This is a genomic window from Corynebacterium gottingense (assembly GCF_007559235.1).
Taxonomy (GTDB): Bacteria; Actinomycetota; Actinomycetes; order Mycobacteriales; family Mycobacteriaceae; genus Corynebacterium; species Corynebacterium gottingense.
Window position 1 is genome coordinate 56,972 of record NZ_VMHH01000002.1, and the last position, 56,719, is coordinate 113,690.

Annotated in this window: 50 protein-coding genes and 2 pseudogenes (2 of these 52 cut by a window edge); 24 read left to right on the plus strand and 28 right to left on the minus strand. The window is 66.7% G+C overall.

The features are described from left to right. The 4 genes from serA to FPH17_RS02980 form a co-directional block, all read right to left on the minus strand. Positions 1-964, minus strand: partial view of a phosphoglycerate dehydrogenase gene (gene serA / locus FPH17_RS02965; RefSeq protein WP_154878642.1) — the 5' portion only. 620 nt of this gene lie to the left of the window's left edge; only the first 964 of its 1,584 coding nucleotides appear in the window; the start codon lies at positions 962-964; the stop codon falls past the left edge of the window. An 87-nt stretch (positions 965-1,051) separates the two neighbouring features. Further along, positions 1,052-1,915, minus strand: coding sequence for a hypothetical protein (locus FPH17_RS02970; protein ID WP_154878643.1), 864 nt, complete (start codon positions 1,913-1,915; stop codon positions 1,052-1,054). Then, the gene (locus tag FPH17_RS02975) at positions 1,893-3,737 is read right to left on the minus strand and encodes a GmrSD restriction endonuclease domain-containing protein (protein ID WP_154878644.1); all 1,845 of its coding nucleotides are present in this window, start codon (positions 3,735-3,737) and stop codon (positions 1,893-1,895) included. Before FPH17_RS02975 ends, FPH17_RS02970 begins: the two co-directional genes overlap by 23 nt. Before the next feature lie 20 nt (positions 3,738-3,757). Continuing rightward, on the minus strand, positions 3,758-4,654 hold the full coding sequence (locus tag FPH17_RS02980; protein ID WP_154878645.1) for a cation diffusion facilitator family transporter: 897 nt from the start codon (positions 4,652-4,654) through the stop codon (positions 3,758-3,760). A gap of 303 nt (positions 4,655-4,957) precedes the next feature. Here FPH17_RS02980 and FPH17_RS12000 point away from each other — a divergent pair, with 303 nt between their 5' ends. Next, the gene (locus FPH17_RS12000; protein ID WP_203085487.1) at positions 4,958-5,584 is read left to right on the plus strand and encodes a hypothetical protein; all 627 of its coding nucleotides are present in this window, start codon (positions 4,958-4,960) and stop codon (positions 5,582-5,584) included. Between the two features lie 91 nt (positions 5,585-5,675). Here FPH17_RS12000 and ilvC read toward each other — a convergent pair whose 3' ends face one another. From ilvC to FPH17_RS03000, 3 genes are all read right to left on the minus strand, one after another. Then, positions 5,676-6,689: a ketol-acid reductoisomerase gene (gene ilvC, locus FPH17_RS02990; protein ID WP_122085638.1), complete on the minus strand. Its 1,014-nt coding sequence runs from the start codon at positions 6,687-6,689 to the stop codon at positions 5,676-5,678. Positions 6,690-6,805: 116 nt separating this feature from the next. Further along, positions 6,806-7,324 carry an acetolactate synthase small subunit gene (gene ilvN / locus FPH17_RS02995; RefSeq protein WP_095536910.1) on the minus strand — a complete coding sequence of 173 codons (519 nt, stop codon included), beginning with the start codon at positions 7,322-7,324 and terminating at the stop codon, positions 6,806-6,808. After that, positions 7,325-9,214 carry an acetolactate synthase large subunit gene (locus FPH17_RS03000; protein WP_154878646.1) on the minus strand — a complete coding sequence of 630 codons (1,890 nt, stop codon included), beginning with the start codon at positions 9,212-9,214 and terminating at the stop codon, positions 7,325-7,327. Positions 9,215-9,529: 315 nt separating this feature from the next. Between FPH17_RS03000 and FPH17_RS03005 the strand changes: the two genes are divergently transcribed. Further along, the gene (locus FPH17_RS03005) at positions 9,530-11,089 is read left to right on the plus strand and encodes a mechanosensitive ion channel family protein (RefSeq protein ID WP_154878647.1); all 1,560 of its coding nucleotides are present in this window, start codon (positions 9,530-9,532) and stop codon (positions 11,087-11,089) included. 516 nt (positions 11,090-11,605) lie between these two features. Here the strand turns inward: FPH17_RS03005 and FPH17_RS03010 are convergent. The 3 genes and pseudogenes from FPH17_RS03010 to FPH17_RS03020 all read right to left on the minus strand — a co-directional run bounded on the left by FPH17_RS03010 (position 11,606) and on the right by FPH17_RS03020 (position 14,943). Further along, entirely contained in the window at positions 11,606-12,292 is a 687-nt protein-coding gene (locus tag FPH17_RS03010; RefSeq protein WP_154878648.1) for a DUF305 domain-containing protein, read from the minus strand. A 37-nt stretch (positions 12,293-12,329) separates the two neighbouring features. Further along, positions 12,330-14,564, minus strand: a pseudogene (locus FPH17_RS03015) (copper-translocating P-type ATPase). Positions 14,565-14,616: 52 nt separating this feature from the next. Then, complete coding sequence (locus tag FPH17_RS03020; RefSeq protein ID WP_095535020.1) at positions 14,617-14,943, minus strand: heavy-metal-associated domain-containing protein; 327 nt, start codon at positions 14,941-14,943, stop codon at positions 14,617-14,619. A gap of 197 nt (positions 14,944-15,140) precedes the next feature. On the opposite strand from FPH17_RS03020, the gene FPH17_RS03025 reads away from it, so the two are divergent. The 4 genes and pseudogenes from FPH17_RS03025 to ilvD all read left to right on the plus strand — a co-directional run bounded on the left by FPH17_RS03025 (position 15,141) and on the right by ilvD (position 19,710). Further along, positions 15,141-16,622 (plus strand): multicopper oxidase family protein, encoded by a 1,482-nt coding sequence (locus tag FPH17_RS03025; RefSeq protein WP_154878649.1) that lies wholly within the window; start codon positions 15,141-15,143, stop codon positions 16,620-16,622. A 133-nt stretch (positions 16,623-16,755) separates the two neighbouring features. After that, positions 16,756-17,238: pseudogene (locus tag FPH17_RS03030) on the plus strand (TlpA family protein disulfide reductase); the annotation flags it as partial. 52 nt (positions 17,239-17,290) lie between these two features. Further along, positions 17,291-17,809, plus strand: a complete 519-nt coding sequence (locus FPH17_RS03035) for a PH domain-containing protein (protein WP_095554657.1) — start codon at positions 17,291-17,293, stop codon at positions 17,807-17,809. A gap of 62 nt (positions 17,810-17,871) precedes the next feature. Next, complete coding sequence (ilvD, locus tag FPH17_RS03040) at positions 17,872-19,710, plus strand: dihydroxy-acid dehydratase (protein WP_154878650.1); 1,839 nt, start codon at positions 17,872-17,874, stop codon at positions 19,708-19,710. Here the strand turns inward: ilvD and FPH17_RS03045 are convergent. Beyond that, a complete protein-coding gene (locus tag FPH17_RS03045; protein ID WP_095535024.1) occupies positions 19,707-20,483 on the minus strand; it encodes a DoxX family protein in 777 nt (258 codons plus the stop codon). The two genes, ilvD and FPH17_RS03045, sit on opposite strands and share 4 nt — an antisense overlap. A 105-nt stretch (positions 20,484-20,588) precedes the next feature. Here FPH17_RS03045 and FPH17_RS03050 point away from each other — a divergent pair, with 105 nt between their 5' ends. Next, the gene (locus FPH17_RS03050) at positions 20,589-21,650 is read left to right on the plus strand and encodes a glutathione S-transferase C-terminal domain-containing protein (protein WP_154878651.1); all 1,062 of its coding nucleotides are present in this window, start codon (positions 20,589-20,591) and stop codon (positions 21,648-21,650) included. On the opposite strand, the gene FPH17_RS03055 is transcribed toward FPH17_RS03050, so the two are convergent. Continuing rightward, positions 21,647-22,129: a GNAT family N-acetyltransferase gene (locus tag FPH17_RS03055; protein ID WP_095276089.1), complete on the minus strand. Its 483-nt coding sequence runs from the start codon at positions 22,127-22,129 to the stop codon at positions 21,647-21,649. The genes FPH17_RS03050 and FPH17_RS03055 overlap by 4 nt on opposite strands. Positions 22,130-22,437: 308 nt before the next feature. On the opposite strand from FPH17_RS03055, the gene FPH17_RS03060 reads away from it, so the two are divergent. Next, a complete protein-coding gene (locus tag FPH17_RS03060) occupies positions 22,438-23,892 on the plus strand; it encodes a YkvI family membrane protein (RefSeq protein WP_154878652.1) in 1,455 nt (484 codons plus the stop codon). An 86-nt stretch (positions 23,893-23,978) separates the two neighbouring features. Here the strand turns inward: FPH17_RS03060 and gatB are convergent, their stop codons facing one another. Then, on the minus strand, positions 23,979-25,478 hold the full coding sequence (gene gatB / locus FPH17_RS03065; protein WP_154878653.1) for an Asp-tRNA(Asn)/Glu-tRNA(Gln) amidotransferase subunit GatB: 1,500 nt from the start codon (positions 25,476-25,478) through the stop codon (positions 23,979-23,981). 85 nt (positions 25,479-25,563) lie between these two features. Between gatB and FPH17_RS03070 the strand changes: the two genes are divergently transcribed. Together FPH17_RS03070 and FPH17_RS03075 are read left to right on the plus strand one after the other, a co-directional pair. Beyond that, complete coding sequence (locus FPH17_RS03070) at positions 25,564-26,097, plus strand: hypothetical protein (RefSeq protein ID WP_154878654.1); 534 nt, start codon at positions 25,564-25,566, stop codon at positions 26,095-26,097. Continuing rightward, positions 26,094-26,915, plus strand: a complete 822-nt coding sequence (locus FPH17_RS03075; protein WP_154878655.1) for a PrsW family intramembrane metalloprotease — start codon at positions 26,094-26,096, stop codon at positions 26,913-26,915. Before FPH17_RS03070 ends, FPH17_RS03075 begins: the two co-directional genes overlap by 4 nt. Here the strand turns inward: FPH17_RS03075 and FPH17_RS03080 are convergent. The 6 genes from FPH17_RS03080 to FPH17_RS03105 form a co-directional block, all read right to left on the minus strand. Next, positions 26,855-27,397, minus strand: coding sequence for a mismatch-specific DNA-glycosylase (locus FPH17_RS03080; RefSeq protein ID WP_154878656.1), 543 nt, complete (start codon positions 27,395-27,397; stop codon positions 26,855-26,857). The two genes, FPH17_RS03075 and FPH17_RS03080, sit on opposite strands and share 61 nt — an antisense overlap. Beyond that, positions 27,398-28,429 (minus strand): 6-phosphofructokinase, encoded by a 1,032-nt coding sequence (locus FPH17_RS03085; protein ID WP_095276080.1) that lies wholly within the window; start codon positions 28,427-28,429, stop codon positions 27,398-27,400. A gap of 70 nt (positions 28,430-28,499) precedes the next feature. Then, entirely contained in the window at positions 28,500-29,846 is a 1,347-nt protein-coding gene (locus tag FPH17_RS03090) for an MFS transporter (protein ID WP_239216158.1), read from the minus strand. 45 nt (positions 29,847-29,891) lie between these two features. Then, positions 29,892-31,394 (minus strand): Asp-tRNA(Asn)/Glu-tRNA(Gln) amidotransferase subunit GatA, encoded by a 1,503-nt coding sequence (gene gatA, locus FPH17_RS03095; protein WP_154878657.1) that lies wholly within the window; start codon positions 31,392-31,394, stop codon positions 29,892-29,894. Further along, positions 31,395-31,697 carry an Asp-tRNA(Asn)/Glu-tRNA(Gln) amidotransferase subunit GatC gene (gene gatC, locus FPH17_RS03100; RefSeq protein ID WP_095276076.1) on the minus strand — a complete coding sequence of 101 codons (303 nt, stop codon included), beginning with the start codon at positions 31,695-31,697 and terminating at the stop codon, positions 31,395-31,397. A gap of 115 nt (positions 31,698-31,812) precedes the next feature. Beyond that, on the minus strand, positions 31,813-32,964 hold the full coding sequence (locus tag FPH17_RS03105; RefSeq protein WP_154878658.1) for a cytochrome P450 family protein: 1,152 nt from the start codon (positions 32,962-32,964) through the stop codon (positions 31,813-31,815). An 87-nt stretch (positions 32,965-33,051) separates the two neighbouring features. Between FPH17_RS03105 and FPH17_RS03110 the strand changes: the two genes are divergently transcribed. The 4 genes from FPH17_RS03110 (at position 33,052) to FPH17_RS03125 (ending at position 35,631) form a co-directional block, all read left to right on the plus strand. Next, complete coding sequence (locus FPH17_RS03110; RefSeq protein ID WP_154878659.1) at positions 33,052-33,741, plus strand: ACT domain-containing protein; 690 nt, start codon at positions 33,052-33,054, stop codon at positions 33,739-33,741. A 62-nt stretch (positions 33,742-33,803) separates the two neighbouring features. Further along, positions 33,804-34,835, plus strand: a complete 1,032-nt coding sequence (locus FPH17_RS03115; protein WP_154878660.1) for a serine hydrolase domain-containing protein — start codon at positions 33,804-33,806, stop codon at positions 34,833-34,835. Next, positions 34,832-35,092 (plus strand): hypothetical protein, encoded by a 261-nt coding sequence (locus FPH17_RS03120; RefSeq protein ID WP_154878661.1) that lies wholly within the window; start codon positions 34,832-34,834, stop codon positions 35,090-35,092. The genes FPH17_RS03115 and FPH17_RS03120 overlap by 4 nt, the downstream gene beginning before the upstream one ends. Before the next feature lie 5 nt (positions 35,093-35,097). After that, positions 35,098-35,631, plus strand: a complete 534-nt coding sequence (locus FPH17_RS03125; protein ID WP_154878662.1) for a winged helix-turn-helix domain-containing protein — start codon at positions 35,098-35,100, stop codon at positions 35,629-35,631. On the opposite strand, the gene ligA is transcribed toward FPH17_RS03125, so the two are convergent. Together ligA and FPH17_RS03135 are read right to left on the minus strand one after the other, a co-directional pair. Beyond that, positions 35,628-37,691 (minus strand): NAD-dependent DNA ligase LigA, encoded by a 2,064-nt coding sequence (gene ligA, locus FPH17_RS03130; RefSeq protein WP_154878663.1) that lies wholly within the window; start codon positions 37,689-37,691, stop codon positions 35,628-35,630. The two genes, FPH17_RS03125 and ligA, sit on opposite strands and share 4 nt — an antisense overlap. A 61-nt stretch (positions 37,692-37,752) precedes the next feature. Next, the gene (locus FPH17_RS03135) at positions 37,753-38,493 is read right to left on the minus strand and encodes a cyclase family protein (protein ID WP_154878664.1); all 741 of its coding nucleotides are present in this window, start codon (positions 38,491-38,493) and stop codon (positions 37,753-37,755) included. Between the two features lie 144 nt (positions 38,494-38,637). On the opposite strand from FPH17_RS03135, the gene FPH17_RS03140 reads away from it, so the two are divergent. After that, on the plus strand, positions 38,638-39,333 hold the full coding sequence (locus FPH17_RS03140) for a 3'-5' exonuclease (protein ID WP_203085486.1): 696 nt from the start codon (positions 38,638-38,640) through the stop codon (positions 39,331-39,333). Here the strand turns inward: FPH17_RS03140 and FPH17_RS03145 are convergent. After that, entirely contained in the window at positions 39,330-40,190 is an 861-nt protein-coding gene (locus tag FPH17_RS03145; RefSeq protein WP_244288047.1) for a uroporphyrinogen decarboxylase/cobalamine-independent methonine synthase family protein, read from the minus strand. The two genes, FPH17_RS03140 and FPH17_RS03145, sit on opposite strands and share 4 nt — an antisense overlap. A 37-nt stretch (positions 40,191-40,227) precedes the next feature. Here FPH17_RS03145 and FPH17_RS03150 point away from each other — a divergent pair, with 37 nt between their 5' ends. After that, complete coding sequence (locus FPH17_RS03150) at positions 40,228-40,602, plus strand: PH domain-containing protein (protein ID WP_095276057.1); 375 nt, start codon at positions 40,228-40,230, stop codon at positions 40,600-40,602. Here the strand turns inward: FPH17_RS03150 and mnmA are convergent. Next, positions 40,599-41,678 carry a tRNA 2-thiouridine(34) synthase MnmA gene (gene mnmA / locus FPH17_RS03155; RefSeq protein WP_154878666.1) on the minus strand — a complete coding sequence of 360 codons (1,080 nt, stop codon included), beginning with the start codon at positions 41,676-41,678 and terminating at the stop codon, positions 40,599-40,601. The genes FPH17_RS03150 and mnmA overlap by 4 nt on opposite strands. Before the next feature lie 122 nt (positions 41,679-41,800). Here mnmA and FPH17_RS03160 point away from each other — a divergent pair, with 122 nt between their 5' ends. The 6 genes from FPH17_RS03160 to FPH17_RS03185 all read left to right on the plus strand — a co-directional run bounded on the left by FPH17_RS03160 (position 41,801) and on the right by FPH17_RS03185 (position 47,032). Beyond that, positions 41,801-42,979: a sensor histidine kinase gene (locus tag FPH17_RS03160; RefSeq protein WP_154878667.1), complete on the plus strand. Its 1,179-nt coding sequence runs from the start codon at positions 41,801-41,803 to the stop codon at positions 42,977-42,979. Continuing rightward, positions 42,976-43,677 carry a response regulator gene (locus FPH17_RS03165; protein WP_203085485.1) on the plus strand — a complete coding sequence of 234 codons (702 nt, stop codon included), beginning with the start codon at positions 42,976-42,978 and terminating at the stop codon, positions 43,675-43,677. The genes FPH17_RS03160 and FPH17_RS03165 overlap by 4 nt, the downstream gene beginning before the upstream one ends. Positions 43,678-43,760: 83 nt before the next feature. Further along, positions 43,761-44,675: an ABC transporter ATP-binding protein gene (locus FPH17_RS03170; protein ID WP_154878668.1), complete on the plus strand. Its 915-nt coding sequence runs from the start codon at positions 43,761-43,763 to the stop codon at positions 44,673-44,675. Then, positions 44,672-45,418, plus strand: a complete 747-nt coding sequence (locus tag FPH17_RS03175) for an ABC transporter permease (protein ID WP_154878669.1) — start codon at positions 44,672-44,674, stop codon at positions 45,416-45,418. Before FPH17_RS03170 ends, FPH17_RS03175 begins: the two co-directional genes overlap by 4 nt. A gap of 2 nt (positions 45,419-45,420) precedes the next feature. Next, complete coding sequence (locus FPH17_RS03180; RefSeq protein ID WP_154878670.1) at positions 45,421-46,170, plus strand: ABC transporter permease; 750 nt, start codon at positions 45,421-45,423, stop codon at positions 46,168-46,170. Positions 46,171-46,201: 31 nt separating this feature from the next. Next, positions 46,202-47,032 carry a spermidine synthase gene (locus tag FPH17_RS03185; RefSeq protein WP_154878671.1) on the plus strand — a complete coding sequence of 277 codons (831 nt, stop codon included), beginning with the start codon at positions 46,202-46,204 and terminating at the stop codon, positions 47,030-47,032. A 13-nt stretch (positions 47,033-47,045) separates the two neighbouring features. On the opposite strand, the gene FPH17_RS03190 is transcribed toward FPH17_RS03185, so the two are convergent. The 5 genes from FPH17_RS03190 to FPH17_RS03210 all read right to left on the minus strand — a co-directional run bounded on the left by FPH17_RS03190 (position 47,046) and on the right by FPH17_RS03210 (position 52,341). After that, entirely contained in the window at positions 47,046-48,149 is a 1,104-nt protein-coding gene (locus FPH17_RS03190; protein ID WP_238397075.1) for a glycoside hydrolase family 25 protein, read from the minus strand. 101 nt (positions 48,150-48,250) lie between these two features. Then, positions 48,251-49,387: a cysteine desulfurase family protein gene (locus FPH17_RS03195; RefSeq protein ID WP_414437227.1), complete on the minus strand. Its 1,137-nt coding sequence runs from the start codon at positions 49,385-49,387 to the stop codon at positions 48,251-48,253. A 21-nt stretch (positions 49,388-49,408) separates the two neighbouring features. After that, positions 49,409-50,578: a THUMP-like domain-containing protein gene (locus FPH17_RS03200; RefSeq protein ID WP_154878673.1), complete on the minus strand. Its 1,170-nt coding sequence runs from the start codon at positions 50,576-50,578 to the stop codon at positions 49,409-49,411. Next, the gene (locus tag FPH17_RS03205) at positions 50,559-51,431 is read right to left on the minus strand and encodes an NUDIX hydrolase (RefSeq protein WP_095553087.1); all 873 of its coding nucleotides are present in this window, start codon (positions 51,429-51,431) and stop codon (positions 50,559-50,561) included. Before FPH17_RS03205 ends, FPH17_RS03200 begins: the two co-directional genes overlap by 20 nt. A 52-nt stretch (positions 51,432-51,483) precedes the next feature. Next, positions 51,484-52,341: an ABC transporter ATP-binding protein gene (locus tag FPH17_RS03210; RefSeq protein ID WP_154878674.1), complete on the minus strand. Its 858-nt coding sequence runs from the start codon at positions 52,339-52,341 to the stop codon at positions 51,484-51,486. A 188-nt stretch (positions 52,342-52,529) separates the two neighbouring features. Between FPH17_RS03210 and FPH17_RS03215 the strand changes: the two genes are divergently transcribed. Together FPH17_RS03215 and glgB are read left to right on the plus strand one after the other, a co-directional pair. Further along, on the plus strand, positions 52,530-54,554 hold the full coding sequence (locus tag FPH17_RS03215; protein ID WP_154878838.1) for a maltotransferase domain-containing protein: 2,025 nt from the start codon (positions 52,530-52,532) through the stop codon (positions 54,552-54,554). 38 nt (positions 54,555-54,592) lie between these two features. After that, a protein-coding gene (gene glgB / locus FPH17_RS03220) for a 1,4-alpha-glucan branching protein GlgB (protein WP_154878675.1) crosses the window boundary here: on the plus strand, positions 54,593-56,719 show its 5' portion. 78 nt of this gene lie beyond the right edge of the window; only the first 2,127 of its 2,205 coding nucleotides appear in the window; it begins with the start codon at positions 54,593-54,595; its stop codon lies off the right edge, out of view.

Below are 56,719 nucleotides of genomic sequence, written 5' to 3' on the forward strand. Positions count from 1 at the left end.
CCTCGCCCACGCGGCCGCCGGTAATGTTCACCGCGTCGGCGACGAACTCGCCAGCTAGGGCCTTGAGCACTGAGTCGGCAACGTCCGTGCCCGCGCGGTCCTGCGCTTCCACCGTGGACGCGCCCAGGTGCGGGGTGACGACGACCTCGTCCAGGGCAAACAGCGGCGAGTCGGTGCACGGCTCAGTAGCGTAGACGTCGAACCCGGCGCCGCGGATGGGGCCGTTCACGATGGCGTCGGCAAGCGCCTGCTCATCCACCAGGCCACCGCGGGCCGCGTTGATGAGGATTTGCCCCTCCTTCGCCTTCGACAGCAGGTCCGCGTTGAACATGCCCGCGGTCTCCTTCGTCTTCGGCAGGTGAATGGTAACGAAGTCGGCGCGTCCCATGAGCTCCTCCAGCTCCACGAGCTCAACGCCGAGCTGCGCGGCGCGCGCCGGATTCGCGTACGGGTCGTAGGCGATGACGGTGGTTTCGAACGCGGCGAGGCGCTGCGCAAACAGCTGTCCGATGTGGCCGAAGCCGACGATGCCGACGGTCTTGCCAAAGACCTCGACGCCCTTGAACGACGAGCGTTTCCACTCGCCGTCGCGCAGCGTCTTGTCCGCCGCCGGGATTTGGCGCGCGGTGGACAGCAGCAGCGCGATCGCGTGCTCGCACGCGGAGTGGATGTTGGAGGTCGGCGCGTTGGCCACCATGACACCGCGCTCGGTCGCGGCGTCAATGTCTACGTTGTCCAGCCCAACGCCGGCGCGGCCGATGATCTTCAGGTTCGGCGCCGCCTGGATCACCTCGCGGTCCACGGTGGTGGCGGAGCGCACGAGCAGTGCGTTCGCGTCGGGAACCGCGGCGAGCAGCTCGTCGCGGTTCGGGCCGTCGACCCAGCGCACCTCCACGGAGTCTCCAAGCGCTTCGACGGTTGATTGGGACAGCTTGTCTGCGATCAGCACGACCGGTTTGGACACTGGGGATCGTCTCCTGCGGTATTTCAATAAAGGAATAGGTACGGGGGTAACTTTAATGTCCGCAGGCACGCTTGTCTGCCATCCGCGCTAATATTTTTCTTCCGCCTGCATAATTCGCTCCGGAATGTCGCTCGCCGGCTCGAATTGCGTGCCGAGCGCAATGAGCGGTGCGTCCGCCAGGCCCGCCATCGCCAGCAGCGTGTCCTCGGATTCGCGGGGGTCCGGGTTGTCCACCATCGTGACACGCGCGCCGAACGCCCGGGCGTTTGCAATCGAAGCAATTGACGACGCCCGCGTGGCCACCACCTGCGGCGCCATATCCGCATCGCGGCGCGAATGGACCGGGAACGGCTTCGCCACCGCGTTCGGCATCACCTGCGGCTCCGCCCAATTGGCGTGCAGCCACGTTGGCACCGACGTATCCAGGTTGGCGATCGCCTGCTGCGCGTCCGCCGGGTCGTGCACGGGCCGTTCGTGGAACCGTACCGAGGTCATCTTGCCCAGCGCATCGATCCCGCCCGGATCGCGGTAGACGCGCACACTCCCGGACGCCGGCGCGATCGCCACATCTCCCACAGTGAGCAGCGTAAACGTTTTCAGCCGTTTGACCTCTTGGGTGATTTCTCCGTGGTGATCTTCGTCGTAGACCAGCATCGGCGCGTGCGCGTACGCGGCGATCGACGCCGCCCGCAACTGCGCCTCCACGCTGGAATCCGACACCACCAACGTCTCGGACGTGTTGAAGAAGTACTCGGAGCTGACAAGCCCGTTCGTGTCATCGAGCACTACCGGGTGATCATCAAACGCAGTGGAGACGTGCCGCGACTGATTCGCGGCCCGGGCCTGGTCCAACGGGGTACTTGTGTCCTCGCCCGCGCACCCGCCGACGGCGAGCGCCACGCAGCACATCGCCGCGGCGAGGCCCCGGCTAGCTTTCTGCTTCGCTGCCATTCTCCCCGTCTGCGTGATTGGTGGCATCGGCGCCGTCAGTGTCGCCGGTATGCGTACCGAGGGCCCCGAGGGCTCCGTCCAGGTCGCGGACGACCGGCTTGTCCAGCGCGTACTCGATGATGCCCACGAAGCGATCGCGGCGGTCCTGGATAAAGCTGTTCCAGTCCGAGTTCAACAGGTCGGCCGGGCGAATCTCGTGGCCCTCCAGCATTGCGTCGAACTCTGCGTCATCCATCAGGGACTTCGACTGCAGGCGCGGCAGGTAACGCTTCGGCTCGTTGTTCTCCATCACCACGTCGGTGCGCCGCCCCATCGGGGTGCGGTTGAGCACGGAGTCAGCCAGCTCCTCGGTCGCGCCGGCCTGCAGGCAGAACTCGCGCGGGAAGACGGTGTGGAAGCGCGGCTGCAGCTCGGCGATGGTGTCGCGGTTGAGCGGCTTCCCGGTGCGCCAATCAAGCGCTCCGCGGGCCATCAGCAGGGCGTACAGCCCGCGGTACACGCCGCTCTCGGACGTCGCGGACTGCAGGCGGGACTCGTGGAACTGCGCGTCGCCCACGGTGCGCGGCGCCTCGTCGGTGTCCCCGCGGACCCAGGGGGTGACCTCGGTGACGTCGAGGCCGGCGCGAATCGTCGGCGCGTGTGCGCCGTAGAGCTCGCCGAACACGCCGGACCAGTACCAACGGTTGAGTCGGTCGCGCGGCTCCTTCTCGTCCAGCAGTCCTGGCTGCTCGGCCAGTCGCGCGAGGATGACGGCCAGCGGAATGATCTGCGAGGAGTATGGGACCTGGTCGATGGCCAAGATGCACCGCTCCGCGAGGAACTCGGCGGCGGCAACGAAGGCATCGGCCAGCTCGTCGCAGTGGGTCATATAGTCGTGCAGCGAAATATTGAGGATGTCGCCGCGGTGCCCCACCGCGTTGCCCTTCCTGCTGGTGATCAGGAGCGACAGCCCACGCAGGAACTCGATGCGCCCGATCCCGTCCAGCGCCGGGTACAGGCGCAGCGTGTGTTCGATGTGCGCGAAGTGGTCGGCCAGGCGGAAGTTGGGGTCTTCAGTGGCGAATACGGCGGTGAGCAGCTCGAAGACATCCATCTGCACACCGGCGGAGTTGGCGTGCGCGAAGATCTGGCCGACGCCGATCTGCGAGGTTTCACGGTCAATACGGATCACGGGCACGTCGTACGCCGGCAGCCAGCGCAGGACCTCGTTCTGGAACGTCTTCACCGCGGCGCGCATCTCCGGGTCGTCCGTGTCGGCAGCCATGTCAATAAGGAGGTCGTTGCCTTCCTTCCACAGCAGCATTGAAACGGGCACGACGCCGTGCGCCAACATGTCCTCGCGGGAGTGGATGCCCCCCTCGAGCTGCGGGCCGAAGTGGGAGCGCACCTGACCGTCCGGGTCGACGGCAAAGACCGCTTCGACCGGCATCGGGTCGGCGGCCACCGCGGCGCGCACGTCGACGAAGAAGCGACGACGGATGCGCCGGCCCAGGTAGTCCACCGTCGGGATCTCGCCGGCGCCCTTCAGGGCGTAGAAGAGCGAGGTGAGGCGCTGTTGGCCGTCGAGAAGCAAAAGCCCCGGCTCCCGATCCCCCGTCGTTAGACCGTCGAGCGGGCGCGGGCGGAAACGCATGGGCGCGTTTCGGGTGTCCAGGGCGAGGAAAGAACCGATGGGGTAACCGCGAAGCACTGAGGTGACCAGGGTGCGAATCCTGTCAACATCCCAGATGTATTCACGCTGGAAGTCGGGCAACTGCAATTCGCCACGTTCAGCACGGGCGAACAAGTCCTTCAAGGAATAGCTTGGCGTTGTAAAACCCATGCCCCAACCTTAGAACGGAATCAGCAAACCTGCTCGTGCGATTCGTGCTCCGGGCGCTCGATCTGGATCGTGGAGTGCTCGATGCCCAGCTCGCGCAGGGCGTGCTGCACTGCATCTAAGAGCGGCCCACTATCCGTGCCCGCCGCGCCGACCACGTGCACCGTAGCCAACACGTTCACGCCGTCGAGGCTCCAAAGGTGAAGGTCGTGGATGTTGGCAACCCCCGCGGTCGCTCGCAGCGCCTCCTCCACCTCGGCGGTGCGGAAACCCTCCGGGACCTGTTCGAGGAGCACGCCAGCAGATTGGCGCATCAGCTGCCACGCCCGCGGCAGCACGAGCGCGGCGATGATGAGCGAGGCCACGGCGTCCGCCACGGCCACACCGGTTGCCATGACCACGATGCCCGCGACAATAACCGCGGCCGATCCCAGCAGGTCCACCAGCACGTGAAGGAACGCGCCGCGGACGTTGATCGAGTCGCCGCGGTGACCGTGCAGCGCCCACGCCGAGATGCCGTTGGCCGCAAAACCGATGACGGCGATGAGAAGCATGGTCTCGCCGTGCACGTCGGCGGGTGCGCGGAGGCGACGGATCGCCTCAACGACAATCCACACCGAGATCGCGAGCACGAGCACCGCGTTGACCAGCGCCGCGAGCACCTCCACGCGCCGGTAGCCGTACGTTGCGTGGCGCGAGGCCTGTTTCCGCCCCACGAGCACCGCGAGAACGGCGATGATGAGCCCCGCGGCGTCGGAAAGCATGTGCATCGCGTCCGCCATGAGCGCCATGGACCCGGCGAGCCATCCCCCAACCAACTCCGCAACAAAGACCGTGGCGGTGACGGCGAGCGCAACGAGGAGCGCGCGCAGCGGAGTATCGCTCGACGGGGCGTGATCGTGGTTGTGGTCATGTGCCATAGCTCAACCCTAAGCTGCCACACAGTTAATGACAATTAAATGAAAACGGCTCCCGGTTTCAAAAAACACGTGGCGAGCAGGGCTCATTATCGGCGCTATGCCCTCCCCACCCCACACAACCGTACAAGTTGCTGACTATTTGCGCGATGCCTCAACAACTTTTGCTACCGTTGATAGGCGCAATAGCACAATGGTCTCGAGCAGTGAGCCAATTTACGCAATGTTCATCCGCTCGCATGGGGCCACATACGAAAGGATACGACTATCACTTCCGCAAACCCGAACCCGAAGGATCCGAACCGCGTGGAGAAGGCCGCGAAGCACATCGGCGACCACGCACACGACGCAAAGGACAAGGTCGGCGAGACCTTCACCTCCGCAAAGGGCAAGGCTGGCGACGCTGTCGACGGCGTTCGCGGCACCGGCTCCACCACCGTGTCCAAGACTGAGGGCACCACGAAGGCAACCTCCGGCACCACTGCAGCCGACGCCGGCAACGGCGGTGGCGGCTGGTGGAAGTGGCTGCTCGGCCTGATCGTCGCAGCTCTGCTGGTCTGGCTGCTGATCAGCCTCTTCAGCGGCGGCAGCGACGACTCGGACGGCGCTGCCGTCACCGAGACCTCCACCGTTGCTACGGAGACCACCAGCGAGACCGTCACCGCTGACCCGAGCGAGGACGCTACCGCGGGTGCCGGCGACGCAGCGGCTGACGCCACCGACAAGGCTGGCAATGCCGCAGGCGACGCAACCGACACCGCCGGCGACCTCGCGGGTGACGCGAAGGACGGCGCTGGCAACGCGGCCGACAAGGCTGGCGACCTCGCAGGCGACGCAACCGACAAGGCTGGCGACCTCGCGGGCGACGCGAAGGACGCTGCAGGCGACGCGGCCGACAAGGCTGGCGACGCTATCTCCGGCGCCACCAACTAGTTTCGCCACAGCGCAGCACAACACCGCCCCAGCTCCTGGACTGACCAGGATGCTGGGGCGGTGTTTTTCGTGTGCGCCTTCGCGTGTGCGTTTACGCGGTCTCGTTCAGCGGGTTCTTCACCCAGGTCATCATGTCGCGCAGCTGCGCACCGGTCTTCTCAATTGGGTGCTCTGCAACCTTCGCGCGCAGGCCCTCGAGCTCCTTGTTGCCGCCCTCGACGTTGGCTACCAGGCGCTTGGTAAACTCGCCGGACTGAATGTCCTTCAGGATGTCGCGCATGCGATCCTTGGCACCCTCGTCGATCACGCGCGGGCCGGACAGGTAGCCGCCGAACTCTGCGGTGTCAGAGACGGAGTAGTTCATGTTGGCGATACCGCCCTCGTAGATGAGGTCCACGATCAGCTTCATCTCGTGCAGGCACTCGAAGTAGGCCATCTCCGGCTCGTAGCCGGCCTCGGTCAGCACCTCGAACCCCTTCATGATCAGGTCCTCCAGGCCGCCGCACAGGACTGCCTGCTCACCGAACAGGTCGGTGACGGTCTCCGCCTCGAACGTGGTCGGTATGACGCCCGCGCGTGCGCCGCCGATCGCGGCGGCGTAGGACAGCGCCAGCTCCTTGCCATTGCCGGTCGGGTCCTGCTCGACCGCGATCAGGCAGGGCACGCCCTTGCCGTCGACGTAGGTGCGGCGGACCAGGTGGCCCGGGCCCTTCGGCGCTACCATCGCAACAGTGATGGTGTTGGCCGGATCGATCAGCTTGAAGTGGATGTTCAGGCCGTGGCCGAAGAACAGGGCGTCGCCGTCCTTCAGGTTCGGCTCGATGTCCTTGCTAAAGATTTCTGCCTGCGAGGTATCCGGGGCCAGCAGCATGATCACGTCGGCCCACGCCGCGGCGTCCGCGTTGGTCTTGACCTCAAATCCGGCCTCCTGGGCCTTTGCGGCGGACTTGGAGCCCTCGCGCAGGCCGACGACCACCTCAACGCCGGACTCGCGCAGGTTCTGCGCGTGGGCGTGGCCCTGGGAGCCGTAACCGATGATGGCGACCTTCTTGCCCTGGATGATGGACAGGTCCGCGTCGTTGTCGTACAGAACGTCAATTGCCATGAGTGAAACACTCACCTTTCCTATTATATGGGACGGCCATTTCATATTATGGCACAGATTTGGGCTGTGTGGGGATGTTGTGGCGTCGGCAAGCGATTGCTTCTCGACGCCACCGCCTACCCCTTCGTCGGCGCCATCGTCTTCGGGCCGCGGCTCAGCGCGACGTTTCCCGAGCGGACGAGCTCCTTGATGCCGAAGGTCTCCATCAGCTCGAGGAACGCCTTGAGTTTCTGGGAGGAGCCGGTGGCCTCGATGACCACGGACTCCGGCGACACGTCGACGATGTGGGCGCGGAAGATGTTCGCCGCGTCCACCACCTGCGGGCGGTTCTGGTTCGTCGTGGCCACCTTGACCAGCATGAGCTGGCGCGCGATCATCGAGTCGTCTTCCAGGCGCGCGACCTTGAGCACTTGAACCAGCTTGTGCAGCTGCTTCGTGATCTGCTCGATGGCGTACTCGGACGCGTCGACAACGATGGTTAGGCGGTTAATGCCCTCGGTCTCCGTCTTCGCCGACACGAGCGAGACCAGGTTGTAGCCGCGACGGGTAAACAGCGCGGTGACGCGGGTGATGATGCCGTCGACGTCCAGCACCAGCACCGACAGCGTGTTGCGAGAAATGGTTTGGTCAGACATCTACTTTCCCTCCTGGGTGGTGGTATCGGCAGCCTCTGTAGCTTCTACGGCCTCGATGGCCTCGTTGATCGCCTCCGGGGTCTCCCCTGCGGACTCCTCCATGTCGAAGAACGGGCGCATGCCCAGGGCGTACTGCATATCGGAATTCGACGCGCCGGCCGCGATCATCGGCCACACCTGCGCGTCCTCGCCGACGATGAACTCGACGACGACGGGCCGGTCGTTGATCTCGCGCGCCTTCTGAATCGCCGGCACGACATCTTCTTCCTTGGTCACACGGATCGCCTCCGCGCCGAGCGCCGTCGCCAACTGCACAAAGTCCGGCACGTACATTTCCTCCCCTCCGAGCTTGGTGTGGGAGTAATGGCCGTCGTAAAACAGTGTCTGCCACTGGCGGACCATGCCAAGATTGCCGTTATTAATCAGCGCAACCTTGAACGGGAAGCCCTCCATCGCGGCGGTGGTCAGCTCCTGGTTGGTCATCTGGAAGCAGCCGTCGCCGTCAATCGCCCACACCTCTTTATCCGGGCAGGCGACCTTCGCGCCGAGGGCCGCGGGCACCGCGAAGCCCATCGTGCCGAGGCCGCCGGAGTTGATCCAGTGCCGCGGCTGTTCAAAGTCAACAAACTGGGCCGACCACATTTGGTGCTGCCCCACGCCCGAGACGTAGATCGCGTCCGGCCCCACCGTCTTCGACAGCGTTTCAATCACAAACTGCGGCGAGAGCTTTCCGTCGGACTGCGGGTCGTAGCCCCGCGGGAAGCGCCCCTTCAAGTCGTTGAGGCGCGCGAGCCAATTGCTTATCGACGGCGCAGCGTTCCTCTTCTCGTCCCTAAACGCATCGAACAGCTGGGACAGGACCTTCTTCGCGTCGCCGACGATCGGCACGTTCGCCTCGCGGATCTTGCCCACCTCGGCCGGGTCGATGTCGGCGTGGATGACCTTGGCGTAGGGGGCGAAGGTGCTGGTGTCGCCGGTGACGCGGTCATCGAAACGCGTGCCGATGGCAATGAGCAAGTCCGCCTCCTGCAGAGCGCCGACCGCGGGGACGGATCCGTGCATGCCCGGCATGCCCATGTACAGCGGGTGCGACTGCGGGAACGCGCCCAGCGCCATGAGCGTGGTCACCACCGGGATGCCGGTGCGCTCCGCAAACGCGAGCAGCTCCTCGTGCGCGCCCGACTTCACCACGCCGCCGCCGATGTAGAGCACCGGGCGCTCCGAGGCAGCGATCAGCTTCGCCGCCTGCGCGATCTGCCGGTTGTGCGGCTTCGTGTTCGGCTTGTAGCCGGGCAGGTCCACCGCCGGCGGCCACGCGAACTCGATCTCCGCGGCCTGCAGGTCCTTCGGAATGTCCACCAGGACCGGGCCCGGACGGCCCGTCGACGCGATGTGGTGCGCTGCGGCGATCGCCGCCGGGATGTCCTCGGCGCGGGTGACCATCAGGTTGTGCTTGGTAATCGGCATCGTGATGCCGCGAATGTCCGCCTCCTGGAAAGCGTCGGTGCCGATGAGCGGCGAGCCGACCTGGCCCGTAATCGCGATCATCGGGACAGAGTCCAGGTACGCGTCCGCGATCGCGGTGACCAGGTTCGTCGCGCCCGGGCCCGAGGTGGCCAGGCACACGCCCACCTGGCCAGAGGCGACCGCGTACCCCTCCGCCGCGTGGCCGGCACCCTGCTCGTGACGCACGAGCACGTGGCGCAGCTTCTCGGCCTGAAACAGGGCGTCGTAAAGCGGAAGGACCGCTCCCCCCGGCAACCCGAAGACGAACCGGGTGCCCAACTCCTCAAGACTTCGCACGACCGCGTCCGCGCCTGTGATTCGCTCCGGCTCGACGCTCGGCGCCGGTTGCGAGTTGCTGTCCGGGGCATTCGATGAAGCTGCCACGTTTCCAAACTCCTTGGGTCAATGTGTCGATTGTGAGGGTGATCAAAACAAAAGCCCCCGGCGAGCACTTCTCCTGAGTGCTGTCGAGGGCGCTTGTGTCAGCGGCGTACGAAAACGAACCCGCTACGGCAAGCGCCGCGAGGGAATTCGTACTACTAGTCGCTGTGTGATCATGTGCGCTACGTTACACATCCGGGCGAACCGGCGTGCCGATTTCACTGATTAAAATTCACGTCTCACCTTTTGGGAAGCAGCGCGAGTGTGACCGACGGCACCGTTCAGCCCCCCCAGACCCGGACTAAACTCAAACGGACTATGCCGTTCACATATATTCTGCTCGGGTGGTGGCACTGGATCGCCGAAACCGGCATCAACCTCGCCCTCCTCTTCGTCCTCGCGCTGCTGGTGCCGCGCGCCGGCCGGTTTATTAACCGCTACTTCGAGCGCCAGGTCACGCGCACGACCGATGTGGACGAGGGCAAGAGCCGACTCGCCCTCGTCGGCGTGGCGGTCTACATCGGCGAAATCGTCGCCTACTTCCTCCTGCTCATCTTCGCGCTACAACAGATCGGCTTCTCGCTCGCCGGCGCCGCAATCCCCGCCACCGTCGTCTCCGCCGCCGTCGGCTTCGGCGCGCAGAGCATCATCGCGGACTTCCTCGCCGGCTTCTTCATCCTCACCGAAAAACAGTACGGCGTGGGCGACTACGTCTCGTTCCAAGGCAGCGGGGTCGACATCGAGGGCGAAGTCATCCAGATCACCATGCGCGCGACGCAGATCCGCACCATCGAGCAGGCGACCGTCTCCATCCCGAACTCCACCGCCCGCGTGTGCATCAACCAATCCAACTACTGGTCCAACGCGATGGTGGTCATCCCCGTCCCGCTGCTCGGATCCCGCTCCGCCGACGAGGCCATCGCGCGCTCCGAACGCGCCGCGCGCCGCGCCCTCGCCCAGCCGGAAATTGCCGGCACCGTCCGCGACGACCTGCAGGTCCACCCCGCCGTCGGCATCACACCGCCCGCTACCGTCGGCTCGCCCTGGACCGTGGACATGCGCTTCCTCGTGCGCGTCGACCCGCTAGCCCAGTGGATGGTCGAGCGCGCAATCCGCGTCGCCATCCTCGACGAATTCTGGAACGAGTACGGCTCCGCAACGACGCTCGACGGGACGCTTGTCGACGCCCCCGTCACCCCTCCAACCACGCATCACTCCGGCGTCAACCCGCCCGAGGCACCCTCTCCTGTTCGTCCTCCCGATGCACTGGATGCGACAGACGCGACGGAAACACCAGCACCGTCGCCCTCCGCCGAAGCGACGAACAGCCCGACCCCTCCGCACCCGGTAGACGATCCGGCCGCAGCACCCACCCGGTCTGACCCCGCTTCCTTCGCTGCCCACGGCAACAACGCGCGCACTGACGACGCCCCCAGCACCGATACAGGCAGCGACCACCGCACCTGGTTCTTCTCTTCGCCACAACAGGTACTCAACGGCATCATGCGAATGTCTACCCTCGTATTGCTGGCGATCTTCGGCGTCCTCTTGCTCATCCGTGGCTTCATGGTGCAACCGGGCGAAGAAAGCGAGGCAGACAGCGGCTTCCTCGCACCTCCCGCCCGCACCACCGCGCAGACGACCGAGACCGTGCCGGACGCTGAGGACGTCGCCCCCACCTACGAGCAAACCGAACCGGAGTTTACTGCCCCAGCCCAGCCCACCACTGGGGCCCAACAGTCCACTGAGCACACACCTTTGGAAACCTCGAGCTCAGACGAAACCGTCCGAAGCAGCGACGCGCTTCAGAGCCCGACCGCCTCTGAGTCTGCACTCCCACAGGTCACTGAGTCCGCAACGCTCTCCACCGAGCCTTAAAACGACCGTCCTCCGCTGAAAAACCCCAAACTGTATTAGACGTTGGAAACAGGGGCTCGGTTCTGTTTCGGGGCGATATTGGAATACTTCTCGCACTTTGCCGTTTTCCCTGGTCATGGGGTGCGTGTTGCGGTTATTGTGTGGGGCATGGACCACATTGACGCGCTTGTTACCGCCGACAGGAACGGCATCTCCATCATTGCCGATGCCGCCGGCGCAAGCGTTGATGCGCTCAACTCTCGCGGGTGAGACCAGGACCGTGCCGAGCACTTGGTGGATACGGCCGGGGTGTTTTACGGCCGTGTGAGTATCGGACAATAATGCGTAGTCCTCCAAGGGTCTGGACACAGGAGCTTTCCCCTTTGCTCAGTGGTGCGACCAGAAGGAGAAGAAACATCCACCCCGGTGCACCCGCTGCGGTGACAACGACCCATCGCCCGCAGCAGGTGGCAATCGTCACGGTTACCCTTCTTTTTCAGATTCCTGTCCTCGGGGTCAGAAAAAGACGGGTACCTGTCATAGGTCAGTGAGCATCTGCTGCATCTGAGCGATCTCGGCCTCCTGGTCGTTGATAATTTGTTCGGCCAGGGTGATCGCATGGGGATTCTGGCCGTCAGCAACCTCGTCACGGGCCATGTCGACCGCACCTTCGTGGTGGGCGGTCATCTGCTCCAGGTAGAGGCGGGCGGCCTCGGTGCCCTGGGCTTCCTCAAGGGCTGTCATGTCCTCCTGGCTCATCATCCCGCTCATGCCACCCATCTCGCCGTGATCCATTCCACCCATCTCGTCAATGGCCCCCATGCCCCCAGAGTCGGTGACCGGCTGCTGGCCCCAGGCCTCGAGCATGGCGTTCATCCGGTCAATCTCCGGCCCCTGGGCGTCAATAACCCCCTGGACAAACTCCACGACCTGGGCGGGGATACCCTCTTTGGCCAGGAGCATCTCACTCATCTCCACGGCCTGCTGGTGATGGGGGATCATCATCTGGGCAAACATGGTGTCCGCGTCGTTGTGATCGGCGGAGATCTCCCCGTCCGCATCAGTCGTCGCCGTGGTGGTCTTGGTCGTCTCAGCGGTAGTCTTCGCAGTGCTGGTGGCCGGGGTGGTGGCGTCGGTGATGCCCGACTCGGTGGCCTCACCGCAGGCGGCCAGCGCCAGGGTGGAGGCCACGGCGAGAGCGGAAAGCACAAGGGTGCGCTTCATGGTGGAGCCCTTTCAGGGTCATATGGGGTCTGATGGATCAGTGGACGGCGGTGGATTTCGGAGTAGGCGTGGTGTGTTCCTCCTTCGATTTGGTGGGAGCCAGGTGGGCCGGGTCCAGATCAATCCGGCGCAACAGCTGGGCGTTCAGGGCCACCACGATGGTCGAGGCAGACATCAAGATCGCGCCCACGGCCGGGGACAGCACGAACCCGATCGAGGCGAGCACTCCGGCGGCCAGCGGCACGGCGAGGATGTTGTAGCCAGAGGCCCAGATCAGGTTCTGGATCATCTTGCGGTAGCTGGCCTGGGACAGCTCAATCATCGACAGCACTGCCCGCGGGTCATCACTGGCTAGGACCACCCCGGCAGATTCCATGGCCACATCCGTGCCGGCACCGATGGCGATACCGACCTCCGCGCGAGTCAGAGCGGGGGCGTCATTGACACCGTCACCGACCATGGCCACGCTCAAACCCCGGTCCTGCAGCTGCATGACCTTGGTGTCTTTGTCCTGAGGCAGGACCTCGGCGAAGACCTCATCGATCCCCAGGTCCTGGCCAACCGCCTGGGCCACCTGCTGCGCGTCACCGGTGATCATCGCGACCTTCACCCCGCGGTCCTGCAGGGCTTTCACGGCGGCGCGAGATTCGGGGCGGATCTTGTCCTCGACGGCCACCGCACCGATGATCTGACCGTCGCGGACAATATGGAGCACACCGGCCCCACGCCCGGTCCAGGCGCTGGTGGTGTCGGTGAGCTCGGCCGGGGTAGTGAGGTTGAACTCGCGCAGCATGTTCGGCCCGCCCACGAGGATCTCAGCGCCATCGACAGTGGCCCGGACCCCCCGGCCGGAGGCGGCGCTGAAACCAGTTGCACGCATTTGCTGACGGGAGGCCTCGGGATGGGCGGCCGCGGCCGCCACGATGGCGCGGGCCACGGGGTGCTCACTGTCGGCCTCCGCGGCGGCGGCCAGGGCCAGCAGCTCGCCCTCGGTGACGCCGCCAGCTGCCGCGACACCGGTGACCGCGTGCGCACCCTCGGTCAGGGTGCCGGTTTTGTCGAAGAGCACCACGTCGATGGTGCGCATCCGCTCGAGCGTCATCCGGTCCTTGATGAGCACCCCGGATTTCGCGGCCCGCTCGCTGGAGATCGCAATGACCAGTGGAATCGCCAGGCCCAGGGCATGCGGGCAGGCGATGACCAGCACCGTGACCGTGCGCACCACGGCATCGTCCGGGCTGCCGATAATGGTCCACACCACCGCGGTGATCAGAGCGGAGATCAGCGCGAACCAGAACAATAACGCCGCCGCCCGATCCGCCAGGGCCTGGGCCCGGGAGGAGGACTCCTGGGCGTCGGCAACCATGCGTTGGATCCCGGCCAGGGCGGTGTCCCCGCCGGTAGCCTCCACCCGGATGCGGACGGTGTTGTCGGTGGCCACGGTACCGGCGACCACCTTGTCACCGGTGTCGCGGAAGACGGGACGGGATTCGCCGGTGATCATCGCCTCATCGAATTCGGCGGCTCCGTCGATGATGGTTCCATCGGCCGGCACCCGGGCACCGGCCCTCACCAGCACGACGTCGTCGACGACCAGCTCGGAGATGGCCACGGTGCGGGTGGTCCCGTCGATGACTTTCTCGGCCTCATCCGGCAGCAGGGCAGCCAGCGCGTCAAGCGCGGAGGACGCGGCCCCGAGAGCGGACATCTCCAGCCAGTGGCCCAGCAGCATGATGGTCACCAGCAGGGCCAGCTCCCACCAGAAGTCCAGCTCAAAACCGCCCAGCCCCAGAGTGGTGACCCAGGAGGCGACAAACGCCACGGTGATGGCCATGGCGATCAGGAGCATCATCCCGGGTTGGCGGGATTACAGTTCTTTCCATCCACCCTTGAGGAAAGGCGTTCCGCCGTAGACGAAGATGATCGTGCCCAGCACCGGGGGGATCCAGGTGGATCCGGGGAATGCCGGGAGGTGGTAGCCAAGCAGGTTGGCGACCATGGGGCTGAAAATAACGACGGGAATGGACAGAATCAGCGACCACCAGAAGCGGTCCCGAAACATTGCGGTGCTGTGTCCGGCGTGTTCGCCGTGACCATGAACGTGGTGGTCGTCGTCCAGGGCGGAATGCGGGTGATCGTGGGGCATCGCCTGGCCGTGGGTGTCGGCATCTGCGTGGTGTTCGTGGCTGGCATGATCCGGATGGTAGGTGTGGTCTGTTTCCGGAGCGGGGTGATCACCATGATGATCGCCGGAATGGTGGGGAGTGCTCATGACGTTCCTTTCCACTCAACCCGGTCGGGGTCGAGATGACGGGTAAAACTGATCAGGATAAGACGGTGTAGCCGGCGTCCTCGATGGCCCGGCGAACCATCTCCGGAGGTACGACACCGGTGACCGTGACGGTGGAAACTCCACCAGCAGCGAGATCAACCTGGACGTCGTCGACCTGGGGAAGGGCCTGAAGGGCCTGGGTCACGCTTTTCGCGCAGTGCCCGCAGGTCAGGCCGGTGACCTGGTAGCTAGGGGTAGACTCTCCTGCTGACGAGTCGCTGGTGGCAGGGATGGAGGCGGTGTCGGCACGTGAGGCAGGTCCGCAACAGCTGCAACCATGGGAGGCCATCGGCAAGAGGCGGGGCTGGGAGGTGATCATGGGAAAGCTCCTTCGGTTCGGTGGGGTGCGGCGATGCCGCTCTCTAACGTATACCCAAGGGGGGTATATTTCCCTAGCGTATACCCCCCCGGGGTATATTTTCAAAAGGTGGAGGGCACGGCCCTCACGCGGGGCAGGGTCCTCACCTGCGCCTGTCTCCCGTGTCACTGAAATCTTGCACCAAGGAAGGTTAAATCATGATGAACGCGTTTTCCCGACGACAGTTTCTGCTCGGCGGGCTCGTCCTCGCCGGCACCGGGGCCGTGGCCGCCTGCACCAGCGATCCTGGACCCGCTGCCTCGGCACCAAGTCCCTCCCTTCGCCCCACTCCCACCCCCACTGCGCTCGGTGAGCCGACGGTGCGCCGGAAACTGACCGCCCGGCCCCTCTCGCTGGATATCGGCGGCATCGAAGCCAAGACGTGGGGATACGTCTCTGACACCGGGGATGCGGCCATTGAGGCCACCGCCGGCGACGTCCTCCAGGTCGATATCACCAATGAACTGCCTGAGAGCACCTCCATCCACTGGCATGGCATCGCACTCCACAACGCAGCCGACGGTGTGCCCGGCATGACCCAGGACCCCATTGAACCTGGCGAGTCTTTCTCCTATGTTTTTGAAGCCCCCCACGGTGGCACCTATTTCTACCATTCTCACACCGGCCTGCAGCTTGATCGCGGCCTCCACGCCCCACTGATCATCCGTGACCCGCAAGACGCTGAGGACCACGACGTCGAGTGGACCATCGTGCTCGACGACTGGGTCGATGGCATTCAGGGCACTCCCGAAGATGAGCTCGACAAGCTCACCGGAATGGGTTCGGGCGACCATAACGGGAGGATGGGAATGGGAGGTCACGGCCAGATGATGCACGGCACCCCGGACCGGGTACTGGGCGGGGATGCCGGCGATGTGATGTATCCGCACTACCTCATCAACGGACGTATCCCCCGCGCTCACCGGACCTTCGAGGCTCGCCCGGGCGACAAGGCCCGCCTGCGGTTTATCAACTCCGGCGGTGACACCATCTTCAAGGTGGCCCTCGGTGGTCACCGCATGACCGTCACCCACACCGACGGCTTCCCTGTCCAGCCCTCGGAGACCGAATCGATCTACCTGTCGATGGGCGAGCGTGTCGACGTCGAGGTCATCCTCGACGACGGCATCTTCCCGCTCACGGCTTTGGCGGTGGGTAAGGACGACCGCGCCTTCGCCGTCATCCGCACCGCCGGCGGCCAGGCCCCCAACCCCGATGTCGACTTCCCCGAGTTGTCGTCCACCGGACTGCTTCTGTCCTCCCTGAAGCCAGCAGACCGTGCACTCCTGCCCGAGGGCACACCAGACCGAGAAGTCAGCATCGACCTGGGCGGGCAGATGATGCCGTATGAATGGAGCATTCTCACCGACGGCCAATCCTCCTCCGCAACCGTGCAGGAGGGCCAGCGCCTGCGACTGGTCATGCGCAACAGGACCATGATGCCCCATCCCATGCACATCCACGGCCACACGTGGGCACTGCCCGGCAGCGGCGGGCTACGCAAGGACACCGTCCTTCTCCGCCAAGGTGAAACCATGGTCGCCGACCTGATCGCTGACAACCCCGGTGAGTGGGCATTTCACTGCCATAACGCCTATCACATGGAAACCGGGATGTTCAGCTCGCTTCGCTACGAGTAACCCCCACAGCAGGATTGAGTGCCGAGGTGGGCAGAGTCGCTGCAGACCACCCGCCGGGCAGCACGATGAGCTTCCTCGGTGTTGTGGTCTTCCGGGACAACCAGAACACCGTCCTCTTCCCCACCGCCCCGGAATAAGGAAATCTAATCGATGCCGAGCACACCCCCGTAGAGCCGCCATCGCGGTTGTCGCGGTACTCACCGCCGTGACCCTGGTGGCCTGTTCCTCAGGCGACGGCGCCCGAAACGCCGTCGCCGTCGGGGGCACCTTCTAGTTCCGCTCACCAGGAGGCCAAACCGAGATTATCTGCGCACAGGAGGAACATGCCCCTCTGCCGGATTTTCTCCGGCCCGTCGCTGATGGAGGAGGGCGATGTGATCAGCCTGTCTGATTTTGAAGGCGAGGTCGTCGTCCTCAACGCTTGGGGCCAGCGGTGTGCACCGTGTCGGATGGAAGGAGATGACCTGCAGCTTGTCCAGGAGACTCTCGACCCCTCGGTGGCACGGTGCTGGACATCAACGTCCGTGACTACAACCAGACCATCGCCCAGGACTTCAGACTCGACAACGCGGTGACCTGTCCCTCGATCTACGACCCGCCGTTTCGTATCGCTGCGGACCCGCGCACCAATCGCCGCGTCCAGCCTCGCGCCGACTAGCATGTTGTGCATGACTGAACAGCCTGATCATCAGCCGAAGGTTTTTCGTCCGTCTCGCGAACACATCATTGGTGTTGTCCTCATGATTGGTATCGCGTTGATCGGCATTTCGTGGGCCCCGTTGGCGTTGGGGTGGCTGTTGCTGTTCCCGATCGCGTGGATTATCTGGGTGCTTTCGTCTTCAACCACTGTCGATGAGCGTGGCATCGCACTGCGTTATGTCGTGCGCCCGAACACGCGCATTGCGTGGGACGAGCTCGAAGGCATTGGTTTCAAGGGGGCGCGCGCGATGGCGACAACCACGTCCGGCAAGGAGTACCCCATGCCCGGCGTGACTTTTAATTCACTGCCGGAGCTCGCGGAGGCATCGCGCGGACGAATAACGGACGTGATCACGGGCGCGCAGGAGGCTGCGGACGGCAAGTACGAGATCATCGACAAGGACAACCACCACGTTCTGCTGTCGCGCGAAGAGTATGAGGAGTACCTTAAGTCTCACCCTGATACGCCGGGCCCGCGTCCGAGCTAGCGCCCTCTCGCTTATCGACGCGCCCGTGCCCCCACCCCATCCCTCGTCGTAAGGAGCTTTTCGTGATTCCCCTTCGCTCGCGCGTGACCACTGTTGGCCGCCAAGCCGCCGGTGCCCGCGCCCTCTGGCGCGCAACTGGCACGGAGGAAAGCGAGTTTGGCAAGCCGATCGTCGCGATCGTCAATTCGTACACGCAGTTCGTGCCGGGCCACGTGCATCTCAAGCACGTCGGCGACATCGTCGCGGACGCGGTGCGCAAGGCGGGCGGCGTGCCGAAGGAGTTCAACACGATCGCCGTTGACGACGGCATCGCGATGGGTCACTCGGGCATGCTGTACTCCCTGCCAAGCCGCGAGATCATCTCAGACTCGGTGGAGTACATGGTCAACGCGCACACCGCCGACGCGATGGTGTGCATTTCCAACTGCGACAAGATCACCCCGGGCATGCTCAACGCCGCGATGCGCCTGAACATCCCCGCGGTCTTCGTCTCCGGCGGCCCGATGGAGGCCGGCAAGGCGTTCGCGGTCGACGGGGTGACCAAGCCGAAGTCGGATCTCATCGACGCCATCGCGCTCTCCGCCAACGACGCGGTCTCCGACGAGCAGCTCGACGACATCGCCAACGGCGCCTGCCCCACCTGCGGTTCCTGCTCCGGCATGTTTACCGCGAACTCCATGAACTGCCTCACCGAGGCCCTCGGCCTCTCGCTGCCGGGCAACGGCACGACGCTGGCCACCCACACCGCCCGCCGCGACCTGTTCACCAAGGCCGGCGAGATGATTGTCGATATGTGCAAGCGCTACTACGGCGACGGCGACGAGCGTGTCCTGCCCCGCAACATCGCTACGAAGCACGCGTTCCGCAACGCGATGGCGCTGGATATGGCGATGGGCGGCTCGACCAACACGATCCTGCACATCCTCGCCGCCGCGCAGGAGGGCGAGGTTGACTTCGACCTCACCGACATCGACGAGCTCTCGCACGTCATCCCCTGCCTGTCCAAGGTCGCGCCGAACGGCGAGGCACACGTCGAGGATGTGCACCGCGCCGGCGGCATCCCCGCCATCCTCGGCGAGCTGCACCGCGGGGGCCTGTTGCTTGACGACGTCCACTCGGTCGCCTACAACTCCCTCACCGAATGGCTCGGCGACTGGGACATTCGCGGCGACCACCCGCTCGACGAGGCCGTCGAGCTCTACCACGCAGCCCCGGGCGGCAACCGCACCACCGAGGCGTTCTCGCAGTCGGCCCGCTGGGACTGCCTTGACACCGACTCCGCCAACGGCGTGATCCACGACCTGGAGCACCCCATCACCTCCGACGGCGGCCTGGTTGTCCTGCGCGGCAACCTGGCCCCGGACGGCGCGATCCTCAAGACCGCGGGCGTCGAGGAAGGGCTCTGGGAGTTCTCCGGCCCGGCTCGCGTGGTCGACTCGCAGGAGCAGGCGGTATCAATGATTCTGAACCGCGAGGTGCTCGAGGGCGAGGTTGTCGTGATCCGCTATGAGGGCCCGTCGGGCGGCCCGGGCATGCAGGAGATGCTGCACCCGACGTCCTTCCTCAAAGGCGCTGGCCTGGGGAAGAAGTGCGCGCTGATCACCGACGGCCGCTTCTCCGGCGGCACTTCCGGCCTGTCCATCGGCCACATCTCCCCCGAGGCTGCGCACGGCGGCCTGATCGGCCTGATCGAGAACGGCGACACCATCGCCATTTCGGTGGCGAACCGCGAGCTGAAGCTGGACGTGCCGGAGGAGGAGTTGCGGAAGCGTCGAGAAGCGATGGAGGCCTCAGAGCGCCCCTGGACGCCGAACCGCGTCCGAGAGGTGTCGAAGGCGCTGCGCGCCTACGCAAAGATGGCGACCAGCGCCGACAAGGGCGCGGTCCGCCAGGTGGATTAGTTCGCGAGCGGGTTCACGCCGGTGCCGAACCACCAGATCAGCCCGGCGGCGACCACGCCGAGCAGCGCGCAGATCCAGCTCCACGCGATGGGGCGTCGCGCCCACGAACGGGTGGCGTCCACCCCGTAGAAGCCCGGGCCGGTGAATTGCTGGCCCAGTGCCAGGCCGAACAGGATGATCGGCAGCCACGCCTCGGCGCCCCAGGCGAAGACGTTCCAGGAGTCGGTGGCGTCGACGATGCCGTGCACCGCCATGAACCCGGTCACGGCGACCGCCACCATCGACGCGATCGGCGAGAGCAGCCCGAGCACGAGGAAGACGCCGGCGGCGAGCTGCAGGATCGGCACCACGATGGCCAGGCCGTCGCCGTACGCGTAGTCGCCAAACGCGTCACGCAGCTCGGAGATGCCGTCGGAGCCGCCGAGGCGGAAGAGCGTGGTCACGGACGCGACGATGAGCCAGCCGCCGAGCAGGAGGCGCAGCAGCAGCAGCCCAAAGTCAATGGTGCCGCGCTTCGCCCGCGGCTCCTCGACGCGCACCGGCTCCGGTTCGGCCACGGCTGGGGTCGGGTCGAGGTGTACGGTCTCGGTCGGCGATTCGGGGAACACCTCGGTTGGCGCAGCCTTGCCGGTCAGTGTCGCGGGCTGTTCGCTTGTCGACGCCCCCACCGCCGTACTCCCGGCAGTGCCCTCATTGCCGAGCGGCGCGTACGGCAGGCCGTCGAGCGGATCGAAATCATCAGGAGTGACGTCACGTGCGTTCTTCTTGTCCATGCCTGTAAATCTATGCCACGCGCCCCACGGCCGCTGGCAATCTCCTCGGCGCGCCCCCGCAAAACTTGGCTGACACGTCATCGTTTCGCGTGGATACTCGAGTCCATGATCTCCACCCCAGCCCGCAACGCGTCCCCGGACGGCGAGTTCGTCCGCGACACCACCTATATCGCAGACTCCTTCAGCGCCGACCTCGCCCCGGGCAGCGCCCCGCAGCCCGCCGATGACGGCACCTGCGCCTGGCCCGTCGAGCCGGGCCGCTACCGGCTCATGGCGGCGCGCGCCTGCCCATGGGCGCACCGCGCGATCATCGTCCGCCGCCTCCTCGGCCTCGAAGACGCCATCTCACTCGGCCTGGCGGGCCCGACCCACGACGCCCGCTCGTGGACCTTCGAGCTCGACCCGGACGGCAAGGACCCCGAGACGGGCCTGCACTTCCTCAAAGGCGCGTATGAGGCGCGTTTCCCGGGCTATCCGCGTGGGATTACGGTGCCGGTGATCGTCGAGAAGCAAACGCGCGCCGCGGTCACGAACGACTTCCGCCGCATCCCCGTCGATTTCCAGGACGCCTGGGCGGCCCACCACCGCGACGGCGCCCCCGACCTCTACCCGCGCGAGCTGCGCGCCGAGATCGACGAGGTCGCGGACCGCGTCTACCGCCACATCAACAACGGCGTGTACCGTGCAGGATTCTCCGGCTCGCAGGACGCGTACGAGGAGGCCTACGCCGACCTCTGGGAGCACATGGACTGGCTGGAGGACCACCTCTCGCGGCACCGCTTCCTCGTGGGCGAGCACATCACGCTTGCCGACGTCTACCTCTACCCCACCCTCGTCCGCTTCGACCCCGTCTACGTCGGCCACTTCAAGGCGTCACGCAACCGCATCGCGGAGATGCCCAACCTGCGCGGTTACCTCCAGGAGCTCTTCCAGCTCCCGGGCTTCGGCGACACCACCGACTTCCAAGAAATCAAGGAGCACTATTACATCACCCACGCGGAGATCAACCCCACCGGCGTCGTCCCCGCGGGCCCCGACATGCGCTGGCTTATCGACGCCCACGAGCGCCACCTCCTCCCCGGCTCCCCCTTCGCCGACGGGGTCACCCCGCCGCGCCCCGTCCGCGCCGGCGAGAAGGTTAAGCACCCCGCGCCGTTCCAGCGCTAGTCGCGCGTGCCGCCGAGGACGCGCAGCGCCGCCCCGTCGAGGCGCATCGTCGACCAGTCGCCCATATCGTCGGCGCCCATCGCGTTGTAGAAGCCGATGGACGGCGTGTTCCACTTCAGCACGGACCACTCGACGCGGCGGTAGTCGTTCTTGACCGCGATGCGCGCAAGCTCCTGCAGCAGCGCCGTGCCGATCCCCCTGCCGCGGCACTCCTCGCGGACGTAGAGATCCTCCAGCCAGATGCCGTGGCGGCCCTCCCAGGTGGAATAGCTCAAGAACCACAGGGCCATCCCCTCGAGTTCGCCGTCGTTGTCCGCCACCAGCGCGAACACACTCGGGTTCTCGCCGAAGAGGTGGTCGCGGACGTCCTGCTCGGTCGACGTCACCGCGTCGGGCTCCTTCTCGTAGAGCGCGAGCTCGTTGATCATGGCGTAGATGGCGGCAGCATCGGCGTCGGTGGCCTGGCGGATTGTCGTCATGGGTCGTTAGCTTAGGCGAGAGCGGGCGGATTCCAGAATTGGGAGACACCAACGACCCGGCTGCGCCCATAATGTCACGAGAAGGTCACGTTTTACTGTGCGAAACGATCCCGCGGCCAAGGCAGCGCTGTGCGCACGCTGAGCGCGTGTGCGGGGCGATACGCTGGCGTTTCTTGGGGTGGGTGGTGGCGTCGAGAAGCGAAAAATGCCCGTACACACGCAAAATGGCCATTCGCGGGGGCGAGCGTGCTTTGTTAATATCGCCCCGGTTCATTTTTATCGTACGACTATTTTTCTAGGATCATTCCATGAAACAGACAATTCAGGTGGCCATGGCGCTCGTCGGCCTGCTCGTCGGCGCCGGCTTCGCCTCCGGCCAGGAAGTCATCCAGTACTTCCTCGCCTTCGGCTACATCGGCATCGTCGGCGCCGTGATCTCCGGCATCATCATCTTCGTCGTCGGCACCACCATCTTCCAGCTCGGCTCGTACTACCTTGCCGACGACCACTCCGTGGTGTTCAACCGCGTGTCCAGCCCGATCGTGTCCAAGTACATGGACTACGCCACCATGTTCAGCCTCTTCGCGTTCGGCTTTGTCATGGTCGCCGGCGCCGGCTCCAACCTGAACCAGCAGTTCGGCTTCGCCCCGTGGATCGGCGCGACCATCATGACCGTCCTGCTCGTCCTCTCCGGCTTCCTCGACGTGGACCGCATCACGCAGGTCATCTCCGTCATCACGCCGTTTCTCATCATCGCCGTTTTCGTGGCGTTTGGCATCACCATCATGAACATGCCCGACAGCCTGCACGCGATGAACGACATCGCCCTGCAGCAGTCCCCCGCCGACGGCGTGTTCAACAACTGGCTGCTCTCCGCCGTCAACTACGGCACCCTCGTCAACATCATGGCGGTGTCCATGATGCTGGTCATCGCCGGCTCGCAGATGAACCCGCGCACCGCCGGCGTCGGCGGCCTGCTCGGCGGCCTCATCTTCGCCATCATGCTGGTCATCCTGAACTTCATCCTGTTCTTCAACATGGACAAAGTCGCGGGCAAGGACATGCCGCTGCTCGCCGTGTTTGACTCGATGCACCCGGTTGTCGGCGTCATCGTCTCCATCATCATCTACATGATGATCTACAACACCGCCGTCGGCATGTTCTACGCCATGGCCCGCCGCTTGACCAACAAGCACCCGGAGCGCTTCCGCATGGTGTACTTCATCGTGGTCGGCATCGGCTTCCTGCTGTCCTTCGTCGGCTTCGCTGACCTGATCAGCTGGGTGTACCCGGCGATCGGCTACCTGGGCATCATCCTGACCATCGCCATCATCGTCGGCTGGTTCAACGACCGCGACAACATCAAGGAGGAGACCAGCCGCCGCGAGCGTCTCGCTGAGCTCGCCGAGACCGCGCTCGACCCGTCCGAGGACGAGCTGACCGCCAAGGAGCGCAAGGAAGTGGAGCGGCTCGCCTCCGAGTCCCACGTCGAGGACTCCGACCTGTGGCACTCTGTCCAGGAGGAGGTCGCGGCCAACCTCGACGCTGACGAGGAGAACAAGTTCAACCTCGAGGACGCCCCCTCCCTCGACCCGGATCACGACGACTACGAGGGCGCGCCGGAGTCCGACGGCGACGGCATCGACTGGGACGCCTACAAGGAGGTCTACGAGACTGGGAGCTTCCCCGCCGTCGACCCGAACTCGCCCAACGGCGTTAAGGGCAACGACGACACCCCGGGCGGCAGCACCGCGGTGAAGTAGCAGCTTCTCGACGCCCCCGCGCACGCAAAAAGGCGCTCCTGGTTCAAAACGGGGAGCGCCTTTCGTCGTGAAGCGAAAAACTGCGCCTAGGCGAGCTTCGCGGCGATCATCTTGTTGACCTCGCCTGGGTCAGCCTTGCCTTGGGTGGCCTTCATGACAGCGCCCACGATCGCGCCGGTGACCTTCTTGTTGCCCGCACGGTACTTCTCCACGATGTCCGGGTTCGCAGCCAGCGCGTCGTCGATCGCCTTCTCGATGGCGCCGTCGTCGCGCACGACCTCGAGGCCGCGGGAAGCGACCACCTCGTCCACGGTGCCCTCGCCGGCGATGACGCCGTCGATCGCCTGGCGGCCGAGCTTGGTGGTCAGCTTGCCTTCCTTGACCAGCTCAACCACACGCGCGACGTCGGCGGGGGCGACGCCGATCGCGTCGAGGTCCTTGCCCGCCTCGTTCGCCTTCGCCTGGATGTAGGAGACCCACCAGGCGCGGGCCTCGTCCGGCGTCGTGCCGGCCTCGACGGTGTCCACCACGAGGTCGAGGGCGCCCGCGTTGACCAGGTCGCGGAACTCCTTCTCCGGCAGCTGCCACTCCTCCTGGATGCGCGCGCGGCGCACCCACGGCAGCTCCGGCAGCGTCTGGCGGATCTCCTCGACCCACTCCGGCTTCGCAATCACCGGCGGCAGGTCCGGGTCGTTGAAGTAGCGGTACTCGCTCGCCTCCTCCTTCGGGCGGCCCTTGGAGGTGGAGCCGTCCTTCTCTTGGTAGTGGCGGGTTTCTTGGACGATCTCGCCGCCGTCGTCAAGCACCTGGGCCTGGCGCTGCATCTCGAAGCGCACCGCCTGTTCGACGGACTTCAGCGAGTTGATGTTCTTCGTCTCGGTGCGCGTGCCGAACTTCTCCTGGCCGACGGGGCGCAGGGACAGGTTGGCGTCGCAGCGCATCGAGCCCTGGTCCATGCGCGCGTCGGACACGCCGAGGGCCTTGACCAGCTCGCGCAGCGCGCCGACGTACGCCTTCGCCACCTCGGGGGCGCGCTCGCCGGCGCCGATGATCGGCTTGGTCACGATCTCAATGAGCGGGATGCCGGCGCGGTTGCAGTCCACCAGCGAGGCGGTCGCGCCCGTAATACGGCCGGACGAGGAACCGAGGTGCGTGAGCTTGCCGGTGTCCTCCTCCATGTGGGCGCGCTCGATCTCCACGCGCCACTCAGTGCCGTCCTCCAGCTGCACGTCGAGGTAGCCGTCGTGCGCGATCGGCTCGTCGTACTGCGAGATCTGGTAGTTCTTCGGCTGGTCCGGGTAGAAGTAGTTCTTGCGCGCGAAGCGGGAGCTCTCCGCGATCTCGCAGTTGAGCGCCAGGCCGATCTTGATCGCCCACTCGACGCCCTTCGCGTTGACCACGGGCAGCGCGCCCGGCAGGCCGAGCGAAACCGGGTCAATATTGGTGTTGGGTTCAGCGCCGAAGTGCGCGGAGGCGGTGGAGAACATTTTCGTCTCCGTGGCCAGCTCCACGTGCACCTCGAGCCCCATCACGGGGTCGTACTTTTCCAGTACTTCGTCGTAATCCATCAAGTCGTAGACAGTCATGCGCCCCATTCTACTAATCCCCGCGCACGTTCTCCCCGCCAGTGCACCATTGCGAGCGAACATACGCTTCCTTATCATCGTCGCCGTGCGTTACCCCGATTTCTCAGATTCCCCAACCAGAACGGGCGTGGTGATCGTAGTGCTCGTTGGCCTCCTCGTACTCGCGGCACCATTCGCCGCCCGCGCCGTGGTGAGCACCCCCGCCCCGCAGGCAGAACCGGTTTCCGCAGGCAGTGTCACGCTTGTCGACGCCCACGGCACCCCACTCGTCTGCCCACGCACCGAGAACCGCCCGGCGCAGGACGACACCGGCGTCGGCGGCATGTGGACGTGGGACTGCGCCAACGACGTGAGGGCGAGCGCCCGCGTCGAGCTCTCCCCCGCCGACGGCGAGGCGCCCGCGGCCCTCACACGCTACTTCTGGCAGATGACCAGCGGCGAGGACCTCCGCCCGGACGACATCGCCCACCCCGCTCCCCACGTCGCGGTGGGCCAGCGCGGTGACATCGCTGCCGCTTCCGTCCAACGCGGCGACACCACCACCTACTTCAGCGCGAGCGGTGGCGACGGCGTCGACCTCATTTCCCGGCTCGCCGCGGAGGAGGCGATGCACCAGTGAGTGGCTTCCGCCTCCCCCAGGTACTCGTCGGACTGATCTTTACCACCCTGCTGGCCTACGCCGGCTACAGCTACGCGCAGATCCCGTGGCGCCCCGTGTTCGCCGGGATTTCGGTGGCAATTGTCCTCGCGCTGCTGCTCATCGCATGGGTGTTGCTGCGCCGCCACCCCGGCCGCCCGGATTCGCGCTGGTGCCTCCCCGCAGCCGTACTCGCGGGCATGGCGCTCACCGGCCCCATGGGCCCGGTCAACTCCGCATTCCAGGAGGCTGCGGCGAGCCTGCCGAGCGTGGTCTTCTACGCCATTTCGCCGTTCCCGGAAGAAACGGCGAAGCTGCTGCTGGTGCTTGCCGCCGTGTCGGCGTTCGCGCCGGTGTCCCGCCGGATCGAGGTGGCGGTCGTCGGCATGGCCGTCGGAGCCGGCTTCTTTATCGCAGAAACCATGTCGTTTGCCGCAATCGCCGCCGCGACCGACCTGGAGTCTGATTTCGCCGACGGCACGTTGACCTACGCGGTACGGCTCATCATGTCGCCGTTCGCCCACGCACTGTACACGGGGCTCGCCGCGTGGGGCCTTGGCGCGTTGCTGTGCCGGACCGACCGCTCGCTGTCGTGGAGGCTGCAGCGCGTCGCTGGCTGGTTCCTCCTCGCGGTGTGCGTCCACGGCGCCTTCAACGCGTCGTCAGAGCTCCCCGGGGCCGCGGGACTCATCGCGATGCTGGTCACCGTTGCGGCCAGCTGGTGCTTGCTGGTTTGGTGCTACCGACGCTCACGGGCAGTCGGCGCCGACGCGGCGACTGAGTCCCACACTTCGCGGTAGCTCTCGGCCAGACTGTCCACTGTTTCGTGGGCGTTGAGCCCGCTCGGGTTGCCCACCACCCAGACGGGCACCCCGGCAAGGCGTTCGGGCTGCAGTCCGCGCTTGGCTTTCGGAGCACGGTAGGCGTCGCGAAAAGCCCCGATGCCCACGACCATGACCACGTCAGGCCGATGCCGCGCGACGCACGCGCGTACTTTGTCGCCACCCGCAACGAGCTCCTCGCGTGTCAGTGCTGAGGCTCGCGGCGTCATGCGGTCAACAAAGTTGGTAAAACCGATGCCCATTCCGGCGAGCATGGCGGCGTCTTCATCTGCGAGCCCTCGCTCGGCGTGCACCCGGTACGGCGTGATGCCGGCGCGCTCGAACGCGGGCCAGAACCGGTTTCCGGGGTGGGCGAACGGGGCGTCGACCTCTTCCGTCAGCCGACCGGGGTTAATCCCCACCACCAGCAGGCGGCAGGGGTCCGGGATCCGATCCCGCATCTAGCCAAACATCGCCTTCGCCGTGGTGTAGCGGTGCTCCGGCACGCTCTTCAGGTGCGCAACCGCGTTCTCCAGCGGGACGAGGTCGATGTCCTCGCCGTGCAGCGCCACGCAGGTGTCAAAGTTGCCCTCGTGCGCCGCGCGCGCCGCGTGGACGCCGTAGCGGGTAGCCAGGACGCGGTCGTACGCGGTGGGCGTACCGCCGCGCTGGATGTGGCCCAGCACCGTGGTGCGCACGTCGTAGCCCAGGCGCTTCTTGATCTCGTCAGCGACGATCTGGCCCATGCCGTTGAAGGTGATGTGGCCGAACTCGTCCTCCTCGCCCAGGCTGCCGTCCATGGTGCCTTCCTTCGGGGTGGCGCCCTCTGCGACGACGACAATGCCGTACTTCTCGCCCATCTGGAAGCGGCGCTCCATCGCCTTGCAGATCTCGGCGATGTCAAACGGCTCCTCGGGGATCACGGTGTAGTGCGCGCCGCCGGCCATGCCGGCGTGCAGCGCGATCCAGCCGACGTGGCGGCCCATCACCTCGACGATAAGGATGCGGTTGTGCGATTCTGCGGTGGTGTGCAGGCGGTCGATCGCGTCGGTGGCGACGGAGACGGCGGTGTCGAAGCCGAAGGTGTAGTCGGTTGCCGCGACGTCGTTATCAATGGTCTTCGGCACGCCCACAACGGGGATGCCGTTGTCCGCCAGCCACTTCGCGCCCTTCAGGGTGCCCTCGCCGCCGATGGCAATCAGCGCGTCGATCTCCGCGTCGGCCAGGTTTTCCTTGATGGTGTCAATCCCGGCCTTGAACTTGTCCGGGTGCAGGCGGCCGGTGCCCAGGATCGTGCCGCCGCGCAGCAGGATCGAGTCGATGAACGCATCGTCGTACAGGTCGACGCGGCGATCCTCCATGAGGCCGACCCAACCGTCCTGGTAGCCGACGACGGTCGAGCCGTACTCGGCGCTGGCAGTGCGGACAATTCCACGGATGACGGCGTTGAGCCCTGGGCAGTCGCCGCCGGAAGTTAGTGTCGCAAGTCGCATAACTGCCACCTTAGCGCGTTTGCCAGGAAGCTGGCCGACCGAGCCGGTGGCGTGGGCGTCGAAAAGCGAATTAGCGGTCGCTCTTGAGGAAGAACGAGCTGACCGCACCGATGAGCATCGCCGCGAGCGGGATGAGCACAGCCCAGCGCACCGACACTGCGATGTCGCCGGAGACGAGCACGGCGCCGACGAGCGCTACGCCGAGCACGCTGCCCACCTGACGCAACGTGTTGTACAGCCCGGAGGCCGCGCCCGAGTCCTCCTCGGGCACCGAGCGCATCGTGGTCGTGGCATTCGGCGCCCACGTGAACGCGCTGCCCACGCCGAAGATCGCGGCGAGCAGCGCGACCCAGAGCGGGTTCGCACCGGTGCGCACGACGGCGTACGTTGCGAGCAGAGCGATGCTCATCGTGCCGAAGCCGAACACGCACAGTACCTTGGGGCGCATCTTGTCCGACAGCACGCCGGCCACCGGCGTGAGCACGAGCGCGACGATAGACATCGGGGCGGTGAGCAGGCCCGCGCGTGCCGACGACACCTCCATGACGGTCTGCAGCCAGTACATCATCGGGATGAACATCGACGCTGCCGTAAAGCCCAGGGCGGCGACCCCGAGGGTGCCCAGGGCGAAGTTGCTGTCGCGGAACAGCCCGACGGGCAGGAACCCGTGGTCGCGCCCGCTCACGCCGCGCCAAATGATGAGCGCGACGCCGCACAGGCCGAGCACGATGGCGACCACGTTGCCGTACTGAATGCCGTAGATGAGCAAACCCAGGCCGGCGAAGGAGAGCGCGACCGACGCCAGGTCTATCTGCGCGGGCGACGACGGCAGCCGCGGCACCCACGCGAACGCCGCGCACAGCGCGACGACGCCCAGGACGGCTTGGGCGATGAATCCGGCGCGCCACCCGCCGGCGTCGATGATCGCACCACCGACCACCGGGCCGGTGAGCGAGGCGATGGAACCGATGACGCCCCACGCGGCGAACGCGCGGCCGCGCTTGTGCTGCGGGAAGACGCGGTTGATCATCCCGAAAGCCTGCGGGAGGAAAATCGCGGAGCCGACACCCTGGATGGCGCGCGCGAGGACGAGCCCCCACAGGTGCGAGGAGCCCGCGGCGATCGCGAGCGCCGCGACGTAGATGCTCAGGCCGGTGAGGAAGACGGGGCGTTGCCCGTACTTGTCACCAAGCCGCCCGGTCACCGGCATGGGCACGACGGTGCACAGCAGGTAGACGCTGGTGAGCCAGACCGCGTCGCCTACCTCGTAGGGCAGCCGCGGGGTGATCACCGGCATAAGGCCTTGGTCCACAAGGATGAGGAAGTAGCCCGCGGCGAGCGCCGCGAGCGTCACCCAGGGGTTGGGGCCAGAGTGGGGCGCCACCGAGCGCCCCGCCGACGTCACAGAAGTTGTCACGAAAGGGGTCCTCTCAGGGTCTCAGGGGTTGGGATGGGCGACGCGTTACTTGTCTGCGTCGCGGCCGGTCTCGTACGCGGCGCCGACGCGGTAGAGTCGCGCGTCCTCGAACGCCGGGGCGATGAGCTGCAGACCGACCGGCAGACCTGTGTCGTCCGCCTTGCCGGCAGGCACGGACATACCCGGCAGGCCGGCGAGGTTGAGCGGCAGAGTGAACAGGTCGAAGTTGTACATGGCCAGCGGGTCGTCGACCTTCTCGCCGAGCTTAAAAGCAGTCGACGGCACGGCGGGGGCCGCGATGACGTCGCAAAGCTCGAATGCTCGGGCGAAGTCCTGCGCAATCAGGGTGCGCACGCGCTGCGCCTGCAGGTAGTAGGCGTCGTAGTAGCCCACCGACAGGGCATAGGTGCCGAGAATGATGCGGCGCTTGACCTCGGAGCCGAAGCCGGCGCCGCGGGAGGCGGCCATGACCTGCTCGGCGGAGTGCTCGCCGTCGTCGCCCTCGCGCAGGCCGTAGCGCATGCCGTCGAAGCGCGCGAGGTTGGAGGACATTTCGGACATCTGGATGATGTAGTAGGCGCCCATCACGTCGTCGAAGTGAGGGCAGTCCACCTCCACGATCTCCGCGCCCTGGGCCTCGAGCTGGGCAAAGGCGGCGTCGATGCGCGCGTTGACCCCGTCCTGGGTGCCGGGGCGCTGGAACTGCTTGACCTTGCCCACCTTGACGCCGGTGAGGTCGCCGCTGGCGCCTTCGCGGGCGGCGTCCGCAAGCGGTGCCACCGGGCGGTCCACGCTGGTCGCGTCGAACTCGTCGTGGCCCCCGATGATCTCGTGCAGCAGCGCGGTGTCCAGCACGTTGTTGGCACAGGGGCCGACCTGGTCCAGCGAAGACGCGCAGGCCACGACGCCGTAGCGGGAGACGCCGCCGTAGGTCGGCTTCACGCCGACGGTGCCGGTCAGCGACGCCGGCTGGCGGATCGAGCCGCCCGTGTCCGTGCCGATACCTAGCGGCGCCTGGCCCGCCGCGAGCGCCGCCGCGGTGCCGCCGCCGGAGCCGCCCGGCACGCGCTCGGTGTCGTGCGGGTTGCGGGTGACCTTGTATGCGGAGTTCTCGGTCGAGGAGCCCATGGCGAACTCGTCCAGGTTCGTCTTGCCCAGGATCGGAATACCTGCTTCGCGCAAGTGCTTCACGACGGTCGCGTCATACGGGCTCATGTAGCCCTCAAGCATCTTCGACGCGGCGGTCGTCGGCGCGTCGGTGGTCACGAGCAGGTCTTTCAGCGCCAGCGGCACGCCAGCGAGCGGAGACGCGGGCTCCTCCCCCGCCTTGACCTGCGCGTCCACGGCGTCGGCCGCGGCGAGCGCTTCTTCCGCGCCCACGTGCAGGAACGCGCCGAGGGTCTCGTCGGTTTCGGCGATGCGGTCCAAGAACGCGTGGGTGACCTCGCGGGAGGTGACCTCGCCGGCCTGGATCATGCGCGCTAGCTCGTGGGCGGGCGTGGCGATGAGGCCGTCACTGGGCATGGTGAAGCTGGTGTTCTCGCTCATTTACTCGTCTCCCTCCCCGAGGATCTGCGGCACGACGAAGCGGTCGTCTTCCACCTCCGGCGCCTGGTCCAGCGCCTGCGCCTGCGTCAGTGTCTTCTTCTCAACGTCCGGTCGCATGCCCGCCTCGATGGAGTGCGGGTGACTCATCGGCTCAACGCCCTCGGTGTCCACGCTCTGCACCTTCGAGACAGCGTCGACGATCTGGTCGAGCTGTTGCGAAATCTGATCGAGCTCGTCGTCCTGCAGCGCAACGCGGGCGAGCCGGGCGATGCGGGCGACCTCCTCGCGTGAAATCTCAGCCAAAACGGTTCCAATCTTTTCGTGCTTGAGTTATCTAACGTTATCCAACAAGGTCAGTAAACCGACCCTCATCTTACGTCACGGCCCTCGCTTGCCGACGAGCACCGCCTGCGCCACGCTAGTGCCGCGGGGTCAGCGTGACGGGCAGGCTCGCCCACCCGCCGACCGGGAACTGCTCGCGGCGGCCCGCGTCCGCGGCGACCTCGCCCACGGTGAACGCCCGCAGCAACTCCTCGGTGAGGCACCGCAGCTCTAGCATGGACAGGTACTTGCCCGGGCAGGCGTGGGGGCCGGCTCCCCACACCAGGTTGCTCGGGTGTTCCGGGTCGCGGTTCGCGGCGGTCCAGTGGATCCGCACGCGCTGCCCCTCGTCGAGCTCGACGCCGTCGAGGTCCACCGGGCAGGTGGTCACGCGCCGGTTGCTCACAAAGGGCGAGTCCTGGCGCAGGATCTCGTCGGCGATCGCGGTGAACTCGCGCTCAGACACTCCGCTGCGCAGGCGGTCCTGGAGCGCCGCGTCGGTGCCCAGCGCGTAGAGCAGGACGCCGACGCAGTAGGCCATCGAGCTCAGGTCGCCCGCGGTCCAGTTGCGCAGGACGGAGACCAGCTCGTCGAATTCGAGGTGGCGGCCGATGCTCGTGTCGTTGAGCAACTGCAGGGTCACGCTCGGTGTGCCTGCGACGTCTGCAGGCTTCGCAGTCTGCGACTCCTTCGCGGCATCGACGGCCTCGTGGATCATGGCGTCGAACGCCTCCGCCACCGCGGCGGTGCGCTCGAGCTGACCCGAGCGGGTGGCGGCGTTGTTCTCCGCGACCCAGTCGACCAGGCGATCCTCCATGCCCGCCGGCCAGCCAAGCCACGCGAGCATGGCGCGCACGGCGTAGCGAGCGCCGATCGTGGCCACCGCGTCCACCTCTCCCCCGTCAGCGTCCAACTGCGCCCCCTGGACGTCGGCGACAACGCTGCGCGCGGCCTCCCGAAACGCCGGGGTGTAGGGGGTGAGTGCGTCGGGGGTGAGGTAGGCGTCGATAAGCGCTCGGAAGCGCTCGTGCTCCTCCCCATCGAGGCCGTTGGGCAGCTGCATGAAGCGCGAGACCGCGGACGAGAAGCGGGCGGGGTCCTCCGCCACGGCGCGGGCCTGGGTGTTGCCGAGCACGACGACCTCGTTACCGCTGCGCACGATGCGCTCCCCGCGGCTGAGGTGCGCGTCGCCGTACGAGCGTGGTTCGGTGTTGGCGGTGGGGGCGTCTGGAAGCTCGCGTGCGTGCACGGTGCATGGTCCTTTCTGCGTAAAGATTCGCCAGCCTATCACCGTTTTCACGGTCAGTTGTACGGGCTGACTGATATAACTAGGTGCATGTCTTACCTTATTCGCGTCTCTCTCCCTGATGTCCCGGGCAGCCTTGGCGAGCTGGCCGCGGCGTTCGGCATGGTCGACGCAAATATCCAATCCGTGGACATCGTGGACAGCGTTGCCGCAGGCAAAACGGGGGATTCGGCGAGCGGCCACGTGACCGACGACATTGTCGTCGAGCTCCCCACCGGCACGATGGTGGACACGCTGATTACCGCCGCTGCCTCGGTGGAGGGCGCAGAGGTGGATTCGATCCGCCCGTTCACGGGGCGCGTGGATCGCCGCGGCCAGATCCAGATGCTGCAGCGCATCGTCGCGGCGTCCGGCGACGAGCAGCGCGCGATGGAGGAACTGGTGGGCGCGATTCCGCGGTCGATGACCTCGTCCTGGGCGGTGGTGCTGCGAGCGACCGACCACGGCCTGGACCGCGTCGCCGCGTCGCAGGCGGCGCCGGAGGACGACGGCTCTCACCCCACAATGCAGGACGTGGACGCCGCGCGCATCCTCCTGCCCGACGCGGACACCTGGGTCCCCAAGTCGTGGTGGCTGCTCGACACTGCCCTGTCCATCACCCGCCTGCCCGGCACCGAGTTGGTCCTGGTGGTCGGCCGCGTCGGCGGGCCGGACTTCTTGGCCTCCGAGGTATCGCAAATCGGCGACCTGGGCAGCATCATCGGGGCGATCCTGAGCTAGTTGGCTTATCGACGCCACCGCCCCCCTTTACAACTTTCTAGATTTTTGGAATTCTAGAAAGTATGAAACACGCATGCTCCCGACCTATTGCCGGTGTCATTGGCGCCGTGACTGCCGCCGCGACGGCTGCCCTCCTGCTCACCTTCGGCCCACAGCGCATCGGCCTGGCTACCGCGCACACCGGCGACGCGCAGCTCGCGTCCGCGCTCGAGCGCAGCGCCGCCGCCGAGCCGGGGCACCGCGCGCTCTCGGCGCTGGTGTACGACCAGGGTCGAGTCACGTTCGGCGGCCTGGGCGCCGACGAGCACACCGAGTTTGAGATCGGCTCGGTGACCAAAACGTTCAACGCGGAGCTGGTGCGACAGCTGATCCACGCCAACGAGCTCACCCTTCACACCACCGTCGGCGACATCCTCGGCCCCACCGGCGCACCGATCGATTCAGTCACCGTGGAAGAGCTGCTCAACCACACCGCTGGGCTCCCGCCAATGGGCCGCCTCGGGCTGCCGGACATCCTGAAAGCCAACGTCACCCAGGGCGGCAACGCGTACCGCACCGACTCCCCCGACGACATCCTTGCCGCCGCCTGGACCATGGAGCTCCACGGCCGCGGCGAATACGCATACTCCAACTACGGGCACGCGCTGCTCGGGCAACTGCTCGCGGTGAAAACTGGCACGCCGTACGAAGAACTTGTGCGAACGCGGATCTTCTTGCCTGCGGGCATGGACGAATCGTTCGTGGCGGGCCCCGGCGGGGTGGATACGCACCTGCTCGGGCGCGGTCTGCGCAGTAACGGGCGCGAGGCGGAGCCCTGGGACATGGACGGCTGGGCGCCGGCGGGCGCGATCCGCTCGACCGCGTCCGACATGGCGCGATTCATCGAGTGGGTCGACGAGCACGGCCGGCCCGACTACGGCTGGGCCACCGCCGATGCATACACCTTCCACAACGGTGGGACCGGTGGGTTTCGCACGATGCTCGTGTGGGACCCGGAAAACCCGCACCGCGCGGTGTTCGTTGCCGGCGACACCGAAGCCTGGGTCGACGACCTAGGCATCAACCTCCTCGACACCACCAAGGAGCTCGCATGATCCCACTCATCGCATTCATTATCGCCCTCCTGGCGTGGGAGACGTTCCGCGCCATGCGTCGCCCGCAGCGTAGGGGCTTCGCGCTTGTCAACGCCGCCCTCACCGCCCTCGTAGTGTGGTGGATCGCCACCCCACTTGATTGGAACGCTACGCTCCCCATCTGGCTGTGGTGGGCCCTCGCGGTGTGGGCGGCGGTGCTCGTCGGCTTGAGCGCCGCGCGACTCGCTTTACAGCGTTCCACGGTTTTGGAACGCTAGAACCCATGACATCTGCTGACTCCTCCGCCGCCCCCTTTACCGCTGCGCGCCTGGACGCCCTCGAGGCGCGCGTCGCGGCGCTCGAAGCCGCGCGCTCCGGTGCGTCGGCAGCGCCCACCGCGGTCCCGCACGGAACCGACCTTCCCGACCTCCCCGCCGCGTTGCGCGCCCTGGAGGGCTGCGACGACGGCGCGGTCGCGTTCGGCGGCTCGGTCACCACGGACGGCGGCACCTACGAATACCAGTGGGCCCGGCCGACGGAGGTGGTGACCGAGCACGCCTGGTCGGACCAGATCGAGCGCCTGGCCGCGCTCGCCCACCCCGTGCGCGCCGAGATGCTGCGGCACCTGCTTTCCGGCCCCGCGACCCCGGCCGACCTGGTCGCCGCCGAGGTGGTCACCTCAACAGGGACGGCGTACCACCACCTCAACGCGCTGCAGGCCGCGGGGTGGATTGCCAAGGAAGCCGGCGCGTATGCCATCCGCCCGGCGCGCGTCGTGCCGCTGATGGCAATCATCATTGCCGCGGAGGCACACTAGCGAGACAGGGCGTCCGGCCCTTCCTCCAGCAAGGTCACGAACTGCTCCTCGGTGAGGATCGGGCGGCCCAAATCGCGCGCCTTCTGTTCCTTGGAGCCGGCGTTCTCCCCGACCACCACGAAGTCGGTCTTCTTGGACACCGAGCCGGAGGCCTTGCCACCGCGGGCCAGGATCGCTTCCTTGGCGGAGTCGCGGCTAAATCCTTCGAGCGTGCCGGTGACCACGACGGTCAGCCCCTCAAGGGTCTGCGGGGTCGCCTCCGCGTCCTGATCGTCCTCCATGCGTACCCCGGCTTTCGTCCAGGAGTCCACGATGGCCTGGTGCCAGTCCACGGTGAACCAGTCCTTGAAGGATTCGGCGATGATCTGCCCGACGCCATCGGTTTCGGCAAGGTCGGACAAGGGGGCGTCGAGAAGCGCTTGCATGCTCTTGTAGCGGGCGGCGAGCGCGCGGGCGGCGGTGGGCCCGACGTGGCGGATGGACAGGGCGACGAGCACGCGCCAGAAGTCGACCCGCTTGGCGGTTTCGAGGTTAGCCAGCAGTTTCTTGCCGGCGGCGTTGACGTGGCCGTCCTTGCGCGTGTAGGCGTTGGACTTCTTCAGGTCGTCTTCGGTGAGGTCGAAGAGTGCGGCTTCGTCGATGAGCACGCCCGAGGCGATGAGGTCCTGGGCGCCCTTCTCGCCGAGCGCCTCGATGTCGAATGCACCGCGCGAGGCGAGGTACTCCAGGCGTGCCGACAGCTGCGCCGGGCACGAGCGGGTATTCGGGCAGCGCCAGTCCGCGTCACCCTCCTTCGCCGGCGCGAGTTTGGTGCCGCATACCGGGCAGTCCTGGGGGTAGACGAACTCGCGCTCTGAACCGTCGCGAAGATCCGCGACGGGCCCGAGCACCTCGGGGATGATCTCGCCGGCCTTGCGCACTACGACCGTGTCGCCGATGAGCACGCCTTTACGCTTGACCTCGTGCTGGTTGTGCAGGGTGGCCATGGACACCGTGGAGCCTGAGACGAAGACCGGCTCGAGGACCGCGTACGGGGTCGCGCGCCCGGTACGGCCGACCGAGACCTGGATGTCTTTGAGCGTGGTGGTGACTTCTTCCGGCGGGTACTTGTACGCGATGGCCCAGCGCGGCGCGCGGGAGGTGGAGCCGAGCTGGCGCTGCGCTGCCACGCTATCGACCTTGATCACCAGACCGTCCATCTCGTGGATGGCGTCGTGGCGGTGGTCCGCCCAGTACTTCACCGCGTCCTGGACGTCCTTGGCGGTCTTGGCGGGCTTGGTGTACTCGGAGACCGGCAGGCCCCACTCCGCGAGCTTGAGGTAGGCATCGTGCTGCGTCTCCGGTGCGAAGCCGTCGCGGGCGCCGATGCCGTGGCAGATCATGTGGAGCTTGCGCTTCTTCACATCGTCCGGGTTTTTCTGGCGCAGGCCGCCGGCCGCGGTGTTGCGCGGGTTGGCAAAGGGCTTGCCGCCTTCCTTGATGCGCTGCTCGTTGAGCTCCGGGAAGTCCTCGGGGCGGATGAACACCTCGCCGCGGACCTCCAGCAGCGCGGGGGCGTCGCCGGCAAGCTCGTGCGGGATGTCTTCGATGACGCGGGCGTTGGCGGTGATGTCCTCTCCGACCGTGCCGTCGCCGCGAGTGGCGGCGCGCTCGAGGACGCCGTCGCGGTAGACCAGGTCGATGGAGAGCCCATCGATCTTCAGCTCGGTGAGGTACGGGCCGGGGGTCTTGTCCAGCCACTCAGCGAGCTCTTCGGCCGAGAACACGTTGTCCAGGCTGTACATGCGCTCCAGGTGCGTCACGTCCGCGAACGCGGAAGACGCGGCCGTGGGCGCGCCGACTTCCTTGGTCGGCGAGTCCGGCACGGCAAGCTCGGGGTGCTCCTCCTCGAGCTCCTGCAGCCTGAGGAACAGGGCGTCGAACTCCGCGTCGGAGATGATGGGCTGCCCGTTGTAGTACAGGTCGCGGTGGTGACGGACCTCGTCCGCCATCTCGCTCCACGTGCGCTGCAGGTCCTCGAGGCGCTCGGGCGACGGTACGTCTGGCTCAGGTGTAGTCATGCCGTTGGATTCTAGTTGCCCGCGGCGCCGACCGGGGTGCGCCGACTCTGTAGCGTGCTGGCTACTCCTGGAAGAGCGCATACACGCGCGAGGTAATGCTTGGGGCACCCTTGATGTTCGCCGGGCCGACCACGATCACGGCACCGGTGGCGGGCACCTGCACGAGGTTATCCAGCACCTCGATCTGGTAGATGTCCTGCTCCAGCACGTACAGCTCGCCGTAGAGGAAGCCGCTTTCCGCGACCGCGACACCGGGGTCGGTGTCCAGGGTTTCGTGGCCGATGGCTGCGACGCGGCGATCGTCGATAAGCACATGCAGCGCCTCGAGCGACCAGCCGGGGGTGTGCTGCACCCCGTCCTCGTCCAGGTTCACAAACGCGTCTGGGTCCTCCCAGCGCGTGGACCAGTTGCTGGAGAAGGCGACGAAGCTGCCGGGCTCGATCGTGCCGTGCTCGGCCTCGAATGCGGCGATGTCGTCGGCGGTCACGGCGTAGTCCGGGTCGGCCGCCACCTTGTCCTCCAGGTGCAGCACGTTGAGCGGCAGAATCAGCTCATCGACGCCGATGCCGGAGACGAGCCGCTTGCCCGCTGCGAAGTGGCCGGGCGCGTCGACGTGGGTGCCGTAGGGCGTGGCGAAGGTGTACTCCTTGGCCCAGAAGCGGTCCTTTTCGATCGTGCGGACGTCGCGCTCCTGCATCGGCTCGAATGCCGCGAAGCGCGGGATGTCGGGGTGGACCTCGTGGGTGAGGTCGACGCGCTTCGCGCCGAGGATCTGCTGCTGCCAGTCGGTGAGTCGTGCCACGGTGGGCCGCCTTTCGTCGGGGTGGATCGGGGTGATGCGAGTCAACTATTCGCCACTAGACAGCTCGGTTCAATACTTCCATTCACGGCAACGACTCCCGCGCGTTCGAACGGAAACCCATCCCGTGTTGGGGGCGCGGATACAATGACGGGCATGGCTTCCGCACCCGCCGCTTTTGACGCGTCCCGCATGCTCTCCTTCGACCTCGAAACCACCTCCGTCAACCCGCTCGAGGCTCGCATTGTCACCTCAGCCCTCGTGCGTATCGACGGCCGCGAGGTCACCGCCAACGAGACCCTCGCTGACCCCGGCGTGGAGATCCCAGAAGCCGCGGCAGCGGTCCACGGCATCAGCACCGAGAAGGCGCGCGCCGAGGGCCGCCCCCACGACGAGGTCCTGCGTGAGACCGTCGACGCTATCAAGCAGGGCTGGGAGGACGGGCTCACGCTCATCGTCTTCAACGCCCCCTACGACTTAAGCGTGCTGCGCGCGCTGACCGGCGACTTCACCGTGACCGGCCCGGTGTTTGACCCGCTGCTCATCGACAGGGCGCGCGACCGCTACCGCAAGGGCAAGCGCAACCTGGGCGCGCTGTGCGAGCACTACGGGGTGCGCCTGGACAACGCCCACGAAGCAACCTCGGACGCGATGGCGGCCGCGCGTATCGCGTGGAAGCAGGTGCGCAAGGTCTGGCCCGAACTCGCGGAGATGGACACCGACGAGCTCATGGAGTACCAGGCGGTGGAAAACTACCGCATCCAGACCGATCTGAAGAAGTGGCTGGAGTCACGCGGGCGCGATGCGTCCAACGTGAACATGGGCTGGCCGATGGTGGGCTAAACCTCCGTGAGCTCCGCGCGAAGCGCCTCTGCCATCTCGCGGGCCGCCCGATGGTTCTCGGCGGTGCCCACGAGCGTCGCCGCAGGCTCGGCGTATACGTCGACGCCCGTGTGCGCCGGGTCGATCTGCAGCTCGTCAAACAGGTCGTACAACTCGCGCGGTGCCATCGTCGGGATCGCGATGCGGCTGCCCTGGTCCAACAGGCGGGCCAGCGCGTCTTTGTCGCAGGTGCGGGGGTCGACGGTGAGCCACGGGGTGTCGTCGAGAAGCTTCGGCGTGTGCAAAAGGTGCTGGCCGAAGCGCTGGAAGGTTTCCTGCGGCTCGTGGATAGCGCGGATGGTTTCGTAGTCGGTCGCACCCTTGAGCGTGCCGGCGGTGACCTCAGGCAACAGCGGCTCGTCGAGCTGCAGAACGGTTGAACCGAAGCGAGAGGCGACATCGCTACGATGCACGGCGCAGGCTTCCAGCAGCGCGTCGGTGAGGTCGCGCAGCGCGCCCGCATCAGTGATCATGCGGTGCCCGTTGGGCATCTCCACCTCAGCGGCAAGCGTAAACGGGCCGACCAGCTGTACCTTGACCGTGTCGACCTTGCCGTGCCACGCCTCCTCGAGCGCGTCGAGATCGCGCGCCATGCGGTCGGCGTCGGCGCGTTTGCGGGCAGCGACGCGCCAACCACGGGGCCCGGGCGCGATCGGAATTTCTAGCAGCGCTGCGGTGCGCCCGATTGCATCCGAACCCACGCCGCGCTCCGGCAGCTGCGGGATATGCGGCAGCGGCGACTCGGAAAGCACGACGTCGGCGGCTTGCGCGAGATCCGTGCCGGGCAAGGGCCCAAGTCCAAAAGCAGTTGCACTCACGGCACCGATGATACGGACGTGCGGGTATGCTCTGTGCATGGCTCTCGAACAATTCACGGGCTGGACCTTCATCTCCCCCTGCCCTGTCCCCAGCGACATTCAGGACATCCTCGCCCACGGCGAACAGGCGATCCAGGCGTTCAAAACAATCCGCGACGCGGCCGTGTTTACCAACAAGCGCCTGATTATCCGCGACGCGCAGGGCATGACGGGCAAGAAGGTCGAGATGTATTCCATCCCCTTCAAAGCGGTGACCATGTGGTCGACCGAAAACGCTGGCAGGATGCTCGACTGGAACGCAGAGCTTGAGCTGTGGACCAACGTCGGCCAATTCAAGATCAACCTGGGCAAGGAGATCGATATCCGCGGCATCGACCGCTTGATCGCCTCCTGCGTGTTCGGTGCGTCCTAGGCCGTAGCGCAGATCGTGCCCGAGCCGAGCACCACATCGCCTAGCCCGTCAGGGTCCGGCAGGTAAAGCACCGCTGCCTGGCCGCGCGCCACGCCCTCGAGCGGGGTGTGCAGGTCAAGGGTCATTGAGTCCTCACCGATGCGAGCGGTGCACTTGACGACGCCACCGTGCGCCCGAATCTGCACATTCGCCTCAAACTCGCCCTCCATGGCCTGGTGAAGCACCTTGAGCCGATCCGCGGTGATCTGGTGCACCTTGAGCGCCTCGCGCGGGCCCACCGTCACGGTGCCGGTCTCGGCGTCCACGTCGGTGACGTAGCGCGGCTTGCCGTCTGCGGCGGGCACGCGCAGGTTCAGCCCGCGGCGCTGGCCGATTGTGTATTGGAACGCGCCGTCGTGCTCTTTGAGCTCGGTGCCGTCCTGGTCCTTGATCAGGCCGGGGCGCATGCCGATGGAGCGTCCGAGGAACGCCTGCGTGTTGCCGTCCGGGATGAAGCAGATGTCGTAGGAATCCGGCTTGTTCGCCGTGGAGAACCCGTAGGCCGCGGCCTCCTCACGGATCTGCGGCTTTTCCGTATCGCCCACTGGGAACAGGCAGCGGTCCAGCTCGTCGCGGGTGAGCACGCCCAGGACGTAGGACTGGTCCTTCTTGGGATCAGCGCTACGTCGTAAATTGCCCTCCGCATCCACGATGGCGTAGTGGCCGGTGGCCACCGCGTCGAAGCCGAGAGTGACCGCGCGCTCGAGCAGCGCCGCGAACTTGATCTTCTCGTTGCAGCGCAGGCAGGGGTTGGGGGTCTCGCCGTGCTCGTAGGACCAGACGAAGTTGTCAATCACGTCCTCTTTGAAACGGTCCGAGAAATCCCACACGTAAAACGGGATGCCCAGCTTGTCGCACACCCGGCGCGCGTCCGCGGAGTCCTCGAGTGAGCAGCAGCCGCGGGCCGACTCGCGGGTCTGCTGCGCGTCCTTGGACAGCGCGAGGTGGACGCCGATGACGTCGTGGCCCTGTTCAACCAGGCGCGCAGCCGCCACCGAGCTGTCCACGCCCCCGCTCATCGCTGCTAATACTCGCATGTGGCGGAAGTGTACCCGTCAACAGGAGCAGGGGAAAACCCGTCGGCGCTGGGTTCTCAACGGGCCGGAGGGTCATACCGTGGCATGACGATTCAGGTGCGCGCGTTGGCTAGGTTGAGGGTATGCCACGCACAACTCCTCCGCCGCCGATTCGTGTGCGAGACGTCGTCATTGCCATTGTGCTTGCGGCGTGTGCTGAGCTCGGTGCCGTCAGTGCCTCGCAACCCGTCTGGGCAACCGCCATGCTCGTCGTATGGACGGTCGCTGCACCATTCACGCGGTGGCGGTGGCCGATCACGACGGCGCTCTCCGCGTGTGCGCTGTTGGGCATCCGCGCCTGCGGCACGGAGCTCACCATCGCCGAGATCGTCGTCGCGGTCTTCACCGCGTACATCGCCCGCCGCAACCTGCGCCCTGTGCTTCGCGACGTCGCCGCCGCAGCGCTGGTCGTGGGCGATCTCCTCGCGCTCTCCCTGGTGTCGCCCGTGCTGCGGGGCATGCCTCTCGACGAGCTCCTCCCCTACCTGGCGTGGAGCGCCACGCTCCTCGTCGCAGCTGGGCTTTTCGGCGAGCTCCGCAGACGCGCGGAGGAGACCGCGGCCCGCGAACTGGAGCAGGCGCTGCAGCAGCAACGGATAGAGCTCGAGCACGCCATGTCGGAACAGCGCGCCTTCCTCGCACGCGAGATCCACGACGTGGTCACGCACTCGCTGGCCGTGATGGTCGCGCAGGCCGACGGCGGCCGATATTGCGGGGACGGCGACTCCGCGCTCGCGGCCAAGGACGAGGCGCTACGCACGATCGGCGAGGTCGGCCGGGAATCGCTCACCCAGATGCGCGAGGTAGTCACGTTACTCCGCGCGCCAGAAACGCGGCCGGTCGCGCCGTCACCCCATTCACTTAACCTGGACGAGCTGGTGCGCACGAGCCGACTCGGCGGCCTGGACGTGGACTACGCGGAGGCCGGCACCCCGCCTGAGCAACTGCCGCTGGCCACGGCGATCGCGACCCGGCGCATGGTCCAGGAGGCGCTCACGAATGCGCTCAAGCACGGCGACAGCCGGGCATCGCTCGATGTGACGTGGCAGGACGAGCTGGTGGTGATCGAGGTGGTCAACACCATCGCAGCCCCGCCGTCCGGCCCCTCGGACGGTCACGGTTTGCGGGGGATGCGCGAGCGAGCTTCGCTTATCGACGCCACCGTGTACACCGGCCCCGCGCACTCCAACACCGGAGCGCAGCAGTGGGTGACTGAACTGCGCGTACCCTACACTGCCCCTCACCCGAAGGAGCAGGCATGAGCACAATTCACGTCGGCATCGTCGACGACCAGGCACTCTTCCTCCACGGAATTCGCCGCGTTATCGATTCCCAACCGGACATGTCGGTGCAGTGGCTTGCCGCCAACGGCGCCGAGGCCCTCGAGCAGCGCGAGACGCGCCCGGCCGACCTGATACTTATGGACGTGCAGATGCCGGTCCTCGACGGCATCGCCGCCACCGCTGAGGTCGCCCGCCGGTTCCCGGCGACGAAGGTGGTCATCTTGACCACGTTCGACGACGAAGACTACGTGGTCAACGCGCTTTCCGCCGGCGCGAGCGGCTTCCTGCTCAAGGACGCACAGCCCGAGGTGCTCCTTGACGCCATCCGCACCGTGGCCGCCGGCGACGCCGTCATCTCTCCACGAGCCACCAAACGCATCCTCGCGCGATTCTCCCAGCGCCCATCTCCTGCCGAGCACCACGACACCCCGCCGCTATCGGACGGGGATCGCGTGGCGCTCGAGGAGCTCACTGCCCGCGAGCGCGAGGTCCTCGTCGCGATCGGCCGCGGCTGGTCGAATGCGGAGATCGCCGAGCGCATGTTCATTTCCATGCCGACGGTGAAGACCCACGTCGGCCGGATCCTGTCCAAGACGCAGTCGCGCGACCGCGTGCACGCGGCGCTGTTTGCCTACCGCACCGGCCTGGTCAGTCGCACCGATCTGCTCGCTCCCTAAGGTGCGCTCATCCCCGGGTATGACGCGAAAGATGGTACCCCGCTCCGATGTTTTCTCAACTCCGCGCGGCAAGAGTGGAAGCCATGGACACACCAATCATTGCAACGAAGGGTCTGACTAAGACCTACGGGAAACACGCAGTCGTCGATAAGCTTGATCTCGAGGTGCCCCAGGGCGCGGTACATGGCCTGCTGGGGCCGAACGGCTCGGGCAAGTCGACCACGATGAAGATGCTGCTCGGTCTGACCACCCCGACCTCTGGCGAGATCACCGTACTGGGCCGTCCGATGACGCGCGCGACCCGCGGCGAGGCACTCACCGGTATTGGTTCGCTCATCGAGTCGCCCGCCGCGTACCCTCACCTCACCGGCGCCGAGAACATGCGCATTGTCACCCGCCTGTTTAAGGCAGATCCGGCCGACGCGCAGCGCGCGGTACGCCTCGTACGTCTCGAACAGCACATGGACAAGCAGGTCAAGCACTATTCGCTCGGGATGAAGCAGCGCCTCGGGATCGCCATCGCGCTTGTGCGCGACCCGCAGCTGCTCATTCTGGACGAGCCCACCAACGGCCTCGACCCAGCCGGCATCGAGGAGATCCGCGAGCTCATCATCAGCCTCGCACGCGACGAGGGCCGCACCGTCCTCGTCTCAAGCCACCTCCTCTCCGAGATTGAGAAGATGTCCACCAGCCTAAGCATCATCAACCAGGGCAAGCTCGTCTTTCAGGGCTCGCAGCAGCAGCTTTTCGACGCCCACCTCCCCGACCTCTTCATCCAAACCTCAGCAGTCGACGCGGCCGCGGAGGTCCTGCGGGCATCGCGCCCCCGCACCGTGCCCGGCGGAGTGGAGCTGACCGGGCTTGCCGACGACGACGTCGCCGCCGCGTGCGCGCAGCTTGTCAGCCATGGCGTGCCGATCCACCAGGTGGTGCGCAAGCGCCGCAGCCTCGAAGAGATCTTCATTGGTATGACGGGGCGAGAGGGGCTCAGCGCATGAGCATCGAATTGTTAAAACTGCGCCGCACACATGTCCTTCTGCTGGGCGGGGCGCTCTCGCTCGGCATCGTTTTGATAGCAAACATGAACGTCTTTGCCGGCGATCAGATCGAGCAATTCACCTCCGACCCGCACGACTCCTGGGCCAGCCAGCTCATCGGCGTCGCGATCGCGCTCGCATTCCTTACACCCCTGCAGGCCGCGATCATTGCCAGCCGCACCGTGGATAACGAGCACGCCAACGGCGGGTGGCTGCTCAACGCTGTGGCAGGCATCCGGCAGGGCACGCTCTTGCGCCGCAAGCTTCGCGTTATCGCACCGCTGGTTGTCGCGCTGAAGCTTATAGAAGTCGGCGCAAGCGTCGCCTTGCCCGCTGCCATGGGAGCGCCGCTCCCCGCGGGCTCGGTCGCAACCGCCTGGGTGGCATACGGCGCCGCAGCGGTGGTGACCAGCCTTGCTATTACGGGCATCATGCTCGTCCTCGCCGCCGTGACGGATTCCCAGATTGGCGTGCTCACCTTGGGGGTGGTGGGCGGGTTCCTCGGGATCGCCTCGCTGTTCTCCCCCGCCTGGCTCGCCGCGATCAACCCGTTCGGCTCCTTCGCGGTGGTGCTTCCCTACACCTTTGCAGACGACGGCATCGTGCTCACCCAGCCCCATTGGGTGTTGTGGGCCGCCTACGCCATCTGCCTCGCCGCCGCCTTCGCCGTGGCGACCCGGTACCTCAACAGGAAGGAAATTTAGCCATGGACCTGCTTGTCAACGACCTTGCCAAGCTCCGCCGCACCCACATCGCAGCGGTCCTGTGCGGCGTGCCGCTGATCGCGGTCGCGTTTGGTGCAGCCAACTATTCGGCAAACTCCGGAACGCTCAGCGCGGGGTGGCAAAGCTACTGGTCACAGGCCATCCTGTTCTACGGCATGCTGTTCATGGTGGTGGGCATTGCCATCATCGCGGCAGCGGCCTGGCGCGTCGAGCACCGCGGCGGGAACTGGCACACGCTGCTTACCTCCTCCCGGCCCGCGGGCACCATCGCCGCCGCGAAGCTGGGGGCGATAGCGACCCTCACTCTGGCCATGCAGCTCATCTTCATCGTGTTCAGTCTTGCCGGCGGGTGGATGAGCGGACTCAGCGGCATGCCGCCGTGGGCGCTGCTCGCGTCGTCGCTCATTGCGGTGCTTCCCGCGGTCGCGGTCGCCGCGTGGCAAAGCTTTTTGTCCATGGTCATCCGCAACTTCGCCATGCCGATCGCGCTCGCGGCGGTCACCGGCGTCATTTCTTTCGGGTCGATCGCTGCCGGGGCACACGCGATGCAGTTCGTGCTCCCGCCCGTCGGATTGTCCAAGGCGCTGTGGATGGGCAGCTCCGCGGTCGCGGACGCCAACGCGCTCGAACTGCACACGGTCACCAGCATCTCCCTCTCTGCCGCGGTACTCGCCGCAGCTGGGTGGCTCGCGTCAACGATGTACCTGCGCCGCATCGACGTGAACGCTTAAGGCCCCGGGGCTGCCGGGTACCCTGCCAGGCATGGCTGCGAAACAGGAGACGTACCAGATCGACACCGGCGAGGCCGAGGTCCACCACGAACCCGACGGCTCCCTGGTGCTACTAGTCAACGGGGTCCCCAGCTCGCACATCGTCCCCGGCGAGCCGCAGCGCCTGGATTTTGAGTACATGCGCTGGATCGCGGACTTCCTTGGCTCGCTCCAGCACAGTGGCACAAGCGACCGGGCCCGCTGGCCCAAGCCTCGCCTGACGCATTTGGGCGGCGCGGCCTGCTCGCTGCCGCGGTACTTCGCGGATGCGTGGCCGGGTTCGCGCAACACCGTCGTGGAAATCGACGGCAGGCTCGCCGAGCTCGCGCGCGAGCTGTTCGACGTCCCCCGCGCCCCGGCTGTGAAGATCCGGGTAGGCGATGCGCGCGAGGTCACCGACTCGTTCAAGCCGGCGACCCGGGACGTCATCATCCGCGACGTGTTCGCCAACGCCGTGACTCCGCGGGAGCTGACGACGGTGGAGTTTTATGGGAACGTGTGGGCGTCGATAAGCGAAAACGGCGTCTACGTGGCCAACTGTGGCTCGCGCGCGGACCTCAAGGAGGCCAAGGAGGAGCTGGCCGGTATGTGTGAGGTGTTCCCGCACGTTGCGGCGATCGCGGACCCGCCGATGCTCAAGGGGCGGCGCTACGGCAATATCGTGCTCATCGGCGCCAACACCCCCATCGAGGCGAGCCCGCAGCTCACGCGCAACCTGCTCAAGGGCGCGGTGCCGGCGCAGTTCAAGGGCGAGCAGTGGGCACGGAGCTTAGCGACGACTCCGCGCCACGACCCCGAGCCGACACCCCCTGCCGGCGAGTGAGGAACTCCCGGGGCTACTTGGTGGCGTTATCCAACAGGATGAGCAGGTCGCCGACCTGGTAGTCGCCGATCATCATGCTGCGCAGGTCATCGACCGGCAGCTCGCCGTTGGCGGCGAGCTTGGCCACCAGGTCAGCGATGTTGCGCGCGTCCTCGTCGTCGAAGCCTGCCTGGTCGGCAGCCTCGGCGAGCCCGGCGATGCCGAGGGCGCCGCCCGCCAGCGCGAGGATCGCGACGACCAGGGCGGTGTTGTCCTGCTCCAGGACCTGCAGCTCGCCGGAGTCGGGTGCCTGGAACTGCTCGAGTAGGCCGCCGGCTGCGTCCAGGTTGCCGGCTGCAAAGGCGTTGTACTGGGCGTCGGTGCCGTTGAACAAGTTCATGTCCACCGGGGTGTTGATGCCGGCAACGCGGCCGGCATCGGAGCGCTGCCAGAAGCTCAGCGTGCGCCAGCCACCAACCGGGGCCGGGGGCTGGTTCTGGTACGCGGCCAGCCAGAGCGGGTAGCTGGTGAACGCATTGGTGTTGTTCATGTGCTCGTACCAGAAGTAGCGGTAGGTGTACACGATGGGCTTGCGGCCGGTGCGCGCTTCAACCTCGCCCAGGAAGAGCTGGGTCCAGGCTGCGAGCTGGACTGGGCCGAGTCCCTCGTCGACCTCCAGGTCCAGCACCGGCGGCAGGTCGGTCTTCGGGCCCGCGTTGATGACGTCGGCGAAGTAGCGGGCCTGTGCCAGCGCGTCCTCGGCGGGCCGTGCGTAGTGGTACGCGCCGGCCTGCATGCCCGCATCCGCGGCGGCCTGGGCGTCCTGGTCGTAGAAGTCATTCTTGAATCCGACGCCCTCGGTGGCCTTGATGAAGGCGAACTTCTGACCGCCCGGGCCAGAAACGGTCTTCCAATCAATCGGGCCACCGCCCGGGTGCTGGTGGCCGGCAACGTCGACGCCGGAGATCAAGCCGGGTAGCGACTGCGCGTCCGCGGTCTTCTGACCGAACGGGCTCACGACGAGCAAGGTGAACACCATCGCGGCGGAGACCACCGCGGCAATGAGGGCTTTGGGGTGGCTGAGCAGGGCGTGCGGGCGCGAGGCGCGCGCGGGGGAAAGCGTCCAGGGTGCGTGCATAACCGGCACTCTAGCGCACTCAATTCACAACTTTCACACGAGACACACCATTGGAGGCGGAAAGTTTGGGAGCAAAAGAGGCGTCGACAAGCGCCCGTCCCTTACAGCGAGCCAGCCGCGCGGGCGCGCTCGATAACCTCGGCGATGTGGGCCACGAATGTATCGACGTCCTCCTCGGTGGTGGTTCGCCCCAGCGTGAGGCGCAGCGCGCCCATGCCATCGCGAGCGTCCACTCCCATGGCCGCGAGCACGTGCGAGACTCGATGCACGCCTGCCGAGCAGGCCGAGCCCGCCGACGCCTCAACGCCGAGCGAGTCCAGCAGCATGAGCATGGACTCCGCCTCCGCCCCCGGGAAGAGCAGGTGCGCGTGGCCGGCCAGGCGGGGTTCGGTCGCGGTCACCTTCGTCCCCGGGACCGCGGCGACGACACGCTCGATGAGCTGGTCGCGCAGGCCCGCGATCCGCGCGTTCTCCGCCTCGCGCTCGTCCAGCGCTTCGCGCAAGGCAGCCGCGGTGGCCGCCGCCGCGGCGACGTCGACGGTGCCGGGGCGCAGCCCTCGCTCCTGGCCGCCACCGAGCACCACCGGCAGAGGGACCGGGGAACGCTTGGCCAGCAGGATGCCGGAGCCGCGAGGTCCGCCGAACTTGTGTGCGCTGGCAGCCAGCGTCGTCGCTCCCGACGCGTGGAAGTCCACCTCCACCTTGCCCACCGCCTGCACCGCGTCGACGTGCAACGGCGTGCCGACGGCGTTCGCGCGCTCGGCGGCCTCACGGACCGGCTGGATCGCGCCAGTCTCGTTGTTTGCCCACATGAGCGTCGCCACCGCGGCGGGATCGTCGAGCGCCGAAAGGTCGCGGACGTGGCCACCCCGGTCTGGCGCCAGCCACGCCACCTCCGCCCCTTCGGTCTGTGCCAGAGACTTGACCGTCTCCAAGACCGCGGAGTGCTCAATCGTGCTCGCGACGACCCGGCGCGGCGCCCCCTCCTTCGTCCGGGCACGGTAAAGGCCGCGCACCGCGATATTGTCCGCCTCGGTACCGGAACCGGTGAACACGACCTCGACCGGGTCCGCGCTAAGCAGCTCGGCGATGTCCTCGCGCGCCTGCGCGAGCACCGCGTTCGCCGCTCGACCGGAGCCGTACTGCCCGCCCGGGTTGACGGCGTGTGCGTGCTCCACCCAGGCGTCGATAGCCACTTGCCGCATGGGGGTTGTTGCTGCGTGATCCAGATACACCATGCCGCTCATCGTAGCCGCCTCCTACGGTGCCGGGCGGTGCTCCCTCGCGTCGCAGATGTAGGCGAGTGCGTCGTCGCCAACCCGGGCCACAATCACCGCCCGCTGGTGTGCGCCCTTCAGCTTGAGCTTCTTGCGCAGCGCATCGGGGTCCACGCCCACGCCGCGCACGAGGATCTCAACCGACCCGGCGTCGTGGGCGCGGAGGGCCGCCTTCAGCGTCTTCAGCTGCACCACCTCGCGCAGGCGGAACCCGCTGTACCCCGGCGGCACGTCCCGACCGGTCAGAAACGCGATGTGCGGATCGAGCATCCATAGTCCGTGGCGGCGTGCCCACTCCTGCACCAGCCCGGCGCGGATGACGGCGCCGTCGGGTTCGACGATCCACTCCCCCGGCCCGTCGGTGCACTGATCCCCCTCGCCCACGACGTCGCCCGCGCCGCGCACCACGTCTACGAACCCGTCGGCGCGGAGCACGACCGCCTCGCGCCCGGCACCAATGCCGGGCGTGTAGAGGCAGGTTTCCTTCACCCCGCCGTCGAGCGAGACAACACTGACCAGCCCGTCCCACTCCGAGTAGTCAATGCCCGGCGCGCACTTGATCGCCAGCTCCGTACCCCGGTAGGCGTCCACGAGCGCCGGCAGGGGCGGCTCCAGGTCGGCGGGGTCTGTGATGCGACGCCCGTTTTTGCGCCGCGCCGGGTCGGCAACGACTACGCCCCCGGCCACCGGCGCGGTCGCCGGGCGCAGCGCGTCGGCGCGGACGAGCCAGGCGCCGCGGCCGAGGTTGTAGCGCGCCATGTGCAGCCGCGCCTCGTCCAGGTCGGAGCCATGCCAGGTGAGTCCCGCGTCCACCATGTGCGGGGCCTCGGACCCCACCGAACACGTCACGTCGTGCACGAGCGTCGCGCCCGCGCCGGCGAGCGTGCGCGCGCGGTGCGCGGCCACGAGCGCCGGAGTCGCCTGCTGCGCGGCGTCGGAGTCGGTGAGCCACCAGCCGGGGAACTTCCCGTGCGCCTGCCGCTGCGCGGCGATGAGCGCGGACACGGCGCGGGCGTGCTCCCCGAACTCCGCGTCTAGCCGTGCCCGGTCCGCAAACACGCTCGCCTTCGTCAGGGCGATCTCCGGGGCGAGCGCCTCGATCCGCGTGGCGTGCTCCGCCAAGTAGGCGACCTCACTCGGGATGAATGCCATAACGGCCTCCGATCCGGTCCTTGGGTTTGAAAGTGAAAAACTCGGTGAAGCGCTCGTCGTCCACCGGGTCGCCGATCACCGGCGTGATGGTCGCATGCTTTGCCGCGGCCAAGACCTCGTCGACGGTGCCGTACTGCTCGATCAGCCTCAGCTGCGCCCAGGTCGCGGGGGCGAAACGGACCAGCCCGTGGCGCCAGCCCTCCAGCAGAAGGGAGGGCGGGAACCAGTTCGCGTCATCCGCTTCCCCCGTGTTGCCGTCCGGTTCCTGCCCCGTCGGGTTGGCCGCGATAAAGCTAAACGTGTCGAACCAATCGCCGCGACCGGATTGACCCACCCAGCGCGCGAACGGTTTGAGCAGGTCGGCGCACACGTTGAGGTCGTTGTCGCGCAGCACATCGGTCAGCGAGATTTCGTGCGACTCCAGTTGGAGGCGCTGGTGGTGAAACGGGCGGGCGTCGGCAAGCAGCTGCCCTTCCTCGTCGACGGCGAGCAGCGTGCCGGATTCCTCGAAGAGCTCGCGCACTGCCGCGAACACCAGCGCGTGTGCCTTGTACTTGGTCACGCCCAGCTGGCGGGCCATAGAGATCGCGCTGCGGCCAAGCCACAGGTCACCGTCGTTCCACGAGCGGCCCGGAAAGTCACGGCTGTCCACCCCGCCGCCGGGAAACACCGTCACCCCGGGGTAGTTTTTCATGCTCAGCACGCGTTCCTGCATCCAGACTTCCAGCCCCGCTGCGGTGTCGCGCAGCAGGATCACGGTGGCGGACATGCGCGCGCCATGGAACCCGCTGACCTCGGTGACGTCGATCTCGTCGCCGCGGTCGGTGGAAAACGCCCCCACGCTGCGCTGCATGCCTCGTCTCATGGTTCCGAAGGGCCCCGAGTGCTTCTCGACGCCCCCGCACTCACTTCCTGTGCGCCCCAGCGCGGGAGGAACGCGCCCGGCGCGCGAAGTAGCGCCCGTCGGCGCGGGTTACCTCGATCGGCTGGTGGTAGGCCTTGGACACGTTCTCGCTGTTCAGCACGTCATCGATGAGCCCTTGCGCGATCACCTCGCCCTCGTCCAGCAGCATGGCGTGCGTGAAGCCGTAGGGAATCTCCTCGAGGTGGTGGGTGATCATCACCATCGCCGGCGCGTCCGGGTCGAGCGCGAGCTCGCCCAGGTAGGCCATGAGGTCCTCGCGGCCGCCCAGGTCCATGCCCGCGGCCGGCTCGTCCATAATGAGCAGCTCCGGGTTGATCATCACCGCGCGCGCCACCATGACCCGCTTCTTCTCACCGTCGGACAGCGTGCCCCAGCGGCGGTCGATGAGGTGCATCGCGCCGACTTGCTCGAGCACGTCCATCGCTTGCTCGTAGTCCATCTCGTCGTAGTCCTCGCGCCACCGGCCCACGATGGCGTAGCCGGCGGAGACAACCAGGTCCCCCACCTTCTCGTCCTCCGGGACGCGCTGCGCGAGCGCCGAGGAGGTCAGTCCGATCGCAGCGCGCAGGTCACGCATGTCGGTGCGCCCGAGCTGCTCGCCGAGCACGAACGCCGTGCCCTTGGACGGGAACTCCAGGGCCGATGCCATCCGGATCAGCGTGGTCTTGCCGGCGCCGTTGGGGCCAACGATCACCCAGCGCTCATCCAGTTCCACCTGCCAATCCACGGGGCCGACGAGTGTATTGCCGCCGCGGACAAACTCCACGCCGCGGAAGTCGAGCAAAAGGTCCGGGTCGGTCACTGGTTCGGTTGCTTGTGCGTCATTCACGCCTCCCATTCTGTCCTATTTTCCGGCGCATGTGGGGAGGTTGGGGTGCGCGTCGCGCCAGCGCGAAAGTTAGGAGCAACTTAGGCCGGTGCGGTCCTTGCAGTTTCGCTACTGTGGCTAGTGTTACTGACCGGCTCGCGGTTGGCGCAGCACGCGCGTCGCGGGATCCCTACGCCACGTTCGAGGTAGATGACGCCATGGTTGCAAGATTCGGAATTGATGATGTCCGGCCCCAGGTCTCTGGCCGCACGCTCCCGTCGAAGGCGGTCGTCGGCGAGGTCGTTCCCGTCTCCGCCCTGGTGTGGCGCGAGGGCCACGACGCGGTGGCCGCAACCCTGGTCATCACCTCCCCCGACGGCGAGCAGTACTCCGTGCACATGCACCCGGAGCCCTACCGCCCCGACTACGTCCACTCCGTCTTCGTGCCCGACGAGCAGGGCCTGTGGCAGTTCCGAGTAGACGCCTGGTCCGACGTCATGGCGACCTGGCGCAACGCGGTGACGAAGAAGCTGGCGGCCGGCCAGTCCGCCGCCGAGCTGGCCAACGACCTCGCCCACGGCATCGAGCTGTTCACCGCCGCCACCGAGCAAACCCCCGCCCCCGACGCCGCCGTGCTCAGCGACGCAGCATCGGCGCTTGCCGACGATTCCCTCCCCCTCCAGCAACGCGTCGAAGCGGGCTTGAGCGAGGACGTCCTCGACGTGCTCGCCGCCTACCCCCTGCGCGACCTGGTCTCCCACGGCCCGGTGTGCGACGTGCTCGTGGAGCGTCGCGAAGCGCTCGTGAACTCCTGGTATGAGCTCTTCCCGCGCTCCACCGGTGGACGCGACGAGAGTGGCGCACCGGTCCACGGCACGTGGGCGACGACCGCTCAGGCGCTCGACCGCGTGGCGGCGATGGGCTTTGACACCGTCTACTTCCCGCCGATCCACCCGATCGGCGAGGTCAACCGCAAGGGCCGCAACAACTCCGTTACTGCGGCGCCCGGCGACGTGGGCTCCCCCTGGGCCATCGGCTCCAAGGACGGCGGCCACGACGCATTCCACCCGGAGCTCGGCGGCGAGGAAGAGTTCCTCGACATGCTCCACCACGCCGACCAGCTCGGCCTGGAGATCGCCCTCGACTTCGCACTGCAGGCCGCGCCCGATCACCCGTGGGCCGAGGACCACCCCGAGTTCTTCACCGTGCTCGCGGACGGCACCATCGCCTACGCGGAGAACCCGCCGAAGAAGTACCAGGACATCTACCCCATCAACTTTGATAATGCCCCAGAGACCCTCTACGACGAGGTCTACCGCGTCATCATGTACTGGGTTGAGCTGGGCATCTCTACCTTCCGAGTGGACAACCCACACACCAAGCCGGTGAACTTCTGGCACTGGCTCATTGCCAAGGTGCACGAGACCCACCCGGACGTCATCTTCCTCGCCGAGGCGTTTACCCGCCCGCCGCGCATGTACGGGCTGTCCAAGGCCGGTTTCTCGCAGTCTTACACCCACTTCACCTGGAAGGTGAGCAAGGAAGAGCTCACCGACTTCACCCAGCTGCTCATCGACGTCGCCGACGTCTCCCGCCCCAACCTCTTTGTCAACACCCCCGACATCCTGCACGCCTCGCTGCAGCAGGGCGGCCCCGCCGCCTTCGCACTCCGCGCCACCCTCGCCGCGACAATAAGCCCGCTGTGGGGTGTCTACTCCGGCTACGAGCTCTATGAGTCCATCCCCGTGCACGGCGGCTCCGAGGAGTACATGGATTCGGAGAAGTACCAACTGCGCCCCCGCGACTTCGAGGCGGCCCTCGAGCGCGGCCAGTCCCTCGAACCCTACCTCACCCTGCTCAACCGCATCCGCCGCGAACAGCCGGCCCTGCAGCAGCTACGCCAGATCCGCTTCCACGAGGCGACCAACGATCAGATCATCGCCTACTCCAAGGTCGACGCGGTCACGGGCAACGCCGTCCTCGTCGTGGTCAACCTGGACCCCTGGCACATGCAAGAGGGCATGGTGCATATCGACGCCGCCTCGCTCGGCCTGGACCACGGCGAACCCTTCCCGGTCCACGACCTCATCACCGGCGACCGCTACACCTGGAACGAGCACAACTACGTCCAGCTCGTGCCGCAGCAAAACGTCGCCCATATCTTCCGCCTGCCCGAGGTTGCTCCGGAGCGTCGTGAAGCGCTCGCGTACCGCCAGATCTCGGACCACGACTACCGCCCGTAACCAGCACCTTCTCCACTCGCTTTACTAGAAAGACGATGATGACCGGCCACGAACTTTCCCCCGCAGCGCTCATCCCGGAGCACGACCGCCAACGCCTCCTCGAGTGCAAGCACCACGCACCGCACGACTTCTACGGCCGCCACGCCGTGGCCGGAAACACCGTCGTGCGCACCCGCCTGCTCGGCGCGACCGACGTGCAGCTGCTCATTCACAACGACGCCGTGCAGATGCACCACACCGGCGACGACATCTGGATCGCCGAGCTCGAGGGCGACCACGCGAGCGACTACCGCCTCAAGGTCACCTACCCGGACGCTGAACCGCAGATCATCGCGGACCCCTACTTCTTCCTGCCCACAGTCGGCTCGCTGGACCTGCACCTGATCGCCGAGGGGCGCCACGAGCGCCTCTGGGAGGTCCTCGGTGCGAACGTCCACACCTACACCACCGACCTCGGCCAGGTCACCGGCACCGCCTTCGCGGTCTGGGCTCCGAACGCCAAGGGTGTGGCGGTCGTCGGCGACTTCTGCAATTGGAACCCGAACCAGTACCCGATGCGCACCCTGGGCTCGACGGGCGTGTGGGAGATCTTCATCCCCGGAATCGCGCCCGGTGCCCACTACAAGTTCGCGGTCCAAACCTCCGAAGGCTACCGCGTGGACAAGGCCGACCCGCTGGCCAAGGCCACCCTCGCCCCGCCGGAGACGGTCTCCGTTGTCGCCGACACCACCGCGTACGAGTGGCGCGACGCCGAGTGGATGCAGCGCCGCCAGGGTGTGGACCCGGCGAACTCCCCCATGAGCGTCTACGAGTGCCACATCGGCTCCTGGAAGCAGGGCTCGAACTACAACACGCTGCGCGAAGAGCTCGTCCCGTACCTGGTCGAGCACGGCTTCACCCACGTGGAGTTCCTCCCGGTCGCCGAGCACCCATTCGGTGGTTCCTGGGGCTACCAGGTCAGCGGCTACTACGCACCCACCGCGCGATGGGGCACGCCAGACGAGTTCCGCGCGCTTGTCGACGAGCTCCACGCGCACAACATCGGCGTCCTCGTCGACTGGGTCCCCGCACACTTCCCCAAGGACGCCTGGGCGCTCGCGCGCTTCGACGGCACCGCGCTCTACGAGCACCCCGACTGGCGCCGCGGCGAGCAGAAGGACTGGGGCACCTACGTCTTCGACTTCGGCCGCAACGAGGTCCGCAACTTCCTCGTGGCCAACGCGCTCTACTGGTGCGAAGAGTTCCACCTCGACGGCCTGCGCGTGGACGCCGTGGCCTCCATGCTCTACCTGGACTACTCGCGCGAACCCGGCGAGTGGCTGCCCAACCAGTTCGGCGGCCGCGAGCACTGGGACGCGGTCCAGTTCCTGCAGGAGATGAACGCCACGGTCCACCGCACCCACCCGGGCGTGATCACCGTAGCCGAGGAGTCCACCGCGTGGCCCGGCGTGACCGCGCCCACCGAGTCCGACGGCCTCGGGTTCTCCCTGAAGTGGAACATGGGCTGGATGAACGACTCGCTGGAGTACTTCTCGCTCGACCCCATCCACCGTTCCTACCACCACAACGAGATCACGTTCTCCCTGGTCTACGCGTTCAGCGAGAAGTACGTCCTGCCGTTTAGCCACGACGAAGTCGTGCACGGCAAGGGCTCGCTGTGGACCCGAATGCCGGGCGATGACTGGAACAAGGCCGCGGGACTGCGCGCGCTCTACGGCTACATGTTCTCGCACCCGGGCAAGCAGCTCATGTTTATGGGCTGCGAGTGGGGGCAAACCACCGAATGGGACGAGGCCCACTCCGTCAACTGGGACAACCTTGCCGACGACTGGGGCCACGACTACCACAAGGGCATCCGGCGCCTCGTGCGCGACCTCAACCTGGTCTACCGCGACACCCCGGCGCTGTTCTCCCAGGACAACACGCCCATGGGCTTCCAGTGGATCAAGGGCGACGACGCACAAAACAACATCCTCGCCTACATCCGCTGGGGCGCGGACGGATCGGCTGTCCTCGCGGTGGTGAACCTCTCCGGCGCCTCGCAGCCGAACTACCGCCTGGGCTCACCCAAGGCGGGCACGTGGGAGCTACTCATCAACACGGATGACGCCGTCTACGGCGGAGCAGGCAACGAGCTCCTCCACACCGTGGACACCGAGCCCACC

Bases quoted from the DNA above. Each gene is read 5' to 3' on its own strand.
- FPH17_RS02970 (WP_154878643.1), bottom strand. From the start codon at position 1,915: ATGGCAGCGAAGCAGAAAGCTAGCCGGGGCCTCGCCGCGGCGATGTGC.
- FPH17_RS02975 (WP_154878644.1), bottom strand. From the start codon at position 3,737: ATGGGTTTTACAACGCCAAGCTATTCCTTGAAGGACTTGTTCGCCCGT.
- FPH17_RS02980 (WP_154878645.1), bottom strand. From the start codon at position 4,654: ATGGCACATGACCACAACCACGATCACGCCCCGTCGAGCGATACTCCG.
- ilvC (WP_122085638.1), bottom strand. From the start codon at position 6,689: ATGGCAATTGACGTTCTGTACGACAACGACGCGGACCTGTCCATCATC.
- ilvN (WP_095536910.1), bottom strand. From the start codon at position 7,324: ATGTCTGACCAAACCATTTCTCGCAACACGCTGTCGGTGCTGGTGCTG.
- FPH17_RS03005 (WP_154878647.1), top strand. From the start codon at position 9,530: ATGCCGTTCACATATATTCTGCTCGGGTGGTGGCACTGGATCGCCGAA.
- FPH17_RS03010 (WP_154878648.1), bottom strand. From the start codon at position 12,292: ATGAAGCGCACCCTTGTGCTTTCCGCTCTCGCCGTGGCCTCCACCCTG.
- FPH17_RS03020 (WP_095535020.1), bottom strand. From the start codon at position 14,943: ATGATCACCTCCCAGCCCCGCCTCTTGCCGATGGCCTCCCATGGTTGC.
- FPH17_RS03025 (WP_154878649.1), top strand. From the start codon at position 15,141: ATGATGAACGCGTTTTCCCGACGACAGTTTCTGCTCGGCGGGCTCGTC.
- FPH17_RS03035 (WP_095554657.1), top strand. From the start codon at position 17,291: ATGACTGAACAGCCTGATCATCAGCCGAAGGTTTTTCGTCCGTCTCGC.
- FPH17_RS03045 (WP_095535024.1), bottom strand. From the start codon at position 20,483: ATGGACAAGAAGAACGCACGTGACGTCACTCCTGATGATTTCGATCCG.
- FPH17_RS03050 (WP_154878651.1), top strand. From the start codon at position 20,589: ATGATCTCCACCCCAGCCCGCAACGCGTCCCCGGACGGCGAGTTCGTC.
- FPH17_RS03055 (WP_095276089.1), bottom strand. From the start codon at position 22,129: ATGACGACAATCCGCCAGGCCACCGACGCCGATGCTGCCGCCATCTAC.
- FPH17_RS03060 (WP_154878652.1), top strand. From the start codon at position 22,438: ATGAAACAGACAATTCAGGTGGCCATGGCGCTCGTCGGCCTGCTCGTC.
- gatB (WP_154878653.1), bottom strand. From the start codon at position 25,478: ATGACTGTCTACGACTTGATGGATTACGACGAAGTACTGGAAAAGTAC.
- FPH17_RS03080 (WP_154878656.1), bottom strand. From the start codon at position 27,397: ATGCGGGATCGGATCCCGGACCCCTGCCGCCTGCTGGTGGTGGGGATT.
- FPH17_RS03085 (WP_095276080.1), bottom strand. From the start codon at position 28,429: ATGCGACTTGCGACACTAACTTCCGGCGGCGACTGCCCAGGGCTCAAC.
- gatA (WP_154878657.1), bottom strand. From the start codon at position 31,394: ATGAGCGAGAACACCAGCTTCACCATGCCCAGTGACGGCCTCATCGCC.
- FPH17_RS03110 (WP_154878659.1), top strand. From the start codon at position 33,052: ATGTCTTACCTTATTCGCGTCTCTCTCCCTGATGTCCCGGGCAGCCTT.
- FPH17_RS03115 (WP_154878660.1), top strand. From the start codon at position 33,804: ATGAAACACGCATGCTCCCGACCTATTGCCGGTGTCATTGGCGCCGTG.
- FPH17_RS03120 (WP_154878661.1), top strand. From the start codon at position 34,832: ATGATCCCACTCATCGCATTCATTATCGCCCTCCTGGCGTGGGAGACG.
- FPH17_RS03125 (WP_154878662.1), top strand. From the start codon at position 35,098: ATGACATCTGCTGACTCCTCCGCCGCCCCCTTTACCGCTGCGCGCCTG.
- ligA (WP_154878663.1), bottom strand. From the start codon at position 37,691: ATGACTACACCTGAGCCAGACGTACCGTCGCCCGAGCGCCTCGAGGAC.
- FPH17_RS03140 (WP_203085486.1), top strand. From the start codon at position 38,638: ATGACGGGCATGGCTTCCGCACCCGCCGCTTTTGACGCGTCCCGCATG.
- FPH17_RS03150 (WP_095276057.1), top strand. From the start codon at position 40,228: ATGGCTCTCGAACAATTCACGGGCTGGACCTTCATCTCCCCCTGCCCT.
- mnmA (WP_154878666.1), bottom strand. From the start codon at position 41,678: ATGCGAGTATTAGCAGCGATGAGCGGGGGCGTGGACAGCTCGGTGGCG.
- FPH17_RS03160 (WP_154878667.1), top strand. From the start codon at position 41,801: ATGCCACGCACAACTCCTCCGCCGCCGATTCGTGTGCGAGACGTCGTC.
- FPH17_RS03165 (WP_203085485.1), top strand. From the start codon at position 42,976: ATGAGCACAATTCACGTCGGCATCGTCGACGACCAGGCACTCTTCCTC.
- FPH17_RS03170 (WP_154878668.1), top strand. From the start codon at position 43,761: ATGGACACACCAATCATTGCAACGAAGGGTCTGACTAAGACCTACGGG.
- FPH17_RS03175 (WP_154878669.1), top strand. From the start codon at position 44,672: ATGAGCATCGAATTGTTAAAACTGCGCCGCACACATGTCCTTCTGCTG.
- FPH17_RS03180 (WP_154878670.1), top strand. From the start codon at position 45,421: ATGGACCTGCTTGTCAACGACCTTGCCAAGCTCCGCCGCACCCACATC.
- FPH17_RS03185 (WP_154878671.1), top strand. From the start codon at position 46,202: ATGGCTGCGAAACAGGAGACGTACCAGATCGACACCGGCGAGGCCGAG.
- FPH17_RS03190 (WP_238397075.1), bottom strand. From the start codon at position 48,149: ATGCACGCACCCTGGACGCTTTCCCCCGCGCGCGCCTCGCGCCCGCAC.
- FPH17_RS03195 (WP_414437227.1), bottom strand. From the start codon at position 49,387: ATGGTGTATCTGGATCACGCAGCAACAACCCCCATGCGGCAAGTGGCT.
- FPH17_RS03200 (WP_154878673.1), bottom strand. From the start codon at position 50,578: ATGGCATTCATCCCGAGTGAGGTCGCCTACTTGGCGGAGCACGCCACG.
- FPH17_RS03205 (WP_095553087.1), bottom strand. From the start codon at position 51,431: ATGCAGCGCAGCGTGGGGGCGTTTTCCACCGACCGCGGCGACGAGATC.
- FPH17_RS03210 (WP_154878674.1), bottom strand. From the start codon at position 52,341: ATGGGAGGCGTGAATGACGCACAAGCAACCGAACCAGTGACCGACCCG.
- FPH17_RS03215 (WP_154878838.1), top strand. From the start codon at position 52,530: ATGGTTGCAAGATTCGGAATTGATGATGTCCGGCCCCAGGTCTCTGGC.